The following is a 56,959-nucleotide window of genomic DNA, read 5'->3' on the forward strand; positions in this document are numbered from 1 at the left end:
GTGTTAGGCACGCCGCCAGCGTTCGTTCTGAGCCAGGATCAAACTCTCCAATTGTATTCTTGGTTTGCTTGAACCGGCGTTCCCCGAGACCCGGCTAAGGAGTCTCGGCTCGCTGATTCGTCGGCACTTCCCTCTCGCTGCGCTTTTCAGCGCTGCTCTCGAGGTGAAGCGCCCTCAAAAAATTGACTGCGGGTTTCCGCAATCCATTACTTCTTGGGCTTGCTATTTGGTTTTCAAAGACCGAGCCGCTTGTGCTGCTTCGCGACTTTTGCTACCGTCTACTTCGCTGCTGGTTTCGTTTCAACCAGCGGGGCTGCAGCTTCTATTTCAGTTCGCAGTCAGCGTCAACTTCGCTTTTGCGTCCTGCGGGCTGCTTCGAAGTTCGTCGGCGCCGTCCAGTGACTTCCGCCGTTTCTTTTCGAAGGGGAGCGGCTTCTACTTCGGCGCCGTCTTCCCTGTCAACCGCTTGCTGTCAGCTTTCCTCACCGCTTTGCGTCCGTCGTGTTGCTTTCCGGACTGCTGCTTCTTCGGTGGGGCGCGGCTTCTATCTCTTCGCCGCGTTCGCTGTCAACTCGCTCGTTGACTGCCCTATTTCCTTGTCGGTGCTGCTCTCTCCACGAAGTGCCTTCCGCGCCAGTGCGCGGGCTTCGAGGTGAGGGGCGCGGCTTGTACCACCACCGCATCCGCGATCAACCATTTTGGTGGCGACCGTTTGCTGCTGTCCGCTCTCTGCGTTCCGAGGTGCTGCTTTCGGTCCGGTTCGGGCGGGGCGCGGCTTCTACCTCTTTGCCGCGTTCGGGATCAACAACCTTCGTCGATCCTTTTCTTCCCCGCGCTGACTTCCCGAGGCCCGAGGGCCAGCGGTCCGTTGCGCGGAGGTCCAGTCTCTAACGCTTCGGTTCGGCGACGTCAAACCCTGATTGATCCGGGCCTGATCATTCGACTCAGCCGCCGGGGATATGGGCACGCCGTTCCAAGGTGTGAACCCCCGGCTCCGGCTTTCTTCTTTCCCCGTCACTTCCCTCGGCGTGCCGCCTGCTCCTCATCCAGCGGGGCGCGCCATCGCGTCCCGAAGAGCCCGTCCGAGAGGGGAAAGGTGATGTTGAAGTTGTGGCGGCCCATCCGGCTGGGATCGTGGTGCACCTGGTGGTGACGCCGGAGGAAGGAGATGCCGGGCAGCCGGGCGCTCCAGTGGTTGCTCGGCAGGTGGGTGGTGAAGTGCACCCACTCGTACGCCAGGTAGTAGCCGAGCGCCGTGGCGGCGAAGAGCCAGCCCGCGTTGGGGGAAATCAGCAGGAAGCAGAGGGCGCCTAGCGGGGCGGCGATGGCTCCCAGGAAGAAGAGGAGCAGCACCGGCGGGAAGAGCACCATCTTGAAGTCCCGGCTGGACTCGTACGCCATCGCCTCGTGGGTGAAGAAGCGGTGGTGCTGGACGGTGTGCCGCTCGAACATCAGGCCCAGGCCCCGGGTGCGGTGGTGCATGGGGCCCCGGTGCCCGAGGAACTCGACCACGTTCGCGAGCGCGATGACCGCGGGGACTCCGAGCAGCTCCCAGAGGCGGGGGGCCTCCAGCTGGCTCAGCGCCAGGGCGATTCCCCCCAGGCAGACGAGGCTGGTGAAGGCGAAGTGGACCTGCCCCCGGTAGCCGGGCCCGATGGCCTGGGCCCGGTACTCCTCACGGAAGGCCAGGACCTTGCGGGGGACAGGGTGCGGTTCCATGCGTCAGGAGTGCTTCGTTCCCTTGCCTTCCGCGGGCTCTTCCTTCCGGCGCGCGAGCGACTTCTGCAGCTTCTTCATGCGGTCCAGGATGAGGGTGCGCTTCAGGCTGGAGAGGTGGTCCACGAAGACGTGGCCGTCCAGGTGGTCGATTTCGTGCTGGAGCACGTGCGCGAGCCGGCCGTCCGCCTCCAGTTCGTGCCACTGGGCCGTCTTGTCCTGGTAGCGGACCTTCACGCGCTCGACGCGGGAGCACTTCTCCCAGACGTCCGGCACGGAGAGGCAGCCCTCCTCCAGCTTCACGCTCCCCTCCTTCGAGAGCAGCTGGGGGTTCACGATTTCGAACTGGGTGCCGTCCTCGCGGCCGACGATGGCCACTCGCAGGGGGACTCCCACCTGGTTGGCCGCGATGCCGATGCCCTTGGCTTCCGCCATGGCCTCCGCCATCTCCTGGAGGAGCGTTTCGAGCGCCGGGCCGAAGTCGGTCACGGGCTGGGTAGACGTGGTGAGAACCTTGTGGGGCCAGATGACGATGTCGCGAGCCATGCGGCGGACTTTGCCATGCGGCCCCTTCCATTGCTCGGCAGTTCCGCTAGACCGGCGGCATGCACCCGAACGCCCAGCTCATCACCGACTTCTATTCGGCCTTCCAGCGGCGCGACGCGGACGGCATGGCCGCCTGCTATCACCCGGACGTGGAGTTCAACGACGCCGTGTTCCAGGGCCTGCGCTACGCGGGGGCCACCTCCATGTGGCGCATGCTGCTGGAGCGCGGCAAGGACCTGGAGCTCGTCTTCAGTCAGGTCCAGGCCGATGACCGCACCGGCAGCGCCCACTGGGATGCGACCTACACTTTCAGCCAGTCGGGCCGGAAGGTGCTCAACCGCATCGACGCGACCTTCGAGTTCGCCGACGGGAAAATCATCCGCCACACCGACCGGTTCCCCTTCTGGACCTGGTCGCGGCAGGCGCTGGGGCCGGTGGGATGGGCGCTCGGGTGGACGCCGCTCTTGCACAACAAGGTGCGCGCCCAGGGCGCCGCGGGCCTGCGCAAGTACATGAAGGAGCGCGGCATTCAGGGGCCCTGAGTTACTCCCTCACGTCGAGCGTCTTCAGCGTCACCGGCCCCTTGGGGCCCTGGCGTGAGAGGGTCGCCTCGCAGCGCACCTGGCCCATCCAGTCCGTGTAGCGCAACGACGCGTTGCCGTCCGCGTGCAGCCACAGCGACGCGTGACCGTGGTTGCCCCGGTCCTGGCGCACGCCCGTCCATTCCGGGAAGCGCGGCCGGGATTCGAAGAAGCGAACCGGTGCCACCGGGTACTCCGGGGCATCCCTGCGCTCGGAGGGAAAGCCTCCGTGGCCCAGGCTCGCGCCAAGGAAGGGCAGGCCCGGTGCGCGGTCGTACAACGCTCCGGCCTGGGCGCCTCCCCAGCACCAGAGGTCCACCCACTCGCGCTCCACGACCAGGGTGCGCAGGTCCTCCGTCACCAGCGGGGCGAGCCGCTCCGCGCCCGGACCGTAGGGCGCGGCATGGGTCAGCAGGATGTTCATCGCTCCCCGCCGGCGTCCTTCCGACAGGCGTTGCTCCAGCCATTGCAGCAGCGCGGGCTCGCGGTGGCGGCCCGCTTCGAACCATGCGGTGTCCAGACCGATGAGCTGGAAGCGCTCCGCGGTGAGGCTGAAGTAGCTGCCCTCCTGCGGGTGACGGGAACTCGCGCCCCGCCGCTCGTCCAGATAGCGGAAGTAGGCCCCCGCTCCCGAGCGCATCTCCGGCGGCGCGTTCAACGTCAGCAGCGCCGTCGTCCCGAGCAGTGGCTCCAGCGGCTCCGCCAGGTGCGCGTCGAATTCGCCCTGGCGGCCCGAGTAGAAGACACCGCCCAGATGCACCGCGCAGTCCAGGCGCTCGCCGCGCATCACCAACTGCCGGGCGATGTACCGGGAAGCGTATTCGCCCGTGCCGAAGTCTCCGAAGAGCGCCACCTCCACCGGGCGGCCGGGCTCCGGCTCTCGCAATGGGTACACGAAGCGGCTCTTCGCTCCGAAGTGCCAGCGGAATGGGGCCTGCCGCGCCGCCGCGCCCTGCTCCAGCCACACGGGGCCACTGAACAACAGCCAGCCTCGCAGGTCCGCTTGCGGCTCGAAGCGCGTGCGCGTGGGGTCGATGGCGATCTCCTCCGTCCTCAGCGGGAAGGTGAAGTCCGCGGGCAGACCTCCCGTCCCCTGACGGGCGTGGCGCTCGGTCGCGTCCAGCTGCTCCTGGAGCTGGCCGGGGTCCGTGAAGAGCAGCTCAAGCTCTCGCAGCGCCTCCACGAACGCGCCCACCGTGACCTTCGCGCCCAGGCCACTCTCCGTCCAGCGCAGCACGTCCTCCGGCTCCCGCAGGAAGGCGGTCTTGAGCGCCTCCAGCTCCTCCGGGCCGAGGAGGGGCAGGTCCGTGTCCTCTGGCGGCGGTGCTTCCGCCGGCATGGCCCTTCCGCTCGCGGGCGGGCGATAGCCGAGCGATTCGTAGAGCGGATTCCACCTGCTTTCCATGCGTCGTCCCCCTGGTGATGGCGTCGGATGCCCAGGGACGTATTCTCCCAGGCATCCCCGACATTCCTGCTCATCCTGGGGTGCCACTCAGGGCGCGGCGGCGCCCGTGCCTTCCTTCCGGAAGGTGTAGAGCGTGTAGTACGAGCCCGTGGCGAAGCCGGGCAGCTTGAGCGGGTTGAACACGCTCAGGTTCGTCATCACGCCGCCCACGAAGCCCGGCGGGACTTCCACCAGCTTGAGCGCACCTCCCGCGAGCACCACGCCCGCCTGGGGCTGGTCGTTGCTCACGAGCACACACTCGCCCTGCGCGGTGAAGGCTCCCACCGGCAGGAGGAAGCGCGCGTAGAACGGGACCTGCGTGCCTGGCGTGAAGGCCCGGTCCGTCAGCCGGAAGCAGGCCGTGGCCGAGCCCACCCTTTCGTAGCCGCCGTCACCGGCGGGCACATACAAGCCCGCGCCCAGCTTCACGGTGGGCGTGAAGGGCGCCGCCGCGCATACCGCTTCATCCGGTGGCGTCGCGGCGTCCTCCTGCGAGCGAAAGGCATACACCCATTCGTCGCCGGACCGCAGCCGCACCGGGGCCCCCGCCTGTCCTTGAGTCATGTTCAAACCCATCCTTCGTCGAGGACAGCGAGGACCGCTGGGTTCGTGCTCCGCTCACTGCCAGGACAGCGCGTACTCCGTGTCCACCGGGCCCGTCTGCCGGCCCTTCACCTGGACGCCTCGGGCACCGAGCGCCTCGATGACTCCCTGGAGCACGCCTTCGTGGTACGCGGGCGGCATGAAGTCCCGCTTCATCGTGAGCTTGCCCGCGCGGTCGCTGGACCACTCCACGCTGCGCTCGCCGTAGCTCACCGCCGCGCGGTAGCCCGTGGGCAGGTTCGTCACCAGCCGCTTGGGGCTGTCACCCGCGAGCAGCAACAGCGTCTTGCCCGCCGCCGATGACAGGAAATCCGTGGTCGCCTGCGTGCCCATCTTGCGCAACATCGCGTCGAAGCCGCCCAGCTGCGGGCCCATCAACTGCGCTCCCGTGAAGGACAGCTTCAGGAAGCCCGCCACCGGGTAGTTGAAGAAGTCGACGAACTTCTTCTCCTGCACCACCGCCAGGCACTTCTCCACCGCGGCATCACCGCCCAGGATGCGCACCGCGTTCAACGCGCCGTTGAAGAACATTCCTCGGGCCGTGTCGTCGGGGGTCGCCAGGGCCAAACGCTTCTCAAGATCCTGGGCAATGGCTGGCTCCAGGACCGCGACTTCCTTGCGCTGCTGATTCATAGAGGGGGGAATCTCCGGGGGGGAGGAGATGAACACGCGTGCGCGCTACAGCCGCACGAGCTGGGCCCCATAATGGACGTTGGCTCCGACAGCCGCCACCACCACCAGGTCCCCACTGCCGAGTGCAACACGACCCTGCTCCAGGTCGTCCGCTAGAAGAATCAACATCCCGGCCGCGGACGTATTGCCAATGCGATCCACGTTGCAGGCCACCGACTCCTTGGGCAGACCCGCCCGGGTCACGAACGAGTCCATCACCCGCTTGTTGGGCTGGTGGAAGTAGTAGCGCTTCACCTGTTCACGCAGCGTGGGGGTGAGCACCGCGTCCAGGCACTTCTGCATGTACTCCGGGTAGCTGCGCGCGACCTTGAAGCCGTCCACCACGAAGGCCATGTCGGACGGGCGCGTGCGCCCCTGCTGGTAGGGCAGCTTCAGCATGCCGCCGCCCCGGCGCGTCACCAGCTCCGCGTACGCGTTGCCGGAGAACGAGGAGAGGATGCCCGGACCGTCCTCGTCACCCTCCTGCTTGCGCAGCACCACCGCGCCCGCGCCGTCACCGAAGACATACATGGACAGGTAGGCGTTGAGCGCCTTGGGGCGGCCCGGCGTGGGCGGCAACTCGTCCGTGTAGACCTCCCGGTTGAGCAGCGGCGAGGTGAACGCCGAGGCCACCACCGCCACCGTGCGGAAGCGGCCGCCCTCCATCATCTTGCGCACCAGGTCCAGCACATAGGGCGTGCCGCCGCAGCCGTCATCCACCACCAGCGCGAAGGCGTCCTCGCGCAGGCCCAGCCGCTCGTGCAACACCATGGCGTCGTGGTTGAAGTGCGGCGCGTCCGGGGTGCACGTCACCACGAAGAGCGCGTCCAGCTCCTTCGGATCCACGCCGCCGCGGGACAGCGCCTGGCGCAGCGACACCTCGCACATGTCCGTGTTGGTCGCCGGATAGAAGCGCCCCAGCACGTCGTCCGGCGGAGGGATGGCGCGGCCCGTCTCGTCGTCGAAGTCCCAGAGGAAGCGGCGCTCCTTGATGCCAATCTTCTCTTCGATGCGGGCGGCCGACCAACCGGGGATCGCCTTCGCGATCCGCTCGTTGGAGATGGTCCGTGCTGGGACGAACGAACCCGCGCCCACCACACACACCCGTTCGGTCATTACCATGGCCTCGCGATTTCACAGCCTCGCCGGACGGGATGGATTCCCTGGCACGCGTGCATAGAGCACGTTCCAGGCCACTTCCTAAGCCCTTGGAAAGACGGAGTTCCTGTTTCTGGACGCGTCATTCGTGAAGCACAGGCCAGGGCCGAACAGCCCAAGAGGCCTGTGAAATCCGTAGGATGCGGAATGTTTCAGAAGTGAAGCCATCGACGTGGAATGAATCACACGCGACGTGTCAATTCACTATTAGTGGACACCGGAGAGACTCATGGTGTCTGCCATTGGCTCGACACTGTCAATCGCCCTCCCGTCGGCAAGGGTCCGCCGCCCCCTGCCGGGCGGGCGGTGGACTGACGACAAGCCCGCCGCGCCTCCCCCCCATCGCCAGCAGGTCGCACCGGGCCCGGCTGCACTACGCAGGGCACGGAAAGTCGGATCTCCCGCGAACCGCACTGGCTTCCTCTTCGAATATTGCGCGGGGCGGGTCCGATTGGATCGTCCCCCCTTTAGAAGGGGATGTTGTCGTCGTCGCCGGGGGGCGGGATGTCGCCGTCGTCCGGCGGGTTGCCGAAGCCATAGCCACCGCCCCGGCCTCCACCGCCACCGCGCGCGGGGGGCTCGCCACCGCCGCCGCCGCCGTCACCGCGCTGCCGGGCGATCTCCGCCTCGATGGAGGCCAGGAGCTGGCGCTCCTTGTCGTGCCAGCGCGACTTGCTGGGGTCCGACAGAGAGCGGCGCGCGCCGTTGGCGTAGAACTCCAGGTCCTGGAGGCTGGCGCCGTAGACGGGGGCGCCCTTGCTGCGGCCGTAGTTGGGCAGGAGCATGCCGTCGCCGCCGCCACCACCACCACCGGACGGGGCACCCGAGGCCGCGGGCCGGCGATACGCCGGGGCCGACGCCGCGACGGGCGTGGCGCTCATGGACAGCTCGCCCAGTTGAAGCGTGAAGCCGTCGTCGTTCCTGTACGCCGTGCCCACCCGGACCTGCTCCACCGAACCGTCGGGACGGCGGACCGCGACGGTGACTGGATATTGCTCGCTCATGGGGCCGGGATTCACACCGCCACGGCCCGCATGTCAATCGAAGGAAGCAATCCGTGTCGGTCCCGAGGCACGCACGGCGGGCCGCTCGGGGCGACCCGTCACGCGGGGAGGAGCACGGACGACGTCCTCCGTCAGGTCAGCGACACCATGCCGCCGCTGGAGCCCTTCTTGCGCAGCCACGCCTTGGGCTTGGGCGGCACCGCGGGCGCGGCCGGCTTCGCCGCTTCCTTCAGCGCCTGGCTGCCCGCACGCCCCCTCGGCAGCGTGAGGTCCGGGACCGACTGCGGCTTCGCGCCATCCACCCACGCGTCCGGGCGGCGGCCCGTGCGGATGAGCAGGCGCAGCTTCTGGTAGTGCGCCGAGCAGTAGCCCTTGGAGCGGCTCTGGCGCTTGCAACCGATGACGGCGCAGGCCTGGTTGTCTTCCGCGGCGACGACCTTCGGCGGACGGCCCGGGGACTTCGCGGCGGGCGCCTTCACGGGCGCGGCCTTCGCGGCGGGCGCGACCTTCGCGGCGGGCGCGACCTTCGCGGCGGGCGCGGCCTTCGCGACGGGCGCGGCCTTCGGCGGACGGCCCGGGGACTTCGCGGCGGGCGCGGCCTTCGCGGCGGCGGACTTCGGCGGACGGCCCGGACGGCGGCGGGCAACCGGCTCCGGCGCCAGCGAGGGCGTGCGCACGCCCGCCACGGCTCCCAGGCGGCTGGACAGCGGCGCCAGGCGGTCGGTCACCGCGCGCAGCGCATCCAACGCATCCAGCCCCTTGGCCATACGGGCCACGGCCTTCTGAACGGGAGCCAGTTGCAGTTGCAACTCGCGGCGGACCATGTCGCGAAGTTCGGTTTCAAGGGAAAGTGGGGCCATGTGGGGCAGGATATACACCCAACCGCCCGGGGAGGGATGGAAACATTCCCCAGGATGTTAAAGGAACCATCCATGACTCCGGTTCCCACTCCCGTTCGCTTCCGCGGCACCGACTCCTACCTCACGAGCGAAGGCCTGCAGGCGGCCGTCAACTGCGCCCTCACGCTCCAGCGCCCCCTGCTGGTCAAGGGCGAGCCCGGTACGGGCAAGACGCTGCTGGCGGAAGCGATTGCCCAGGGACTGGGATTGAAGCTGCTCACCTGGCACGTGAAGAGCACCACGCGCGCGCAGGACGGCTTGTATGTCTACGACACCGTGCAGCGGCTGTATGACTCGCGCTTCGGGGACGGGGACGTGCGAGACATCCGGCGATACATCCGCATGGGGCCGCTGGGCGAGGCCTTCGCTTCGCAGGAGCGCGTGGTGCTCCTCATCGATGAAGTGGACAAGGCGGACCTGGAGTTCCCCAACGACCTGCTCCACGAGTTGGACCGGATGCGCTTCCGCATCTCCGAGACCAACGACGAGGTCGTGGCGAAGAACCGCCCCGTGGTGCTCATCACCAGCAACAACGAGAAGGAATTGCCTGACGCGTTCCTGCGCCGGTGCGTGTTCCACTTCATCGACTTCCCGGAGCGCGAGCTCATGCAGCGCATCGTGGACGTGCACCACCCGGGGCTGGACTCGGCGCTGGCGGACCAGGCGATGAAGGTCTTCTACGAGCTGCGCGCGATGACGCGCCTGCGCAAGCGGCCGTCCACGAGCGAGCTCATCGACTGGATTTCCGTGCTCAAGGCCAACGGCGTCGTGGAGTTGAAGCTGGAGGAGCAGCTTCCGTTCCTGGGTGCGCTGCTCAAGAAGGAGCAGGACCTGGTGGCGGTGGCGGAAGCCTTCGGACGCGGCCGGCGGACGCGCGCTTAAGACAGCCCGGGAGCCACGCCATGTTCCTGCCGTTCTTCTACGAGCTGCGAAAGCGCGGGGTGAAGGTGGGCGCGCAGGAAGCGCTCGCCCTCGCCGGGGCGCTGAAGGCCGGGCTGCATGACAGCAGCCTGGATGGGTTCTACCACGTGGCTCGCGCGCTCCTGGTGCACTCGGAGACGCAGCTGGATGCCTTTGACCAGGCGTTCCTCTTCCACTTCCAGGGCGTCGCCTCCGACGCGCTGAAGCTCACCGAGGAGCTGTTGTCCTGGCTGGAAGAGGCCAAGGAGCGCACCGACCTGAGCCCGGAGGAGATTGCGCTCCTGGAGCAGTGGGACCCTGAAGAGCTGCGGCGGCAGCTGGAGCAGCGCCTGAAGGAGCAGACCGAGCGCCACGACGGCGGCAACCGCTGGGTGGGCACGGGCGGCGCGTCTGCCTTTGGCAACAACGGCGTGGCCCGGCAGGGCGTGCGCATTGGCGGCACGGGCGGGCGGCAGGGTCAGGCGCTGTGGCAGGCCGGGGCTCGCAAGTACGCGGGCTACCGCGACGACCTGGTGCTGGACACGCGGCAGCTGGCGGTGGCGCTGCGCAAGCTGCGGGCCTTCGCTCGCGAGGGCGTGGCGGAGGAATTGGACGTGGACGAGAGCATCGCCGCCACCGCGAAGAACGCGGGCGAGCTGGAGGTGGTCACGCGTCCGCCGCGCCGGCCCAATACGCGTGTGGTGTTGTGCATGGACGTGGGCGGGTCCATGGACCCGTACGCGCACCTGGTGAGCCGGCTGTTCAGCGTCGCCAGCCAGGCCACGCACTTCAAGGAACTGCGCACCTACTACTTCCACAACTGCGTCTACGGGAAGCTGTACGCCACGCCGCAGCTGACGGGCGGCATCACCGTGCCGGAGCTCACCGCGCAGGTGGGAAGACATCACAAGCTGGTGATGGTGGGCGATGCGTCCATGGCCCCGTATGAGCTGGGCATCCGCACGGATGCCAATGGCCAGTACCGCCAGGAGGGCCTGGAAGGGCTCACGTGGCTGATGCAACTGGCGCAGCACTTCGAGCGCAACGTGTGGCTCAACCCGGAGCCTCGTGGGTCGTGGCGCTCGGGCAGCATCGCGGTCATCGCCAACGTGTTCCCCATGTTCGCTCTCACCGTGGAGGGCCTGGGTGAGGCGGTGAACCACCTCACCCGAGGGAAGACGCCTCGCGGTGCGGCGGCCCGGAGGTAGCAACGCCCATGTTCCTGCCCATCAGCGTCCTGGATGCGCCGTCCAACCTGGGGCTGCGGCCCGCTTCCCCGGGCGCGATTCCGGGTGTGTTTCAACTGCCCCGGGTCCTGCGCGCGCAGGGCATCGTGGCGCGGTTGGGCGCGGAGGACGCGGGCGTCGTGACGCCACCTGCGTACTCACCCGAGGCGGAGCCGGACATCGGCTTCCGCAACGGCGCGGCGCTGGGCCGCTACAGCGTGGCGCTCGCGGATCGCGTCGGCGCGCTGCGGGCCGGGGGACGGTTCGTGCTGCTGCTGGGTGGGGATTGCAGCGTGCTCGTGGGCTCCTCGCTCGCGCTGCGGCGGGCCGGGGCGCATGGGCTGGCGTTCATTGACGCGCATGATGACTTCTCCTACGTGAAGGACCGCGCCCGCATGGCGGGCTGGTTCACCGCGGCGGGGCTGGACCTGGCGCTGGCCACCGGACATGGCCCCGATGCCCTGTGCGACCTGGAGGGCCTCAAGCCCTACCTGCGCGAAGAGGACGTCGTGCACCTGGGCCTGTCCCGCACCGCCGAGGACACCGCCGAAGCCGCGGTGCACGAGTTCGACACCTCCCGCATTGCTTCACTGCCGCTCACCGTCATCCGTGAGCGCGGCGCGAAGTCCGTGGGCGACGAGGCCCGCTCCCGACTGGAGGCCCGAGGGCTCACGGGGTTCTGGATCCACGTGGACGCGGACGTGCTGGACCTGAGCGTCATGCCCGCCGTGGATTCTCCCAATCCGGACGGGATGCGCCTGGAGGAGTTGACCACGCTGCTGGCGTCATTGCTCGCGAGCCCCCAGGCGGTGGGCCTGGAGCTCACCATCCTGGACCCCGACCTGGACCCGGAAGGCCATTGCGCCCGGGCCTTCACCGATGCAGTGGTCGCGGCGTTCGTCCAGAGCGGTCGCGTCCCGTAGCGCATTCCCGGAAAAAGAGCCCCGGCCCCCTGCCCGGCCGTCGGTGTGACTGCCGACGGACGGGCGCGTTTGGTGCGGCGCGGCGGCTCCAGTTACGGCATGGTGCGCCCGCGACGCAGTCCTGCGCGGGAGGCCGCATGACGACCGAGAAAATCGATACCCAGGCAATCAACACCATCCGCACGCTGTCCATGGACGCGGTGGAGAAGGCCCACTCTGGCCACCCGGGCGCGCCCATGGCGCTGGCTCCCGTGGCCTACCAGCTGTGGCAGCAGGAGCTGCGCTACGACCCGGCCCAGCCCAACTGGCCGGACCGCGACCGCTTCATCCTGTCCAATGGCCACGCGTCCATGCTGCTCTACAGCCTGCTGCACCTGGCCGGCGTGAAGCGCGTGAAGGACGCCAAGGTCACCGACGTCCCCGCCGTGTCCCTGGACGACATCCGCAACTTCCGCCAGCTGGACTCCGCCACCCCGGGCCACCCGGAGTACCACTGGACCACCGGCGTGGAGACCACCACCGGCCCCCTGGGCGCGGGCGTCTCCAACAGCGTGGGCATGGCCATCGCCAGCAAGTGGCTGGGCGCCCACTTCAACAAGCCCGGCTTCGACCTGTTCACCCATGACGTCTACGCCCTCTGCGGCGACGGCGACATGATGGAGGGCGTGGCGTCCGAGGCCGCCTCGCTCGCGGGCCACCTCCAGCTGCCCAACCTGTGCTGGATCTACGACAGCAACCACATCTCCATCGACGGCAGCACCGACCTGGCCTTCACGGAGGACGTGGGCCGCCGCTTCGAGGGCTACGGCTGGCGCGTGCTCAAGGTCACCGACGCCAACGACCTGGACGCGCTGTCCAAGGCCTACCGCTCCTTCAAGGACGAGCGCGGCAAGCCCACGCTCATCATCGTCAACTCGTTCATCGGCTACGGCTCGCCCAAGAAGCAGGGCTCCGCCAGCGCCCACGGCGAGCCCCTGGGCGCCGACGAAATCAAGGCCACCAAGAAGGCCTACGGCTGGCCCGAGGACGCGCAGTTCCTGGTGCCCGACGGCGTGCGCGAGCGCTTCCAGGAGCGCATGGGCGCTCGTGGCAAGGCGCTGCATGACGCGTGGGAGAAGTCCGTCTCGGACTACCGCAAGCAGCACCCGGAGCTGGCTCGCGAGCTGGAGGCGCTGCTCAAGCGCGAGCTGCCCGAGGGCTGGGACAAGGAGCTGCCCGTGTTCCCCGCGGACGCGAAGGGCATGGCCACCCGTGAGTCCGGCGGCAAGGTGCTCAACGCGCTGGCGAAGAACTACCCGTGGCTCGTCGGCGGCTCCGCGGACCTGAACCCGTCCACGAAGACGTACATCTCCGCGTCCACGTCCATCAAGCCGGGCGAGTACTCGGGCCGCAACATCCACTTCGGTGTGCGCGAGCACGCGATGGGCTCCATCGTCAACGGCCTCAACCTGAGCCACGTGCGCGGCTACGGCGCCACGTTCCTCATCTTCAGTGACTACGAGCGCCCCTCCATGCGCCTGTCGTCCCTGATGGAGATTCCGTCCATCCACATCTTCACGCACGACTCCATTGGCCTGGGCGAGGACGGCCCCACGCACCAGCCGGTGGAGCAGCTGATGTCCCTGCGCGCGGTGCCGGGCAACGTGGTGCTGCGCCCCGGCGACGCCAACGAGGTGGCCGAGGCGTGGCGCTACATCGCGCAGCAGCAGCACCACCCGGTGGTGCTCGTGCTGTCGCGCCAGCCGGTGCCCACGCTGGACCGCACGAAGTTCGCTCCCGCTTCCGGCACGGCCAAGGGCGCGTACACGCTGCTGGAGGCGGAGGGCGGCTCGCCGGACGTCATCCTCATCGGCACGGGCACGGAGGTGGCGCTGGTGGTGGAGGCCGCGGAGAAGCTCAAGGCCGAGGGCGTGAAGGCTCGCGTGGTGAGCATGCCTTCGTGGGAGCTGTTCGAGCAGCAGCCCCAGGAGTACCAGGACAGCGTGCTGCCCCCGGGCGTGAAGGCTCGCGTCGCGGTGGAGAAGGGCGCGGCGTTCGGCTGGGAGCGCTGGACGGGACACACCGGCAGCATCATCGGCATGCGCAGCTTCGGCGCTTCCGCCCCCATCAAGGCGCTGCAGCAGAAGTTCGGCTTCACCGTGGAGAACGTGGTGAAGGAAGCGCACGCCACCATCGCCAAGGCGAAGAAGCACTGACGCGCTTGTAGAAAAAAGAAGTGTCCCGGACCCTCCCCCGAAGGTCCGGGACACCTCTGACTTCCAATCCCCCCACTTCACATCAGGCCGCGTAGAACACGGGGCGCGTGGGGCGCGGGTTGCTGACGAACTTCATCTCGTTGATCATCTTCTTGAAGTCCTTCTGGTCGATGCCCGTGGAGCCCTGGGCCTGCGAGCGGGTGGCGTACTTCTCGTAGGTGTCCACCACCTTCTTCGCCTCTGGCGTGAGGCGGTCGTAGTTCTGGCGCGCCCACTTCATCGTGTCGGTGAACTCGGTGCCGGCCGCGTTGCCGTCCAGGTCGCCCGCGCCCTTCTCGATGGCGGCGGTCAGGTCGTTGCCGGAGATCTTGCCCTTCTTGGCGTCCAGGCCCTCCAGCGCGTCGCGCATGGAGCTGTCGTGGAAGGTCTTGAAGCCATCCATCTTCTTGAACATGGCGTCCGCCTCCTTCTGCGTCATGCCCTCCGGGCCGGCCTTCTTCGCGGCCTGCTGGTAGGTCTTCAGGACCTCCTTGGCCTCGGGCGTGAGGCGGCTCTCATTCTTGGCGGCCCACTTCTCGAACTCCTTCAGCTCGGAGGTGGAGGAGTGGGCGTCCGTGTCGGAGATGCCGTCCTTGATGGCCTTGGTGAGGTCCTCGCCGGAGATGGGGCCGCTCTGCTTGTCGAGCGCCTCCGTGGCCTTGCGGGCGCTCACGTCACCGGCGCCCACCTTGCTCAGCTCCTTGTTCATGGCGGCGGTCTCCTTGTCGGTGAGACCGGTGCGGCCCTGCGCCTGGGCGGCCTGGGTGTGCTTGCGGTAGACGTCCAGGACCTCCTTGGCCTCCGGGGACAGGCGGCTCTCGTTCTTGGAGGCCCACTTCTCGAACTCCTTCAGCTCCGCGCCGCCGGCCTGGCCGTCGTGGTCCGCGGTGCCCGTCTTGATGGCGCGGGCCATGTCCTGGCCGGACACCGTGCCGCCGTGGCTCTTGCTGTCCAGGTTGGCGAGCGCCTTCTTCGCGCTGGCGTCACCCACGTCGCGCATCTCCGCGAGCATCTTCTTGAAGTCGCCCTGGGGGATGCCGGACTCGCCGCGCGCCTGGGAGACCGCCGCGTACTTGCTGTAGATGTCCATCACCTGGCGGGCTTCCGGGGTGAGGCGCTCGCGGTTGTTGGCGGCCCAGTCCGAGACGGCGCGGTACTCACCGGAGGCGGCCTGGCCGTCCAGGTCACCGACCGCGGCCTCGATGCTGTCCGCGAACTGCTCCGCGCCGATGGAGCCAGAGGTCTGGTTCAGCTTGTTCATCTCCACCATGGCGCCCAGGTCCTTGGGCTGCCAGTTGTCACGCGGGCCCACGCAGCCGTGGCCCTGCGCGGAGAAGCGGTCACCGAGGTGCGCGTGGCGGGACTGCAGGTCGTTGAGCTGCGACTTCAGGCCCGCCATCTGCGACTTCATGTTGTTGAGGGTGGCCTTCATCTCCGCCGCCTGCTTCGCCGGGGACGAGCTGCCGCGCAGGACCGCGAGCTCCTTGTTGCCGAGGGCCGGCTTGCTGTTGAGGGCGGTGGCGACGGCGGTGGAAGCGGACTTGGCGATGGTCATTTTTGATCTCCGGTAGGAGCGGCTTCCGTTGCGGAAGCAGTCATGCCGGGACCTATTGCGCGCGTCGTGCCAGCCCCTTGGGTCAGCACACCCTGAATGATTCCAATGGGTTACGCGGCGATGACGCGAGAGCCCGGGTGGTGACAACAGTCACCAGAGGTGATGACAGTCACCATCCCCCCACCCCCGGGGTGGTGACGAAAGGCATCACTTCCGGCGCGAGGGCTTGAGCGCCTTGCGCACGCGCTGCTTGCCGGCGGGACGGTCCGCGACGTGGACGTAGCCCCGCTTGAGGAAGAACGGGAGCGTGCCCGTGTAGGCCATTCCGTTGCTGATACGCGCTGAGCCCTTGGGCAGCTTCACCGGATAGCCTTCGAGGGTGGCGGCGCCTTCGCGACGCACCGCGGCCTCCACTGCGGCGAGCAGCGCGCTGGCCACGCCCTGGTTGCGCCAGTTCCGGTGGATGAAGAAGCAGGGCACGGAGGTGACGGTGTCCGCGTCGTCGCACGTGAAGCTGGGGGCGCGGTCCAGGCGCGAGAACGAACGGCGCGGGCCGAAGGTGGCCCAGCCCACCGGCACGCCGTCCGCGTAGGCGAGGACGCCCTTCGCCTCTCCGCTCGCGACCAGGGCCTTGAAGCGGCGCTTTGCTTCAGGGCCTCGCACGTCGTCGTAGCGCTCGCCCTCCGGGATGCGCCAGAACATGCACCAGCAGCCGCCACAGGCGCCGTTGGGGCCGAAGAGCTTCTCGAGGTCGGGCCAGAGCTCCGGGGTGAGCTCCACGGTCTTCAGGTCGGGTGGCGCCATGGGGCGCCCGTTCTAGACGCCGCCGCGCAGCTCTGTCTCGGGCCAGAGGGCTCCGTCCCTCGGGGTGAGCAGGAAGGTCAACTTCCCCTGGTGGAAGCCTCGCACCGGGCCCGGGGGCTCCGGGTAGCCCGGTGGCAGGCGCCAGTCCGGGGGCTGGAGCGGCGTGACGGCGATGGACTGGCCCTGGCGCAGGGCTCCCACGTCCTGGTCCGTGAGCGCTCGCGAGGACGTCCAGGGGAGCAGGTCGCGGCCGTGCCGTTCGATGCGCGCGCCGGGGCCGGGGTCCTTCCACGGGCCGATGGCCGTGCGCTTCAGCGTGGAGAGGTGCGCGCCGCAGCCGAGCGCGCGTCCCAGGTCTCGGGCCAGGGAGCGGACGTAGTAGCCGCCCCGGCAGGTGAGCTCCAGGATGCTGGCCTTGGGCAGGTCGTGCGAAAGCCAGCGCGCGGTGTGCAGGTACACGCGCGAGGGAGGCAGCTCCACGACCTCGCCCCGGTGGGCCTTGCGGTAGGCGGGCTCTCCACCGAGCTTCTTCGCGCTGGTGGCGGGCGGGATTTGATCCGTCCAGCCGAGGAACGGGCTCAGTGCTGCTTCGAGTTGCGCAGGCGTGAGCGCAGTCGCGTCCCCCTGGTGCACGGGGCGTCCGTGCAGGTCGCCGGTGTCCATCTCCGTGCCCCACTCCACGCGGGCTTCGTAGACCTTGGGCGCCGCGTGCAGGTGTTCGAAGAGGTGCGTGGCCGGGCCCACCAGCATCAGCAGCAGCCCTTCCGCGAACGGATCCAACGTGCCGCCGTGGCACAGCGCCGTGCGGCGGCCGGGCCTCGTCGCCTGCGCTTCCTCCTGGAAGGCTCGGACGGTGGCGAAGCTGGTGGCGCCCACGGGCTTGTGCGTGAGGTAGAGGCCGGGGGTCATTCGTTGTTTCCGTTCCGCTTCACCGTCGTCGCGCCCTGCTGCTTCTCCAGGTGCACGGGCGAGGTGCCGGTCTTGTCCGCGATGACGGTCGCCAGGGCTTCCGCGTGCGTCGTCACCCAGACCTGGCTGTACTCGGAGGCTCGCACGATGAGCCGGCCCAGGGGCTCCAGCAGGTCCGGGTGCAGGCTGGTCTCCGGTTCGTTCAACGCGAGGAACGGCGGCGGTCTGGGACTGAGCAGCGCCGCCAGCAGACACAGGTAGCGCAACGTCCCGTCCGACAGCTCCGGCGCGGACATGGGCCTCGACAGGCCGGGCATGTGCAGGAAGAGGCTGAAGCGTCCGTCCTCCGCTCGCACCTCCAGCCTGGAGCCGGGGAAGGCGTCGTCGATGCCCTGCTCCAGGGCGCGGTCATCGCCAATCTCCCAGAGGGTCTGGAGCGCCGCCGCGAGGTCGCGCCCGTCGGACGCGAGCACCGGCGTGCGCACGCCCACCTGCGGGTGCCGGGGCAGCGCGTCCGGGTCCGTGCGGAAGTGGTGGTAGAAGCGCCACGCGCTCAACGTGCGTTGGACTTCGCCCAGTCTGGGGAAGCGGTGCGGTTCGGCGAGCTGATCCATCACCGACTCCGAGCCCCACAGCTCCGCGGGGAACGTGACGCGCTTCCCGTCCGCGTCGCGAAGGAAGGCCGTGCGGTCCTTGCGCTCCATCAACACCAGATGCCGGCCTCCGGAGTGCGCCCAGAGGTGCTCCTCCTTCACCTCCGGATCCAGGGTGAACATCGTCTGGGGTGGCGACGTGGGCACCACGCCGCACTGCAATTCGTAGGTGAGGTCGTCCAGGTCCACCGTCACGCGCATGCGCGCCGGCTTCTTGGGGTCACGGGGGCCGGCCCACATCACGCTCGAGGTGCCGCCCTCGTCCGCCAGCGTGCGCGCGAGCCTTCCTTCCGCCGCCGCCGCGAGCAGGTACAGCGCGCGGTACAGGTTCGTCTTGCCGCTGCCGTTGGGCCCCACCACCACGGTCACCGGCCCCAGCTCCAGGTGGAGCTGACGCACGGAGCGGTAGCCTGCGATGTCCAGACGCGTGAGGGCCATGGCGTGCGCGCGAGCCTATCCGGCCCCTACGGAGGGGGCCGCACCTTCGTCCGGCCGCTGCCCACCTCCCGGCACAGCGTCCAGCCGTCCTCGATGATTTCGTCGGACGGCACGGGCTCCAGCCAGCGCCGCGCCTCCTCACTGGCCCTGGCCTCCTCCAGTTGCAAGGAGGCACGGACCTCGCCACCCACGACCCACGAACCTTCCCCGCCGGACAGCATCAGCAGGTCCGTTTCGAGGTCTCCGACCATGAGGTGATCCGAGCTGGTGTACAGCGCGCGCACGCGCTCGTTGCCAATCACCACGAGCCCTGAGTCCGCCGGGTCGCCATCCATCAGGGCGCCATGGATGATGAGGTCTCCCAGCACGACGACGGTCCCCGATAGGTGGACGTGGCCGTGGAGCTCCAGGGGGCCCTGATAGATGACCATTTCGTCGGAGGCCGTACCGAGCGTGATGAACGTGTCCCCATCGCGCTGCCGGGTCTCCGAGAAGGCTGGAAAGGAAGCCACCCGCCCGCCGTGACGCGCCAGCGCGTGCGCGACGATGAACTCCCAGTCCGGGGGGCTCCGCGCTTCGAAGATGGTGATGGGCTCGAAGGCCTGCCGCGTCAGCGCCGTCTCCAGCGCCTCCGCCATGCTGTCCAACCATTTGTCCCGCAGGCGCTGCTGCTCGGGCGTGGGCCAGTGAGGCTCGCCGCCCCAGTGGTCGACAATCTTTCCCCCGGGCAAGCGGGTGCGCAGGTCGGTGAGCGCGGCTTCGATGTCCGGGCGACGTGGGTGCATGACGGGCTTCTAGCTCCTCAGGGAGGGCTCGCGCATCCGCTTCGGGCCGTGGGATAGACTCTCCGCGACTTCGCGTCGGCCGTGGACCGCGAAGCTTGCGCGCAGGAGCCTCCATCCCATGACGTCTTCCATTCGCCTCCTGGGCACGGGCCTCTTCGCCTGCGCCCTGTCCCTGTCCGGCTGTAGCGACTCCAACCCTCCCGGACCGGGACCTTCGGATCCGAAGCCGCTCGTCGAGCTCACCGACTACATCGACGTGGTCCCCAACGAGCCCTGCATGGACTCGAGCTACGCGTCCCCTCGCGCGAACTGCACCGACCCGGCCAGCTTCTCCCTCGCGGGCTGCGACCTGGAAGCCGTGCGCGCCGTGGAACCCTCCGGCATCTACCAGGCCGTCTTCCGCTACACCCCCGTGAGCGCGTTCGGCGCGGGCCTCCGCCTGGACACCACCCCCAGCTTCCTGGGCAAGCCCCTGGTGCGAAACCAGGTGGGCCCCGAGGGGTTCTTCGTCACCGGCGAGTACATCACCTCCGCCAACAAGCAGCAGCGGTACGCGCTCGCGGGCTGCCGCGTTCCGGAGCCCGGCCGCATCACCGGCTGCTTCGTGCGCTGCACCGATGGCGTACCGGATTACTCCGGCACCTTCGACGCCCGGCGGATGAACCTGGCCCACGAAGCGGACACCGGCGCCCAGCCCATGCGCCTCGTCTCCGAGACCGCCGTTCCGGTGGGCGACCCCGTGGACGTCTACGTCACGAAGGGCCACGCCTACGTGGTGTCCCTGCCGCGCGGCAAGGAGGAGCCCGGCGGCCTGAGCGTCATCAACGTGAGCGACCCGGCCCACCCCGTCCTCGTCACCCGCCTGAGCCTGCCCAATGACAATTACTGGAACGGCGTCTGGGCCAAGGGAGACGCGCTCTACGTCGCTAGCGGCGACTCTGGCGTCATCATCTACGACATCACGAACCCGGCGGATCCGCGGTACGTGCGCGCGCTGCCCGGCGGCTCCATCAACGTGCACACCGTGTTCGTGGACGGCGACCGGCTGTACGCCATGTCCCCGTCCCCCAGCGGCACGACGCTCGTGTTCGACGCGTTCTTGCCGCTGGAGCCCTCTCTGGTCAGCCGCATCACCGTGCCCCACGAGCTGGGCGCCTACCCGCACGACGCGTTCGCCTACAAGGGGCGGCTCTACATCAACCACTCGACCACCGGCTACGTCGTCGTGGATGTCACCCGCACGGACGTGACGCCCGTGCTGGGCAAGTACGCCTTCTCCGGCCAGTACAGCCACGCGAACGCGGTGGGCACCATCAACGGGCGCACCATCGCCTTCGAGGGCGGCGAGCGCCCTGGCGCGCACCTGCGCGTGCTGGACGTCACCGACCCGGCGAAAATCCGCCTCATCGCGGAGGTGCGCAAGCGCCCGCAGACGTCCATCCACAACATGGTGCTGGTGGGCACGCGGCTCTACGTGGCCTGGTACCACGAGGGCGTGCGCGTCTTCGACGTGGCCGACCCCGAGCACCCGAAGGAGGTGGCGGCCTTCGACTCCTTCCAGGAAGCGCACCCGCGCAGCACCGACAGCCTCTACCAGGGGGCCATCGGCATCCGCGTGCCGGGCGACGGGCACGTGTACGTCGTGGACCTGTCACGCGGACTGCTGGTGCTGGCGGAGCCGTGACGCGCGGGCGTCACTCCGTCTCGATGCGGTTGCGGCCGTTCTCCTTCGCCCGGTAGAGCCGGGCGTCCGCGGCGCGCAACAGCTCGTCCAGGGAGGTGCCGTCCTTCGGCGCCACCGCGAGCCCCGCGCTGAAGGTGACGTGGAAGGTCTCGCCCGCGTCGCCTTCGAAGGTCATCGCCGACAGCTCCTCCGCGGTGCGGGAGAGGATCTCCTTCGCGCTCTCCGGCGTCTCGCCCAGCAGCGCGACGACGAACTCCTCGCCGCCCCAGCGAGCGCGCAGGTCCTCGCGGCGGAAGCGCGCGCCCAGGAGCCGTCCCAGCCGCATCAGCACGCGGTCCCCCGCGAGGTGGCCGTGCTGGTCGTTCACCTTCTTGAAGTGGTCCACGTCCAGGAAGCACAGCGCGAGCGGCCGGTCGCTCCGGCGCGCCTCCGACAGCCGCGTCGCCACCGCCTCCACGAAGGGACGGCGCAGCATCAGTCCCGTGAGCGCGTCTCGCTCCGTGCGCTCGCGCGACAGCCGCGCCCGCTCCAGCCTCGCGTGCACTCGGGCGCGCAGCTCCTCCTTCAGCACGGGCTTGGCCAGGTAGTCATCCGCGCCGGCCTGGAACGCGGCCAGCCGGAACTCCAGCCCCACCTGCGCGGTGATGAGCAGGATGGGCAGATCCTGCCACTCCGGCGTCAGGCGCAGGATGCGGCACAGGTCGAACCCGCTGGGCCCGGGCATCTGCACGTCCAGGAGCAGCAGGTCCGGACGGTGCTGCGCGAGCGCGTCCAGCAGGCCGTAGGCGTTCTCCAGCCCCACGACCTCCACGGCGTCGCTCACCAGCGCCTGGGAGAGGGCGCGCACCGCCTCCGGGTCGTCATCCACCACCATCACCTTCGAGCGCTCCAGCCGGCGCGTGGCCACCAGCCGCTCCGCCGCGGTGGCGAAGTCCTGCTGGGTGAAGGGCCGGGGCAGGAACAGCGACGCGCCCGCGTGCGCCGCGTTCACGCGCTCCTGCAAGCCTCCGCCCGTGCTGGAGAAGGCCAGCGGCAGGGACTGGTGTCCCTCCATCGCGCGCAGCGCGCTCGCGGTGGCGAGCCCCGCCGCGCCCATGTGCAGGAGCGCCCCGTCCACCCACTGCCGCTCCACCGCGGCGCAGGCCTCCAGGGGCGTGGCGGCCGTCACCACGCGCACCCCTTCGCGCTCGCCCATCTGACGCGCGTCCGCGAGCACGGCCGCGTCCTCGTCCACCACGAGCAGCGTGCCCATGGCGGCGACGACGGCCTCCTCGGACTCCGGCTCCGGGGTGAGGACCGGCAGCGACACCCGGTCCTCCAGCGCACGGAAGCCGGCGTCCACCTGGGCCCAGTCCAGCGTGCCCCCGGTCTTCACCGGCCGGAGCACGTCCTCCAGCGCGCCCGCCGAGATGCTCACGTCGCGAAAGCCGTAGCTGCCCGCGGTGCCGTGCAGCTTGTGCACGACGCTGTAGGCCTCATCCATGGCCGCCGCGTCGCCGTGGCGCCCCTTGCCGAGCAGGGCCTGGAGCATGGCCAGCCGCTCCGGCAGCTTCGCGCCGTAGTCCGCGCTCAAGAGCGCCAGGCTGGCCGCGAAGTCGTCCACGGGCTCCGCGTCCTCCGCGTCCAGGGACTCCCGCGGCGGGGGCGGCGGCTGTGCCACCGCGAAGAGCTGCTCCAGCCACACCGCCAGCTCCTCCGGCCGGTAGGGCTTGTGCACCACGCGCGCCACGCCCAGCTGGCGCGTGAGCAGTTCGTGGCTCTTCAGGTCCTTCCAGAAGGCGGACGCGAAGAGCACCGGCAGGTCCGGCTTCGTCTTGCGCAGCTCCCGGATGAAGTCCGCGCCCGTCATGCCCGGCAGCAGGCCGTCCACGATGGCGGCGTCCACCGGCTTGGATTGGAGCACCTCGCGCGCTTCGGCGGCGGTGCGCGCGGGGGTCACCTGGTAGCCCCTGTCCCGCAGGAAGGTGCAGACCAGGGCCTGGAGATCGCGGTCGTCTTCCAAGAAGAGCAGCGTCTTGTCGTTGCGCGCGGTGCTCATGGCATCGCCTTTCGGGGCTCGGTCGCGGCGTCGCGGCGGGCCAGCAGTCCGTTGAGCAGCTCCCGCACGGAGGCCACCAGCTCCTCCTCGGAAGCGCGGGCCTTCGTCAGGTGCCGGGTGATGCCCAGGGTGAGCTGACGCTGGTCGGTGCGCGACAGCTCGCGGCCGGTGAAGACGATGAGCGGCGTGGCGCGGCCCTTGCCCTGGCGCAGGATGTCCACCACCTCGAAGCCGTCCAGCCGAGGCAGGCCCACGTCCAGCACGATGAGGTCCGGGGGCGTGTCGCGCGCGAGCGCCACCGCGCTCTCTCCGTCCGCCGCTTCGATGCACAGCGCGCCCAGCCGTTCGAATTGCGCGCACAGCACCCGGCGCGTGGTGGCGTCGTCATCCACCACCAGCACGCGCGCCTGGCCCGGCTGGCGCATGGCGTATCGCAGTGTCTTCAGCAACCGGGTTTCATCCACGGGCGTGGGCAGCCAGTCCACCAGCAGCGCCGTGCCCGCGTCCTTCGCCCCCGCGTGCGAGCGCCCGGACAGGGCCAGCACGGGCAACTCGCGCGTGCGCGGCTGTTCCCTCAGGCGGCGCACCCAGTCCAGCACGGCGCCGTCCGGCATCCGCGTGTCCACCAGCAGCGCGTCCGGCAGCGCGTGCTCCACCGCCTGCACGGCCTCCGCGAGCGTGGCGGAGCGCACCACCCGGTAGCCCTCGTGCGACAGCAGGCCGCGCAGCAGGGCGGACAGCTCCGTGTCCGCGGTGACGATGAGCACGTTGTGGCGCGACTCGTCCCGGGGCAGCGGCGCGACGGAGGGAGCGCGCAGGGCCTCCAGGGTGAAGTGGAAGGTGGCGCCCTGGCCCGGGGGACTCGACACCTCGATGCGGCCACCGTGCTGCTCCACGATGGCCTGCGAGATGGCCAGCCCCAGGCCGGTGCCGCCCTTGGAGCGGGTGTCGGACGCGTCCAGCTGCTGGAAGCGGCCGAAGAGGCGGGGGAGCTTCTCCTCCGGGATGCCGGAGCCCTGGTCCGTGACGCTGAAGCGCACCCGGCCGTCCACCGTGAAGCCGGCAGTCACCACCACGGACGCGCCCTGGGGGGAGAACTTGATGGCGTTGGAGACCAGGTTGGTGAGCACCTGGATGAGCCGGTCGCGGTCGCCCTTCACCTGCGGCGCGCCCTCCACGTCCGAGCGCAGGGTGACGTGCGCCGTCTCCGCCATGCCCTGCACGCCCGCGAGCGTGGCCTCCACCAGGTCCTGCGCCGTCTGCGGCTGGAGCTTCAGCTCCAGCATCCCGGACTCCATCTTCTCCAGGTCCAGGATGTCGTTGATGAGGCGGATGAGCCGTTCGGTGTTCGTGCGCGCGATGCGCACCATGTCCAGCGCCTGCGAGGGCAGCTCCCCCACGATGCCGTTCTCCAAGAGGCCCAGCGAGCCGCGGATGGAGGTGAGCGGGGTGCGCAGCTCGTGGCTCACGGTGGAGACGAACTCGTTCTTCATCCGCTCCACGGCCTTGCGCTCCGTGAGGTCGCGCACGAAGACGGTGGTGCGCGGCGGGCCGTCCGCGTGCACGCGCGCGAAGGTGAGCTCCGCGGGGAACACGTCGCCGTCCGCGCGCAGGCACGGCGACTCCAGCCGCGCCGCGCCGCCATCCTGGAGGAGCGCGGCGTGGACAGCTTCCCGCTGCGAGGCCGGCAGCGTCGCGGGCAGCGCCAGCGACATGAAATCCGCGCCCACCGCCCGCGCGGACGGCAGGCGGAAGTGGGTCGCCGCGGAGGGGTTGAACTCCGCGACGCGGCCGGATTCGTCCAGCACCACGATGCCGTCCGGAGACGCCTCCAGGATGGCGGCCTTGCGCGCATCGCTGGCCCGCGCCTCCGCGCTCGCGGCGGACAGGGCCTGGGTGCGCTCCGCCACGCGCACCTCCAGCCCCCGGTTGAGCTCGCCCAGCGCCGCGGACGCCCGCGCCAGCCGCACCAGCACGATGAGCACGTAGCCCACCAGCAGCAGGCACACGCCGAAGAGGACGATGCGCGTGCGCTCCGCGCGGGACTGGGACTGCTCCTGGAGCTGGAGGTAGGTGGTGATGAGGCGCTCGGCCTCGCCGGTGGCGCCATGGTCCAGCAGCGCCTGGTAGGACGCGTCCGTGGCGCGCTGGAGCGCCATCAGCTCCCGCGTGCGGGCCTCCAGGGCGTCCAGCGCGGCGAGGGCGGGGGCGGGCAGCGGCTGCTTCTCACGCGCCCGGGCCAGGCGCGCGAGCGAGGCCTCCACGCGGACCCCCGACGCCTCTCCCGGAGCGCGCGAGGCGAGCAGCACGTCCACGTCCATCGCCTCCACGTGCGCGCGCGGCGCGCCCTGGGGCAGCGCGGCGGCGGTGGCGGCGACGACGCCGGGGAAGGCCTCGCGCAGGCCAGCGAGCTGCTGGTCCTTCTCGCGGGCGGCCGCCAGCAGGACGCGCGAGCCCTCCAACACGCGCAGGTACGTGTCCAGGGACGCGTTGAGCGAGCGCATGCCCTCCGCGGGGAGGAAACCGGGCGCCGTGCGCAGCTGGCGGGCGCGGGCGGCCAGCGCGTCGAAGTCCCGCGCGGAGGAGCCGTGCAGCTGCGCCATGCCCACGCGCTGGCGCAGCACGTCCTGTTCCAGCTCCGACGTGGCCACGCGCAGCTGCCGCAGCTGGGTGCGGTAGTGGTCATGGTCGGCGGTGGAGCCCGGGCGGCCCAGGACGAACAGGGCACACAGCAGCACCAGGGCGCCAGCGGCCAGCGCGGCGGAGCGTTTGGACAGGCGGGGTTCCATCAGGGCACCAGGCGGCGGATTTCCTGCGGCAGGGTCATGGGGTCGAACGGCTTGCCGATGACGCCCACCGCGCCCAGCTCCAGGTAGCGCGCCACCTCCTGCTTCTGGACCTTGGCGGTCATGAAGATGATGGGCGTGTTCGCGGTGGCGGGCTGGGCGCGCAACCGGCCGAACGTGGTGGGCCCGTCCATGCCGGGCATCATCACGTCCAGGAGGATGAGGTCGGGGCCCTCCTGGCCCGCCTTCTCCAGGGCCTCCGCGCCAGAGGACGCGAGCACCGTCTTCCAGCCCCCCACACGGCTCAGGCTCAGCTGCCCGATGGTGCGGATGTCGTCCTCATCGTCCACGAGCAGGACCTTCTCGATTTTCGCCATGGGAGGGAGTGCTCCAGGAAGAGGGGTTTGGATCGCCGTACGGAAGGCAGGGAAAAGTGGATGTCCGTCAGGCGACTTCGGGCCCGGGTTCGCACTCCGGCAGGTCGAAGGAGAAGCGGGTGCCCTCGCTGGGGGAGGTGGTGAAGCGCAGGGTGCCGCCCATGCGGGCCACCAGCCCGTGGGCGATGCTCAGCCCCAGGCCGGTGCCGGGGCGCTTGCGGGTGTCGGACGCGTCCGCCTGGGCGAACTTCTGGAAGACGCGGGACTGGAAGGCCTCCGGGATGCCGGGGCCGTGGTCCTGCACCCCCACGCGCAGGACGCCGGCCTCGCGGGTGAGGAACAGGGTGACGCGCTCGCCCTGGGGGGAGAACTTGATGGCGTTGGAGAGGAGGTTCGCCAGCACCTGGATGAAGCGGTCCTCGTCCACGCGGGCGCGGGCGTGGGGGAGGTCCACCACGGCCTCCAGGCGCACGCCGTATTCGTCCGCGTAGCCCTGGTGGGCCTGGAGCGCCTGGGCGAGCAGCGGCGCGACCTCCGTGGGCGCCAGGTTCAGGTCCAGCCGGCCGGACTCCATCTTCTCCAGGTCCAGGATGTCGTTGATGAGGCGCAGCAGCCGTTCGCTGTTCTTGTGGGCGATGCCCACCATCCGCGCCACCTGCGCGTCCAGCGGGCCGAGGACGCCGCCGCTGAGCAGGCCCAGCGAGCCGCGGATGGAGGTGAGCGGCGTGCGCAGCTCGTGGCTCACGGTGGAGATGAACTCGTTCTTCATCCGCTCCACGCGCTGGCGCTCCTCCTCCAGGAGGCGGGCCTGGGTGACGTCGCGGGCGACGGCGTAGAGCAGCCCCTCCTCCGGGTCCGGCACGGCGTTCCACTGCAGCCAGCGCCAGGTGCCGTCGCGGCAGCGGGCGCGGTGCTCGAACTGGAGGACGGGGATGCCCTCCCGGGCGCGGGCCAGGTGCCGCGTGGTGGCGGCGCGGTCCTCCTCCAGGGCCAGGTCCACCAGGGACGTGCTGTAGAGCTCCGCGTCGGAGAAGCCCAGGGTGCGGCTCCAGGCACGGGACAGGCGCAGGAAGGTGCCGTCCATGGCGGCGATGCAGAGCATGTCCACGGAGACTTCGAAGAAGCGCTCCTGCTGCTCCAGCGCCGTGCGGGCCTCGCGCTCGTCCAGGGCGTTGAGCTCCCCTTCCGCCCAGGCGGCCATGTCCTGGAGCGCGGCGCGGTCCGCGTCCGAGAAGTCCCGGGGCCGCGAGTCGATGAGGCACAGCGTGCCCACGCGGCTGCCGTCCGCGGCGCGCAGGGGGTGGCCCGCGTAGAAGCGGACGAAGGGAGCGCCCAGCACGAACGGGTTGTCGTGGAAGCGCGGGTCCTTCAGCGCGTCCGGCACGATGAAGGTGGCGGGCGAGAGGATGGCGTGGGCGCAGAAGGACAGCTCGCGCGGCGTCTCCGTGCCGTCCAGACCGTGGCGGGCCTTGAACCACTGGCGGTTCTCGTCCACCAGCGAGACGAGCGCGATGGGCACCCGGAACAGGTGCGCCGCGGCGCGAACGATGCGGTCGAAGCGCTCGTGGGCGGGCGTGTCCAGCAGACACAGCGAGCGCAGCGCCTGGAGGCGCCGCGGCTCATCCGCGGGCGTCGGGGGAGGAAGCATGGCGTACCTTCCGTGCTACCCCACTTGTCTGCCATTGGGGAGAGTGGCCCGCCCGAAGGCCCGGCCCCTGGGTCAGGAGGACAGGCGGGCGGGCATCTGGTTGCAGTCCAGGAGGATTTGTCTGCTCAAGTCGCCGCGCTAACCGGCACGGCGCTTGCGGGCGGCCCGCGGCTTCTTTCGGGGCGTGGGAGTGGGCGAGGACCCGGGCGCCGATTTTGGGGGCATGACTGACACCACCGTGCGCACCACGCGCGCCACGGCCTTGAGTTGGCGGGGCTCCAGGTCGCGCAGCGTGCGCACCAGGCGGCGCAGCTCCAGCGGGTCCTCCTGACGCGGAGCGGCCTGGGGCGACACTGGAGCGGTGCCGGGCCCCACGCCCAGGAGCGCGTCCGCGGACACGGACAGCACGTCACACAGCCGCCGCAGGGTCTGGGCGCGGGGCAGCATCTTTCCGCGCTCCATGCGGCTGTAGACCTCCATGGCGATGCCCACGCGGTCCGCCACGTCCGCCTGCGTGAGACCCAACCGCAGCCGCGCGTCGCGGGCGGCGGCTCCAAACACCGTGTTCAGCTTTGCATTCACCGGAGCGGGCACGCGGCAAAACCTTGCATCTCTCCCCCGGGGCGCAAGTTTTCGGGGGCCTGCGCTCAGCGTTCACGCAACGCGAGCGCGCCCTGGATGATGAGGCCCATGGCCTTCAACCCCTCTTCATCCAGGGGCCTCAGCGCGCGCACCAGCCGGCGCAGGGAGGGGGGATCCTCCTCGCGGTCCGCCAGGGCCAGCGTGAGCGCCTCGTCCGGGGGCGAGGGCCCGTCCAGCCCCAGCAGCGTGTCCGCGCGGATGCGCAACACCATGCACATGCGGCGCAAGGTGGTGGAGCTGGGCAGCACGCGCCCGCGCTCCATGCGGCTGTAGACCTCCATGGCGATGCCCACCTGGCCGGCGACGTCGCCCTGGGTCAGGCCCTGCCGCTCCCGGGCCTGTCGCGCCGCGGTGCCCACCGTGATGGCCAACTCCTCGTTCATTGCCGCTCACCACCCCTGGCCGGACCGTGTCTCCCATGAAGTCAGGTGTCCGGCATCCTACCTGACACGGCAGCAACACTACCCCAAGGGGCGTGCGCCATGCTATGGACCCTGGAGGTCACTTCCATCCTTGCGCGCATGCATCCTCTCAGCCACGTCCTCCCTCTGGGATTCAACCCTCCACGTCCCGAAGCACTCGGGCTTTCCTTCCACGTAGGAGGCGCCACCCCATGAACCTGGAGGGAGGACATCCGCTGCTCCTTCAGCCCCAGGAGGTGGTGGGCAGCTTCCGGCTGTTGAAGCGCCTGGCCACGGGGGGCTTCGGCACCGTGTTCCTGGCGGAGACCGGGGGGTTCCAGGTGGCGCTGAAGTTCGCGCTCCAGGGGCCGCAGGACTCCGAGGAGGGCTCGCAGGCGGACGCGCGCACGCTCAAGGAGGTGAGCGTGCTGCACCGCATGACCCATCCCAACGTGGTGGCGTTGCGCGGCTACCACCGCTGGCCGCACCCGCGCACGGGCTACCTGTTCCTGGTCATGGACTACGTGGAGGGTCCCACGCTGTCCGACTGGGCGATGGAGGCGAAGCCCACGGCGCGGCAGGTGGCGCGGCTGTTCGCGGAGCTGGCGCTGACGCTGGACTTCATCCACCGCGCCGGCGTGCGCCACCGCGACATCAAGGGCAGCAACATCATCGTGCGCGCGTCGGACGAGCGGCCGGTGCTGGTGGACTTCGGCGCCAGCGACCACGCCTGCGCCCCGGTCATCACCGACGGGCGGCCGCCGCCGGGCACGCCCAGCTACCGCAGCCCGGAGCTCCTGCGCTACTGGCTGAGCAACCCCCTGGGCATGGCCCGCTACGACTACCAGCCCACGGACGACCTCTATTCGCTGGGGCTCACGCTCTTCCAGGTGCTCACCGGGGACTTCCCCTATCCCCCGGACCTGCCGGCCGCGGCGCTGCTGGGCGGAATCCAGGCGATCAAGGGGCGAACCGCGCGTTCGCTCAACGCGCGCGTGCCCCGCGCTCTCGATGACATCTGTGGGCGGCTGCTGCGACTGGAGGCCAGCGAGCGCTACCAGATGGGCGCGGATCTCTACGCCGACCTGAGCGCGGCGCTGGAGCGCGCCCCGGACAGCTGGGACACGCCGCTGTTCAACACACCGCCGCCCCACGAAGCGGTCACGGAGGAGTCCGACGCGTACTTCGACGGCAACGAGGAGGCCCGCGAGCTGCGACGCTGGACCCGCTCGCAGGAGCGGCGCATCCCCGGCGCCGCGCCCCACTCCAGCGCGCCCACGCCGTCCGTGCCGCCTCCGCCCGGACCGACGCTGGGGCTGGCCGCGCCCCTGCCCCCGCCCATGCCCTGGTGGGTGGCCCGGCGGCTGGCGTGGCGGCGGCGGTGGGAGCGGTGGCTCCGGCGTCTGGGATTGCGCCGGGACAGGTGAACCCGAGGAGTCCCATGGATTCCATCCGACCCTGGACGTTTGACGGCGACAGGGTTTGTGCTACCTGCGGGGTTGAGCGATTCACGCTCCACCTGGGAGGTTGGAAGGCAGGCCATGAAGACGCCCGATACGACGACGGAGGAGAACCCCGGCATGCCCCGCCGGCCGCGCGTGCTGTTCACGGTGGGAGGCACGGCCTTCGAGTTCGTGCGCAAGCTGGAGGTGCGCTCCACCGGAGAGCTGCTGATGCTGGCGCGGCGGCGCTACCGGGGCGGGATGGGTGGCCCGGTGGTCATCAAACGGCTGCGCAACCCGTCCGGCTTCGTGGAGCGGCGGCGGCTGGTGGAGGAGGTGGAGCTGACGTTCCGGCTCAACCACCCAGGCATCGCGAAGGTCTACCACCTGAAGGCGTACCGGGGCGTTCCGCACGTGGTGATGGAGTACGTGGAGGGCCGGTCGCTGGACACGGTGCTCAACCTGGTGGCCATGCGGCGCAAGCCCATGTCCCCGGCCTTCGGAGCGTGGGTCGTCTCCGAGGTGGCGGAGGCGCTGCACCACGCGCACACGCTGCGGGATGAGTGGAACCGGCCGCTGGGCATCGTGCACCGGGACGTGAGCCCCCGGAACCTGCGCCTGGGCGTGCATGGCGAGGTGAAGCTCACGAACTTCACGGCCGCGTTCTCCACGCTGCCGGGGCGGGAGATCACCAGCCGCCCGCTGGTGAAGGGGGACGTGGCGTATGCCTCGCCGGAGGCGCTGCGGCGCGAGCCCCTGGACGCGCGCAGCGACCTGTTCTCGCTGGGGCTGGTGCTGCTGGAGGTGCTGACGGGGACGCACCCGCTGGCGCAGGGGGACACGGCGCCTCCGCCCCCGCCGGACCTGCCGCTGGTGCAGGCGCAGGGGCCCACGTGGATGCCCCTGACGGAGGTCGCGGCGCGGATGGCGCTGGTGGGGCCTGGGGAGGTGGAGCGCATGGCTCGCGACGTGCCGGAGGGACTGCGCGCGGTGGTGGTGCGGGCGCTGCGTCAGGCCCCGGCGGACCGCTTCGGCACGGCGGCGGAGCTGGCTTCCGCGCTGAGGGAGTGGCTGCGGGATCATGCGCCCGCGTACGGGCGGCAGGCCGCGGCGGAGGAGGTGGCGGAGGCGGCCCGGGAGGCCACCGGCCGGCGCAACCAGGCGGAGCTGCTGGAGGGAGGGCTGCACCCGGAGGAGCTGACCGCGGAGGAGGCCGCGATGGCGTCCGAGGCCACCGTCTCGGAGGGTCCACCGCCGTTCCTTGGGGGGGACGACGTGACGCCGGACCTGAATGACGAGCCCTTGCCCGTGGAGGACCTGGATGAGCTGGCCAGCCCGGACGAGGAGGCCCCGGGAGACGACTTCGACGACGACGACGACGGCCACCAACCCGTGTGAGCCCGGTACCTGGGACTCGGGTCACCCGAGTCCCCCGGGACCAGCGGGGTACCGAATGGCGGCCATGACTGTCTTTTCCGGACTTCGTGCGAGCCGCAAAACATTGCAGTGTTTGGCAAAGCTTCCGTGAGTTGCTTGATTCCTTTCACTCAGCAACCCACCGCGTCACCCGGCCGGCGCGTTCCTCCAGATGGGGCGCCGAGGGGGGATGACAAATCCTGTCACCCGAGGGTCCGCCGCGACTGACACGCATTCCACCCGCCAGTCAGCGCAAACCCAGACATTGACAGACTTTCACAGGAACCAATAAAAGGCGTGACAGTATTTTCACCCGCTGGCACTGTGAATTGCGTTTCCAGCTGTAGTCCAGACATACGCCGAGGGCCGGGAGGTCCCCCCGGGTCGGCGTAGGCCTGTCCATTCCCTCCATTTTCCATGACGTCCCCCGGCCGTGCTCGCTCCGAGCGCGGCACGGGAAACGTGTCTCCGGGCTCCGGCCCGGGCACGTGAGGCCGGCGCGTGCCCGCTGTGAGCCATTGGTTCTTTCCCTGACTGTCTTTGTCTCCCCAAGGAGTGTCGAGTGAAGCGAACGTCCCCTCGTTGGTTCCGGTCGCGCGGCATGTTGGGCGCGCTCTTGCTGTCCCTGTCTTCCCCGTGGATCGCCGCGTGTAGCTCCGGCTCGAGCGCGCCGGAGCCCTCCGCGCCCGCCGACCAGACGCAGTCCCAGGTCACCGTCTCCATCGGTGCTCAGGACCTCTTCAGCCAGGCCGCGAAGGGCCGCGTCTCCGCCCAGGCCTTCTCCTACAGCGACGTGAAGAGCATCCGCGTCGATGTCTCCGAGCAGGGCGCTGGTGGCCTCGTCATCTTCAAGAACTTCGACCTCTTCACCTCCGCCGGGGCGTGGACCGGGAAGCTCCCCTTCCTCCCCAAGGCCAAGGCCCTCACGTTCTTCGCCCGCGCGCTCGATGCCTCCGGGAATCTTCTGTTCTCCGGCACCCTCGACGCCACGCTGAACCTCGACTTCGAGACCGTCACCATCCCGCTGGCTCCGGCCAACAACAACGCGGTCATCTCCCTCCCTCGCATCCGAAAGATCAGCATCCCCAGTGCCTTCGCCTCTTCGCAGTCGGGCAACATCACCTTCGCGGTGGAAGCAACGAATGGCGAAGTGCTCCGCTACGCCATCACCTCCGCCGTCACCGGCAGCGGCACCTTCTCCCCGCTCAACGGAGCCATCACGCTGCAGAACACCGCGGGCGCCTTCGTCTCCCAGTACACGCCGCCGACGGTGTCCTCCGAGACGATCTTCAACCACACCGTCACGGTGACCAACCCCGCGGGCCACTCCATCAGCACCACCTTCACCACGAAGGTGAAGCCGCCGGAGACCTCCAACGGTGTCATCGACACCTCCGTCGCCGTCCTCTTCAATCCCGTCATCAACGGCCTCAACGGCCTGCGCGTGCGGGAGACCAGCAACGTCATCTTCACGGCGGACGTGAGTGACGACGGTGCCCAGGAAGCGCTCACCTACGCCTGGAGCTTCACGCCCGCCACGGGCACCACCTTCGACCCCGCGCCCGCGTTCACCGGGGACACCAACCCCTCCACGCTCCAGAACTACACCCCCGCCGTGCAGGGTGACCTGAAGCTCGCCGTCACGGATGGCAACAACGGCACCACCACGCTCACGTACAAGCTCACCCCGGATCAGTTCCCGGACAACCCTGTCGCCGAAGGGCCGCTGGATGGCATCAACAGCATCCGCAACGGCCGGGACCACACGTGCACCCTCTTCAACAACGGCTCGGTGCGGTGCTGGGGCTACGGCGCCTTCGGACAGCTGGGCTACGAGAACACCCAGAGCATCGGTGACAACGAGCTGCCCTACACGGCCGGCGAGGTGAAGCTGCTTGGCAAGGCCACGAAGATCGCGATGGGTGGCAACCACTCGTGCGCGCTGATGGACACGGGCCTGGTGCGCTGCTGGGGCCTGAACAACTACGGGCAGCTCGGTTACAACAACACGGCCAACCTGGGTGATGGCGAGCCGGTGGCCAGCTTCGGCTACGTGAACCTGGGCGGCCCGGCCACGCGCATCACCGTGGGCGAGACGCACTCCTGCGCGGTGATGGCCACGGGCAAGGTGCGCTGCTGGGGCCGCAACCAGTACGGACAGCTGGGCTACGGCCACACCAACAACATCGGTGATGACGAGCAGCCCTGGAGCGCGGGTGACGTGGACCTGGGTGGCGTCACGGCCACGGATGTCGTCGCGGGCTCCAACCACACCTGCGCGCTGCTCTCCAACGACAAGATGCTCTGCTGGGGCTACAACCTGGAGGGCCAGCTCGGCTACACCCACGCCAGCCACATTGGCGACAACGAGGTGCCGGGCAGCCAGACCGCGGTCGAACCGAGCGGTCCGATTGCACAGCTCGCCCTGGGCAACAACCACACCTGCGCCCTGCTGAAGACGGGCACCCTGCGGTGCTGGGGCGCCAATGGCCTGGGCCAGTTGGGCACCGGGCAGGCCGGCGGCAACTTCCTGTTCAAGGATTCCGGCAGCATCGACCTGGGCACCGGCGCCCTGCAGGTCACCGCGGGCGTGAGCCACACCTGCGCCCTGCTCTCCACGGGCAGCGTGCGGTGCTGGGGGCAGGCGAACTTCGGACAGACGGGCTACGGGACCACGACGGCGCGCAACACGCCGGGCCCGGCCGTGGACCTGGACGGAGCCACCGCGTACCAGGTGGCGGCCTCCTCCTCCGGAAACTACACCTGCGCGCTGCTCTCCACGGGCAAGGCGCGGTGCTGGGGCCAGGGCAACTCCGGTCAGCTCGGCTACGGCAACACCAATCACATCGGTGACAACGAGCAGCCCTCCGCCGCGGGCGACATCCAGATCCTGCCTCCCGCGCCGTAGTCGCAGCCCTCATCGCGGGCGCCCGCAGGACCGGGCGCCCGCCTGTTTTCGTCTGTCATCCCCTTCGCCTTCAGGAGTCTTCCGTGCAGAGGTCATCCCCTCGTTGGTTCCGTTCGCGCGGCATGTTGGGCGCGCTGCTGCTGTCCCTGTCTTCGCCGTGGATCGCCGCATGTAGCCCTGGCTCCAGTGCGCCCGAGCCCTCCGCGCCCGCCGACCAGACGCAGTCGCAGGTCACCGTCTCCATCGGTGCGCAGGACCTCTTCAGCCAGGCCGTGAAGGGTCGCGTCTCCGCCCAGGCCTTCTCCTACAGCGACGTGAAGAGCATCCGCGTCGATGTCTCCGAGCAGGGCGCTGGTGGCCTCGTCATCTTCAAGAACTTCGACCTCTTCACCTCCGCCGGGGCGTGGACCGGGAAGCTCCCCTTCCTCCCCAAGGCCAAGGCCCTCACGTTCTTCGCCCGCGCGCTCGATGCCTCCGGGAATCTTCTGTTCTCCGGCTCGCTCGACGCCACGCTGAACCTCGACTTCGAGACCGTCACCATCCCGCTGGCCCCGGCCAACAACAACGCCGTCATCTCACTGCCGCGCATCCGGAAGATCAGCATCCCCAGCGCCTTCGCCTCTTCGCAGTCGGGCAACATCACCTTCGCGGTGGAAGCAACGAATGGCGAAGTGCTCCGCTACGCCATCACCTCCGCCGTCACCGGCAGCGGCACCTTCTCCCCGCTCAACGGAGCCATCACGCTGCAGAACACCGCGGGCGCCTTCGTCTCCCAGTACACGCCGCCGACGGTGTCTTCAGAGACGGTCTTCAACCACACCGTCACGGTGACCAACCCCGCGGGCCACTCCATCAGCACCACCTTCACCACCAAGGTGAAGCCCCCGGAGACCTCCAACGGTGTCATCGACACCTCCGTCGCCGTGCTCTTCAACCCCGTCATCAACGGCCTCAACGGCCTGCGCGTGCGCGACACGCAGAACGTCATCTTCACGGCGGACGTGAGTGACGACGGTGCCCAGGAAGCGCTCACCTACGCGTGGAGCTTCACGCCCGCTACGGGCACCTCCTTCGACCACGCGCCCGCGTTCACCGGGGACACCAACCCCTCCACGCTCCAGAACTACACCACCGCCGTGCAGGGTGACCTGAAGCTCGCCGTCACGGATGGCAACAACGGCACCACCACGCTCACGTACAAGCTCACCCCGGATCAGTTCCCGGACAACCCTGTCGCCGAAGGGCCCCTCGACGGCACCAACGCCATCCGCGGCGGCAGCAATCACACCTGCGCGATGCTGAATGACGGCACGGTGCGGTGCTGGGGCTACGGCAACTTCGGCCAGCTGGGCTACGCAAGCACCAACAACTGGGGTGATACCCAGGCGCGGCTGCCGTATCTGGCGGGCCCGGTGGGCATCCTGGGCAAGGCCACCAAGCTGGCCACGGGCGGTGACCACTCCTGCGTCCTGCTGGACACGGGCCTGGTGCGCTGCTGGGGACGCAACGACTTCGGTCAGCTCGGTTACAACACCACGCAGAACCTGGGCGACGGCGAGGCCGTGACCGAGTTCGGCTATGTCAACCTGGGCGGGCCCGCCATCCGCATCGCGGCTGGCAAGGACCACACCTGCGCGGTGATGGCCACCGGCAAGGTCCGCTGCTGGGGACGCAACAACGCGGGCCAGCTGGGCTACGGCAACACGGACACCATCGGCGACAACGAGCAGCCCTGGAGCGCGGGTGACGTCGACCTGGGCGACAACACCGCCACCGACGTCGTCACAGGCGAAGAGCACACCTGTGCACTGCTCTCCACCGGCAAGGTGCTGTGCTGGGGCCTCAACACCTTCGGGCAGCTCGGCTACACGCACCTCCAGACCGTGGGCCTCTCCAACAAGCCCAGCAGCCAGACGCCGGTGGAGCCCACGGGACTTGTGGCCCAGCTCGGCGCGGGCCACAACTTCACTTGTGCGCTGCTTCGCTCCGGCTCCGTCATCTGCTGGGGCAGCGCCACCAACGGCAAGCTGGGAGGAGATAGCCCCACCTACGATTACTACTCCTCCTGCGCTGACTACTCCGGCTGGTGCACGTTCCGGAGGCTCCCTGGCCCGGGCGTGCAGAACGCCACGTCCGCGGTGAACTTCGGCGGAGTCACCGCCCTGCAGGTGTCCGTGGGCTCGGAGCACGCGTGCGCCTTGCTCTCCACCGGCACCGTGCGGTGCTGGGGCCTCAACAACTACGGACAGCTCGGATACGGCAACACCACGAGTTTGGGCACTCCGGGCGGCGCGGTGGACCTGGACGGCGCGACGGCCTACCAGATCAGTGCCTCCTCCGGGAACCACACCTGCGCGCTGCTCTCCACGGGCAAGGCGCGCTGCTGGGGCCGGGGCACCTACGGTCAGCTCGGCTACGGCAACACCAACCACATCGGTGACAACGAGCTGCCCTTCGGCGACGTCCAGCTCCTGCCGCCCACGCCGTAGTTCCTGAGCACTCGCGGGCGCCTGGCACACACCGGGCGCCCGCTTCGCCGTCTTCCCGTGTGAGCCATGACGAAGCCTGCCGCCGCCCTCACGCTCCTGCTGTTGTGCACCGCCGCCGCGTGCACCACTCCGTCGTCCACGGGTGACACACCTCTGGAGCCCACGTCCGCGGTGACGTTCAACATCACGGCGGACACCGTCGGCTCCCAATCCCAGACACGGCGCGCACTGAGCTTCTCCTTCGCGGACGTGGCGCGCATCCGCATCGACGTGGAGGACGCGGCCAGCCACAGCGCGCTGTTCTCCAACTTCGACCTGGTGCCCTCCCCCTCCGGGTGGTCCGGCACCATGCCGTCCCTGCCGCGCCATCAATCCCTCACCTTCATCGCGCGGGCCTACGACGGGAACAGCGCGCTCCTCTTCCAGGGCAGCACCACGCAGACGCTCATCGCGGACCGGGAGTCCGTGGCCATCACGCTGGCGCCCACCAACGACGGCGCGCCCATCACCCTGCCGCGCATCCCCCGCATCCAGCTCCCCGGTGAGCTCGTCTTCGGCCAGCCCGCCACCGTCACCTTCTTCGTCGAGGCCACCTCCGGCGAGGCCCTCACCTTCGCCCTCACCGCCGCGAACGACGGCGGCGCCTTCGTGCCCTCCAGCGGGACGTTCACGCTCACCGGGACCTCCGGCGCCTTCGTCGCCCGCTACCTGCCGCCCTTCGGCATCCCCAGCCCCACGGACTACACGCACTCGCTCACCGTCACGAACCCGGCGGGGCACTCGGTCAGCACCACCTTCGTGACGCGCGTCCTTCCCGCGGATCAATCCACGGACTCGCTGGGCACCACCGTGCGCATCCTCTTCGCTCCCGTCATCCAGGGCCTGGCCGCGTCCCGCCTCGCGGGCACCTCCGAGGTCGCGTGGTCCGCCACCGTGTCGGATGATCAACCCGCCCGCACGCTCGACTACGCGTGGAACTTCATCCCGGACGCGCCCGTGACGCCCGCTCCGGGCTTCACCACCCAGGCCAACCCCACCGTCCTCCAGCACTACGCGCCCTCGCTCCTGGGCCGGCTGTCCCTCCAGGTCACCGACGCCGCCGGGGCCCGCACCACCGCCACCTACCGCCTGGGCGCGCAGCAGTTCCCCGACGCTCCCGTGCGGACCGGTGGCCCCACCGACGTCGCCCAGCTCCGCGCTGGGGACAGCCACACCTGCGCCCTGCTCAACGACGGCTCCGTGCGCTGCTTCGGCAGCGGCGCGCAGGGCCGGCTCGGCTACACCGGCACCGCCAACGTCGGTGACGACGAGACGCCCGCGTCGAAGGGCCCCGTGCCCCTCGCTCCCAGCGAGAAGGCCGTGCAGCTGGCCACCGGCCTGGGCCACACCTGCGCCCTGCTCTCCACCGGGCGCGTGCGCTGCTGGGGCGCCAATGCCTCCGGCCAGCTCGGCCTGGGCCATACGCGCACCATCGGCGACGACGAACCCATCGCCAGCGTGGGCACCGTCGACCTGGGCGGCGCACGCGCGCTGCGCATCACCGCGGGCGACCGCCACACCTGCGCGCTCCTCTCCTCCGGCCACGTGCGCTGCTGGGGCGACAACACCCACGGACAGCTGGGCCTGGGCCACACCGACACCCTGGGCGACAACGAGCCTCCGCCCACCACCGACGTCCCCGTCGGCGCTCCCGTGCAGGACCTGGTCGCGGGCGGCGACCACACCTGCGCCCTGCTCTTCTCCGGCCGCCCACGTTGCTGGGGCGCCAACGCCTACGGACAACTGGGTTACAACCGTGATGATGATGTCGGTGACACCGAGTTGCCGTCGTCAGCGGGTGACGTGGACGTGGGCGGCACCGCCGTGCAGCTGGCCCTGGGCACGAACCACACCTGCGCCCTGCTGGACACCGGCGCCCTGCGCTGCTGGGGCGCCAACGCCTACGGACAGGTGGGCAACGGCAACCCCGACTACGCCACGTCCCTTACCGCAGTGACGTTGGGCTCGGGCCTCCGCGCCGTCCAGGTCGCAGCCGGTGCGCAGCACACCTGCGCCCTGCTCGAGTCCGGCCAACTCCAGTGCTGGGGCAACGGCGCCCGGGGACGGCTGGGATACGCCAACACTCGCTCCCTCTCCGCGCCCGGCACCGCGTTCATCGACGTGGGCGGCGCTCCCGCCACCTCCGTCACCGCGGGCGGCCAGCACACGTGCGCCGTGCTCTCCTCTGGCCGGGCGCTGTGCTGGGGCTTCAACACCTCCGGACAGCTCGGCTACGGCCACGTGCGCGCCATCGGCGATGACGAGGCACCCGCGCTCGCCGGGGGCATCCTCCTCGTGTCGCCCTGACGCCGCGCACGGGAGGGCCCTGATGCCTTGCGGCCTGCCCTCCAGGCCCGGGCGGGCGCTTCCGGAGCGGGGTGCCGGACACAGGGGGCGATGACGTGACGCAGGAGCTGAATGAGGAGCACCTGCCCGTGGAACGCCCCCCTGCGCGCGTGGACCGGAAGCGGAGCTTCCAGGCCTGTGATTCCTTCTGGTCTGGTAGTTTCGCGGGCGGAGGCCGTCCCGCTTGCCCTTCTCCTTGTCCGCGTTGAACCTGCCCCTGGTGCTCGGGGGACTGCTTCTCTTCACGGCGGCCCAGGCTCAGTCAGCATCATCTGTTCGCGAGCGCAGGGACAGGCGGGTGGTGCTCCCTCGCCCTGGTGAGCCCATCCTGGAGGTTCCAGTCGCGGCGGGCATCCTGACGACCCTCGTCCTCGATTCGGCGCTGGACCGGGCCTCCATGGAACTGGAGGGCCGCACTCGCTTCAAGCTCGTAGACGTGGGCGAGCGCTCCATCAACCTGGAGCCGGTGGTGGAGCTGGGCGCGGGTGAGCATCTGATGCTCCGCGTGCGCTTCGCGGATGGAGCCTTCCCCGAGCATGCGGTCTTCGCTCTCGTGTCTCACCCAGCCGTGGTGGACACCCGCGTGGAAGTATCCCGTCGTCCACTGGCCCCCGAGGCGCTTCAGGCGGAGTTGTCCGAGGTGCGCGCCCAGCTTGCGGCGAAGGAGGCCGAGCTTGCCGCACTCCGCGCACGCGGCGATGCGGGTAGCCCTGCGGCTCTCGCTCTGGCGGGGCTTCTCGGCGTGGACGGGGTATCGGCCAGGAAGGTTGGCCTTCAGCCCGAGACGGAGATGCAGTCCTCACTGCGTGTCATGAACGGCTTCAGCCTTCGCGCGTCTGCCTGGAGAGTGGTGTCCGTGGAGGTGAAGAACTACGGAAAGACACCTTGGACGCCCACGGAAGCGCGTCTCACCCATTCAACGGGCGGTGTGCCGGTGCAGGTGCTCGGCGTTCACATGAAGCAGCCGCAGATTGGGCCCGGAGAGGTTGGCACCGTTGTGGTGGAGACGAAGGTGCCTGCCTGGGATGCGGGTACGTTGTTCCGCTTGGAGTTGGTGGATGCCACGGGCACGCGTCCTCTTCTCGTTCCATCTGTCGCGCTGTAGAGGTTGGTCATGTTGACGGTCATTCACCACCCCGCGCAGCTCCCGCCCGGGTACATGATTCACGGCTGGCGCGTGGTGAAGCTGCTGGGCGCGGGCACCTATGGTGCCGTCTATCGCGTGGAGATGAACGGCCGCCACTTCGCGATGAAGATCGCGATGCACCGGCCCGGGAGCGGCGACGCGGAGCAGGCGGACGCACGGTTGAAGCGTGAGCTGGGCTGCCTCGTTCACCTGACGCACCCGAACATCGTCGGCGTGCACGGTCACGGTCGCTTCCCGGACTTCGAAACAGGGTGGCTCTACGTTCTGCTCACCTTCGTAGAGGGCTACACCCTGGCGGAGTGGGTGGAGCGGGTGCACCCCACGGCCCAGGAGGTGGTCCGCGTCTTCGAGAAGCTCGCGGGCGCCATGGACTACATGCACGGGCGCGGCGTCTTCCACCGCGACTTGAAGCTCGCCAACATCATGGTGCGCGCCAAGGACGGCGAGCCCGCCATCCTCGACTTCAGCGCAGGCGACTACACGCACGCCGAGGATTTGACGGATGCGCCCCTGCCGCCCGGCACCCGGCGCTATCGCTCGCCCGAGGCTGCGCGCTTCTTCAAGGAGCATGGAGACGAGCGGGGCGCGCGCTATGAGTTCAAGGTGACGGATGACGTCTACGCGCTGGGCGTCTGCCTTTATGACGTGCTGACGACGGCGGAGCCCGCGAGCGGTTCCCCGAAGGCGGCCGTGGAGGGACGCTGGGTGCCCAGGTCCGCCCGGGAGTTGAACGCGCGGGTGCCGGCGGGACTCAGTGACGTGGCGATGCGCTTCATCGCGCGCGAGCCCGAGCAGCGCCCCCCCACGGCGGAGGTGATGCGCCGCGAGTTGGCGGCCCTCGCGGGCGAAGCGGGACCGGAATGGACCGTTCCCGTCCACGTCCCCTCCTTGAAGCCCCCTACCGCTCCCGCCTCCAACACGGATGAGGAAACGCCCCCCGCCCGCCGCGTGAGGCGGGCCCGCGCCGTGGATGCCGGAGTGGCGCTCCTCGTCGTGGCGGCCGTGGCGGGGGCCTTCATGTGGCTGCGTCCTGCGTCGCATTCTGTCTCCAGTGAGGACGTTGAGCATCCGCCCGCGCCCACTTCGCCTGGGGATGCGGGAGTTGCCTCCCTCGTTCCAGGACCCATGTCCCTCCAGGATGCGGGCCCCTCACCTGACGCGGGCGACGTGCTGACCGCGTCGTCCCCTGGGGTAGCTTTGCCCCCACTCGATTCTGTCCGGAAGGAAAGCTCCGCCGTGAAGCGTGCTCCCATCGTCGCAAGCCCGTCCAAGAAGGACTCCACCTCCAGCACCAGGGCGGAGTTCCTCGCGAAGTGTGCTGCGGCGAGCGCCGCCGTCGCCCTGCAACTCGGCTGCCCTAGCAGCTCCCAGGTGCGTCCTGAATCAGGAGCGTGCCCCGAGGAAGCACGCAACGCCATGTTCCGAGGAACTGGAAATGGAGGGCTCGATCTGATGCAGAACCGTACTTGGGTGCAGGTCACCATCGACAGGAGCCAGCCGGGCGACCCTGGTGATTTGGGGGTCTTCAGGGATGGCCCCGTGACAGGCGTTGTCTTCAAGGGCAATCGCACCATCCCCAAGGGAACGGTGTTCTCCGGCCGGTTGTGGACGGGAGACGGGACGTTCCTGCTGGCCCGCTACACCGAAGCGCACCTCCCGGACGGACGCACGCTGCCGGTGTGCTTTGCCATTGGGGATGAGGGCCCCGAGGGAGCTTGGGAGGGCTCCAAGCCGGGGGCAGTTGTCTACTCTCGTGTCGGGTATGCCTATGCCATGGACCGCTGGCCCTGAGTCTGGAACGTAAAGACTCGTTGCGTTTCCGTCGCTGCGGAGGCCATTCCGGGGATAGCAGGGAAATTCGAACTAGATGACCCGTAGCGTCGTTCACGCGTGGAGGCAGCCGGAGGTAGCTTTCCGTCTGCCTTTGCGCGGCTCCCTCGCGCGGGCATTCAGGAGCCCCCTTCATTTCCAGTGGTGCTGACTCCCGGCTCGCCGGGGGCACGGTCCTCTTTTCCCACGCGGGAACCGCTTACGAGTTCTTCCAGGAGCTGGGCATTGGCCGCAATGGCGAGCGAGTCCTCTTCGCCCGGCCCCGAACGCCCTCCGGCTACAGGGGGAAGGTCCTCGTGAAGTGCGTGCCCCTGCCGGAAGGGGCCGCGCCGGAGAAGTTCCAGCGGGCGCGGGCGCGGCTGGAAGAGGAGGTGCGGCTGGCGCAATTCCTCCAGCACCCCAACATCGCCCGCGTCCATGGCCTCTTCGAGATGAAGTTTGGAGAGGCACGAGGCCTGGGCGCCGTCATGGAGTGCGTGGAAGGCTTCAGCCTGGACACCCTCCTCACCATCGCCCAGCTGCGCGGGCGCTACTTCTCCGAGGCCTTCGTCCTCTACGTGGGCGCGGAGGTGGCGGCGGCCCTTGCGCATGCACACACCCGCACGGACGACGCGGGCAACTCGCTGGGCATCGTCAACCGGGACATCAACCCCGGTTGCATCCGCCTGCGGCCTGGTGGGGGCGTGGTGCTGACGGACTTCGGCGTCGCTTGCTCCAGTCTGCAAGGGCGCCTCGCTACGACGCTGCCGCGTCCTCCAGGAGAAGTCATCTACGCTTCACCCGAGGCGCTGGTGGGGGCGGTGACGGATGCGAGAAGCGACCTCTTCTCCCTGGGGCTGGTGCTGCTGGAGTTCGCCACGGGGCGACACCTCTACTACCCGGGGAATCTCAAGGTGGAGGACGAGTCCCCTCGGCTCTCGCGGGAGCAGAGCCAACGCGTGCTCGCGGCCATGACCACGACAATGGACATGAACCTGCCGCCCTTCGTGGAGGACGCCGTCCAACGCGCCATGGTGTTCAGCGGGAAGGACGTGAAGGAGGCCGCGTTCGGGCTGTCCACCTCGCCGCGCTCCGTCTTCCTCCGGCTGCTGTGCCGCGAGCCGGCGTCTCGCTACCCGACAGCGGCGGCGCTGGAGCTGGAGTTGCGCGGGCAGCTCGCGCGGCTGGGGCCGTACAGCGCGGCGGATGCGGTGAAGGAAGTAGAGACCGCCCTCTTTGAAGGCGGCGAGGCCCTGGAGGAGCTGAATCTGCTGGAGGACGAGGGCGGCATCGTCCCGGCCTTTCCGTCGCGGAGTCAGGACGCCATCCGCACGGAGCCGCACCCGCTGCGCAGCGCGGACGAGACGACGACAGAGCCGGGACCGGGCGCCTTGCGCCTGCCACGGCATTAACAGTCGCTGGCTCGACGCAGCCGACCTTCCCCCTGTGTGGCAGCGCTGGGCCCGCGGGTGCCGGGCTGAATGTCAGACGTGTGTCCTTTGCTCTCCTTGGGAGGTGTCACGCCCAGGGGGCGTGGATGCGAATGACACGAAGTTGCTCTCCCCCACGCCGCAGGGGACGCCGCGGCCGGGGGCCTTCGCCTCGGTGGGCCTGGGGGTGGACCATGCGCGCTGATGCCCTCTTGCTGGCCCTGGTGCTGATGGCCATGGGATGCGCCTCCGTGCCGCAAACGCATGGGCGTGGCCGAAGCTTGAGCCATGCGCCGCGAGAGGACTCCTCGCCCGCCTGGGTGGAGGCTCCGAACGACGAGCCCCCGCGCGCATGGAACGCTCTCCCACGCGTCCTCTCCGGGTCTGAGCAACGGCTCCTGCGCCGCCAGCAGCCGCGTGACGACGTGACCGCCGTGGGAGACGGCGCTGTCGGGGGCGGGGCCCGGAGCAATGCATTGACGCGGCAGGCAGTCCTCGACGCGACGAAAGACGTGAAGGGCTCCCTGTCCCGCGTCGAGGCCGCGTTCACCCAGTTGGCGGCCCGTCCTCCGGACCTCTGGGGCTTCAGCCTCACCGGCGTCTTCACGCGCTACCTCGACCAGGGCTCCAAGCAGGTGACGTGGCTTCATGGCGCGCTTGGGAGCGCCACCGCGTTGACGGAGGCGGCCTCGGAAGTTGGCGACACTGACATGGAGTTGGGCCTGCTGCGCATGACGGGGCCAAAGCTCCAGGCGGCTCAGTTCGGGACGCTCCTGCTGGCCACCTGGGTGGACTTCCTCCACCTCGCGGACGCCATTCTCAGAAACTGCCCCATGTGCAGCGCCGAGAAGCTCTTCGTGGACCTTCATCGCGTGCAGGGGTTGATGGAGCCCACGCTGACGGACCTCGCCTCACTGGACCCGGAGCGGGTGGAGGCGACGACCACCTCGATGCCCGCGCTGATGGGAAAGCTGACGCGTGAATTCGACACGCTCCAACGGGAGACCCGCGAGCCCCTGAAGCTTGGCGGTCAGGTCATCGCGGCGATGCAGGCGGTGGAGATGGTCACGATGATCTCCACGATGAAGATGGCCATGCCACGCGTGCCGCCCTCGGCCCCTGCGACGCTGGGTGTGGGCCTTGTGATGAGTTCAGGCGGCGTCATGGTGGGCTCGCGACTGGTGGTCTCCGCCGAATGGGTGGAGATGATGCGAAGGCTCGTGCGGGCGGGCGTCATCTCCGTGCCTGCCGTCGGCGCGGCCGTCCTCATTCACGGCGGACAGGTCACGATGACCCAGGCGCACCGGGACCTCCCCAAGGGCGTGCGCGACGCGCTGGGGGACAGCCCGGAGGTGCGCGGCATGCGCGTGACGGGCAGGGCGGGGGCGGGCATGTCGGACGCCCCGAAGCACCATGTGCTCCCGCAAGAGCACCGCGAGTGGTTCGAGCAACGCGGCTTCAAGGGCGACATGGACATCGACCCGTTCTGCGTCCGGTTGGAGCAGGCCCACCACGAGGCCATTCACGGTGGGGGGAACTGGAAGCTGGGGCGCACATGGCCCGGTGAGTGGAATCGGCTGATCATGGAGGCTCTACGCGAAGCGGAGAACCTGGCTGCCCGGAGGTTGACGAGGAGCCAGGTCCTGAACATCGTTGCGGAGAACATGAAGGAGTACAGAGTCCCGATGAACTTCGTCACCGGGAGAAGTCGATGAGCGGCGGAGAAGCCTGGCGGGGCAACATCACGGCACGCCTGTACGAACGGGTACGCAAGCGTGGGTACGAGTCACTCACCGCCTTTGCAAATGCTCGTCCTACCGTATCGTTAGTGGCTCTGGCCGAAGAGCTGGGACCGGATGACGTTGCAGGGGTACAGCTCTTGAGTGCTTTGCTCTACGAGGCGGAGCAGCACAAGCAGGTGACGCGCTTTGTGCGTGATGTTCTCGCGCGCATGCTGACTCAAAGCCTTCCCGACGGATGGCCGAGTGTGCTTGACGACGAGAACCGATTCGCCGTCGCCAAGGCGCTTGGTCGCTGGATCGCCTATACCCCCGAGACGCATAAGGGGCGTGCGAAGCGGGCCGGAGATGCGTTGCTCGCCAACCCTCCCCCCGCTGGATGGCGTCCGCTCGGTCCCGACGACGAGCTTCTCCGGACGCTCTTGCCGGACGACGAAGCCTGACCGGAAGCGGCGTCCCTTCAAGCCTGTCATGGGCCACCGACTCGGATCGCGATTTCGATCAGGACAAGGAGCCCGCGTGCTCGGGAGGGCCCTGATGCCTGGCTGCCCGCCCTCCGGGCCCGGGCGGGCGATTCCGGAGCGGGTTGCCGGACACAAGGGGCGATGACGAACCTCCTCCGACGGAGGGAATCCTTCATGGCCAGCAACGACAAGCGTCCCGCACCCCCGCAGCCCGCCGAGGATTTCTACGGGCGTCCGACAACTCCGCGGCAAGACGGCGAGCCCCCGCGCGAAGGCCAGGGCTCCGCGCCCCATGAGGATCCGAAACCCCAGCGCTCCGACGAAGCAGACGACGAGCGCGAGCCCCGCAGCGAGCTGACCGAGGCCGACGAGAAGGGCGTCCACCTCCGCGCCGGGGACGACGCCGACGACCGCGACCTGCGCCTCCACGACGCCAGCGGCCTGCGTCCGTATGACCCTCGCGAGCGCGCCCCGGGGGCCTCGCTCGACGACATGCCGGACGGCGACGGACCTCGCAGCGACGCGGGCACCAACCCGGTGTCCGACGTGTACCGCTACGGCCACCCGGACCGCATGCCCGACCGCGAGCGCTGAAAGTCGCGCCGGAAACACCGAGGGCCAGGAACCGGGCTTTTCCGCCCCGTCCTGGCCCTTCGTCACGTCCGGAGGCCCGCGGCTTTCAGCCCACGCGGCGCGGGGCGTGATCCAACCGGTGCGCCTCCACCCACGCTTCGGCCTGCGCCAGCGTGTCCACGAAGACCGTGTCGAAGCTGGCCGCATGGCCCGTGAGCAGCATGGCCACGGACATGGCCTTGCCCACCACGCGCTGTGACAGGTCGGACCCCACGTACACCACCGAGCGCATCCACTCCGCGCGCACGTTGTTGGCCAGGTACTTGCGCGACTCGGCGGGCAGCTCCGAGCCCGGCACCTCCGCCACCAGGTAGAACGGCCCCTGCGCCGCCATCTCCTCGTAGACGCGCAGCGCCCACTTCGCGTCCTGCAACCCCACGACGCCCGTGTACTTCGTGTGCAACACGTCTGGCGCCGTCATGCGAATCCGGTGCGCGCCACACGTCCACTCGCGAATCTGTTGCTCCATGCGGTCCTCCCCCCAGCGACTGGAAAGAACCCTACGCCCGACCCCTCCTGTCCAGGGAAGCGCCCCTGCCCTTCCGTACAAGGTCTGGCTGTCCATTGGATGTCAGACCCCCTCTGTACTGTGTACCCATTCCGACAGCATTCCTGAGGGGGAAACACCATGACGGAAACCCGTGAACTGCCGCGCGTCTCGGTGAACAAGTTGGGCGAGTACCTGGTCGCCACGCCCGCCCGCCGCAAGCGCATCATCCACGACCAGAAGCACCCGCCGGATGCCCAGTACCTGCGCTATCCGGAGGCGTCCCATGCCATCACGGACTTCCTCTGCCGGGGCCTGGACATGAACGTGCTGCGGGAGTCCCAGCGCCGGTTCGCCTGCGCGGTGCCGCAGACGGAGTTCGAGGCGCAGCGCATGCAACTGTGTTCGGAGGCGCTGGAGCGCTTCGCGGACCTGGTGCCGTGGTTGGATTTGGACGACGCCATCATCAGCGCGGTGGGCGCGGAGCCGCCCGTGCTGGAGATGGCCGGCGTCACCATCAGCGTGCGCCCGGAGGTGGTGGTGCAGCGGTTGGACAAGCACGGCAACCCGCGCGTGGGGTTGATGAAGCTCTACTTCTCCAAGACGCAGCCGCTGGACGAGCGGAGCGGCCAGTACATTGGCACGTTGCTGCAGCGCTTCTCTGAGCAGCACCTGTGCCGGCTGGGCCCGGCGGACCACCGTCTGATGACCGTGGTGGACGTGTTCGCGGGCTCGCTGTTCGTCGCGCCGCGCGCGCACATCCGCCGGCTGGGCGACGTGGTGCTCGCGTGCGAGGAGATCGCCGAGCGCTGGGCCGTCCACTGACGGGCCCCACACGCCGTCAGCGAGGCGCCGCTTCCTGACGGCGCCGGTGGGCTTCCAGCCACGCGCGAGCCTGGGCCTCCGAGTCCACGAACTCCGCCTCCAGCTTCGTGCCCCCGATGAAGTTGAGCGCCACCACGAGCGCGCGCAGCACCTCGCGGTGCGTGCGCTTGGCGCCGAAGAAGACGACCGCGCGGAACCACGCGGGGCGCACATGTTCGGCCAGGTACTTGCGCGGCGCGACCGACAGCCCCTCGGAGCTGCTCAGGTCCACGACGAGGTACAGGGGCTTGTCCGGGCCCACTCCCAGTTCGTGGAACACGTCCACCAGCTCCCGCACGTCCGTCTCTGAAAACGATCCCCGGACCTTGGTCCAGAGGATGTCGGAGGACTCCAGCGAGACACGCTGTGTCCCGAAGACCCACTCCCGCATCACCGCCATGCCCTCTCCCACGCAGAGGGCCTCAGGGTACCCAAAACCCGGGGCCCGTCACCAGTCCGTGACCCCTTCTTTCCGAGGGAATCCGCCCGTCCAACCCTCAGGGTCACGCGCACGCGCACGCCACGTGTCCTCCCGGGCCGGGTCAATCCCCGCACAGCGTGTCAAGGCGTCCCGGGCGCGGCACGGCACGGGCTGTGTCACGAACGGGTCAGCGCGGTGAAGGGACGCGACGGGGCGTGGGCGGAAAGCCGCTATGCTCGTGGAGCGGGCGGCCTGACGGACGGTCGCCCCTGGGCGCATCCCCGGCCGGTTGTCGGGACGCGCTTCCTTGCTCACCGTGAAGGGTCGCGCCGCTGGCGCGGAGGATGGGGGCGTGGTGCTGGAGTCCTTGTGGAGCAGACGCGCCGTGCTCGTGTCGGGCAAGGGCGGCGTGGGCAAGACGACGCTCTCCGCGACGCTGGCGGTGGCGGCGGCGCGCGCGGGCCGGCCGGTGCTGCTGGCGGAGCTGTCCCCGGACGAGGGCGGCCCGTCCACGCTCTCGGGGCTGGTGGGCGCGAAGGAGGCCGGGCCACGCGTGGTGCCGGTGGGGCCGAACCTGTCCTTCGTGCGCCTGTCCGCGCAGGAGGGCCACCGGCTCTTCCTGGAGGAGACGCTGCCCTTGAAGTGGCTGGCGGAGGCCGCGCTGCGCTCGCGGGCGCTGCGGCGCTTCCTGGAGGCGGGCCCCGCGCTCAAGGAGATGGGGCTGATGTTCCAGCTGCTGGCGCTCCTGCGCCTCACGCACCCGGACGGCCGCAGGGTGCACCCGCTCACGGTGGTGGACCTGCCCGCCACGGGCCACGCGCTGGCGCTGGCCACGCTGCCCCGGAGCATCCTGTCGCTGATGCCGGGCGGGCCCGTGGGGCGCGCGGTGCGTGAAGGGCTGGACCTGCTCCAGGACCCCGCGCGCACGGGCGTGGTGCTCACCACGCTGCCGGAGCCCCTGCCGGTGAGCGAGACGCTGGCGCTGGTGGGTGAGCTCAAGGAAGTGGGCCTGCCCCTGTCCGCCGCGGTGCTCAACCGCATGCCGGAGGACCCCTTCACGCCGGAGTCCCGCGCGGCGCTGGAGCGGCTCTTGGAGACGCACGGGCCGCACCGGGGGCAGCGGGCGCTGGAGCGGCTGGAGCGCGCGCGGCTGGCCCGGCAGCGGCTGGCGGCGGGCGTGAGCGTGCCCCACTGGGGCCTGCCGGAGCTGGCGCTGACGGGCGTGGCGCTGGTGGAGCGGCTGGCGGAGCTCCTGGAGTCCACACTCGAAGGAGCCGCGTCCCACGACGGCCGGGAGGCCACGCCATGAACCTGGACGGCATGCTGCGCGACAAGCGGATCCTCGTGCTGTGCGGCGCGGGTGGCGTGGGCAAGACGACGACGGCGGCGGCGCTGGGCGTGGCCGCGGCGCGCTCGGGGCGCAAGGTGCTGGTGCTCACCATCGACCCGGCGCGGCGGCTGGCGGAGGCCATGGGGCTGAAGGAGAACGGCGCGGAGCCCACCACCGTGCCTCCGGAGCGCCTGTACGCGGACGGCCCGCGCGGCGAGGGCCGGCTGGACGTGTGGATGCTGGAGCCGCGCATCGTCTTCGAGCGCATGGTGCGCCGGATGTCCGCCACGGAGAGCGCCGCGCGCACCATCCTGGAGCACCGCCTGTACCGCTTCCTGTCGGAGCTGGTCGCGGGCGTGCAGGAGTACGCCGCCGCGGAGGCGCTGGACGGCTTCATCGCGGAAGGCCACTACGACCTCATCGTCCTGGACACCCCGCCCAGCCGCCACGCGCTGGACTTCCTGGACGCCCCGGGCCGGCTGTCTCGCTTCCTGGACGAGCGGATCATCTCCCTCTTCGGTCCGGACTCGGGCCGCACGGGCAGGCTGTGGCAGGGCGCGCAGGCGCTGGTGGGCAAGGTGCTGGACGGCATCTTCGGCGGCGGCTTCGCGCAGGAGATGCGCACCTTCGTGGCCGCCTTCGGAGGCCTGTTCGCCGGCATCCGCCTGCATGCGGACCGGCTGCGGGAGCACCTGTCGTCGAAGGAAGCGGCGTTCCTGCTCGTCACGTCGCCGGAGGCCGCGGCGCTGCGCGAGGCCACCTTCTTCCAGGAGGCGCTCCAGGCCAAGGGGCTGCCCTTCGCGGGTTACGTCCTCAACCGCAGCTGGGCTCGGGATGACGGCCTGGCTCCGGCCGCCGCGCTGAAACCGCACGCGAACAACGCCGTGGACACGGACGCGGTCAGCGCGCTGGAGCACCTGGCGGGCATGGAGGACGCGCGCGCGACGGCGCACCGCTCGCTGCTGGCGAGGCTGGCTGAAGGGCTGCCCCGGGGCGCGCTGGCCATCGCAGCGCCGGACGCGGGCGCGGACCTGGAGGACTTCCGGGGGCTGGTGCACCTGGGAGACGCTCTCACCGTCGTCTGACGTCCCGCTCGGGATGCCTCCCGTGCCAGGGCAGACGGGCGGGCGGCGCCGCACCTGGCCGGCTGGAGCTTTGCGCGTCCGGGCGCGCTTCCCATGTTCGCAAGTCGAGGAGGCTTGCGACGCACATGGGGACCAAGGACTACAGCAACGGAAACGGCAGGCATGACCTGGGGCGCGCGGACATCTCCACGCCTCCCACCGACGCCATGGCCACGCACCGCTCACCGGACGTGGCGCCGCCGGGCTCGCGCGAGCGCGCGGAGTCCGACGTGAGCGGTTGGAGCCCCGCGCGCGACGAGCCGCCCGCCGACCGCCAGGGGCGCTTCCACCGCGCCGCCGCATGGCGCCTGGGCCGCGTGCGCACGGACGTGGACGACACCGGCACCTGGCGCGCGGACCGCGAGGGCGAGCGCGACGGCGGCACCACCGGCCCCTACGGCCGCGACGACCGGGACGTGCGCTACGCCAACGGCGCGGGCCCGCGGCGCACCCAGGGCGACGACACCGTCCAGGAGATGCAGCCCCAGCGCGCCGACTACCGCGAGTGGGACCGCAGCGGCTACGGCGGCGAGGAGCCCCTGTTGCGCGACCGCCCGCGCCGCGAGGCATCGGCGTGGCGCGAGGACCCGAACCTGCGCGAACGGCAGGCCCCTCGTCGGGAGGAGACCTTCCCCCTGGACCCGAGGCTCCGCGCCTCCCGCGACCCGTCCACCGCGTCCGGGGCTTCGCTCCGCCGATGGAAGCGCGAGCCGCTCTCCGCGCGCGACATCATGACCCGCCAGGTGCGCACGGCCCGCCGCGACAGCTCCCTGCGAGAGGTGGCGCAGTTGATGCGGGACGAGGACTGCGGCGTGGTGCCCATCGTGGACGCGGAGGGACGGCTGCTGGGACTGGTCACGGACCGCGACCTGGCGCTGCGCGCCTTCGCGGGCCAGCGCGCCGTGGATGGCCTGCGCGCGGCGGACGTGATGACGGAGGACCTGGAGGCGGTGCTGCCGGAGGAGGACCTGCACGGCGTCATCGAGCTGATGGGCCGCCGCCAGGTGCGCCGCATCCCCGTGGTGGAGCCCGACGATCGGCTCGTGGGCATCATCGCGTTGGGGGACATCGCCAGCCGCGCGGATCAGGACGAGGAGCTGCAGGAGGCACTGGAGCGCATCTCGTCCCGGCGCTCGTTCTGGAGCCGGCTGCGCTGAGGACAGGCCCGAGGAGACGGGAGGCTCGAGGGCCTCCCGTCCTGGCCTCGGTGATTCAGGCGATGGAGACGACCACGCCGGACGCGTCCGCCGTCGCGGTGAACGTCTTCAGGTTCACCGTCGCCGCGCCGCCGGGGTCCACCACGCCCGTCTTGCTGAACGTGGACGCGTGGCACGGGCAGAGCAGCTCGTCGAGACCCGCGTCGAAGCCCACCTCGCAACCCTGGTGCGTGCAGACGGAGTCCACCGCGGAGTAGGAGCCGTCCGCCAGCTTGAAGACGAAGATGGTCTTGCCGTAGCCGGTGGGGTTGCCGCTCACCATGCCGCCCGTGTTCTGGAGGTCGGGGAACTCAGCGAAGGTGAGCGTCACCTTCCCGTCGACCACCGACGGGAAGTTGTCGCTGCCGGCCTTGAGGTTGATGCTCAGCACCTGCGTGCCCGCGTTGTACGTGGCCACGTACGTCTTGAGCGGCACCGTGGCGGGCTCCTGCGTCACCTGGCCGTCGAGCGAGAACTTCGACAGGTGGCAGGGGCACACGGCCTCCGTCCCGTCGAAGCCCATGGGGCAACCCACGTGGGTGCACGTGGCGGACAGCACCGCGTAGGTGTCCGCGGACGGGTGCACCACCAGCAGGTTCTCCTGCCCGGATTCCTTCGGGAAGCGCAGCGTCACCGAGCCGCCCGCGCGGGACAGGTCCGGATAGCGCTGCACCACCAGCGACACGATGCCGTCCTCGCCGGGCGTGGTCACGTCCAGCACGGGCGAGGGGTCGATGTTCGGCGCGCACGCGGGCGGCAGGCCCGCGACCACCACGCCCGTTCCCAGCAGCTTCTTGAAGAAGTCTCGACGCGACGAGCTCACGTGCCCTCCGTGAAGACGAGGTGCGGCTCCAGCACCAGCTCGTCTTCCACCTTCACCAGCAGCAGCGTGGGGCGTTCGATGTTGTAGCCCTCCAGGCTGATCTTGAAGGACCCGTCCGCCGTCACCTGCGTGGCGGAGTCGAACTTCACCGTCATGGGGATTTCGACGTCCTTCGTCACGCCGTGGAAGGTCAGCTTGCCCTTGAGGGTGACCGGCACGGAGCCCGGGAAGGTGGCGGGCGGCTTCACGCCGGTGCCCACGGCCTTCACCTCCACCAGCGGGTACTTGGCGGCTTCCGTCACCTCCAGCATGTGCGTGTCGCGGTTGGAGTTCTCCGAGTCGAAGTCCTTCACCTGCGCGCGCACGGCCACCTGGATGGTGCCGTCCGGCTTCAGCACGGCCTTGCCCTCGCTGGGGGCGGCCTTGCCGGACACGGTGTGCATCTTGTGGATGAGCTTGTAGGTGAGGGAGCTGGCGTCCTTCTTCACCGAGTACATCTTCGCGTTCTGCGCGGCGGCGGGGAGCGCGAGCAGCAGGGCAGCGGAAAGAACGAGTCGTCGAGCAATCACGGCGTCCTCCAGGGGGGGCTACGTCTTGTCTCCGCACAACGGCCGGCGCGAGGAGACATTCACGACAGGGGGGTTCGGGTCAGAAAGTGAGCGTGACGATGCCCGCGGCGACGCAGCCCAACGTGGCATAGCCCACCACCTGGTGCGCGGTGGCGTACTTCGGCTCCGTGATCTCGCCGTAGCTGTGGGTGGCCAGGATGCCCAGCACCGCCTGGGCAATCATCCCGGCGGTGGCCAGGCTCATGAAGATCTTGTGGAACGTCACCGTGTCCCACTGGAACGGACGCTCCACCGGATCCGGAGCAAGGATGCCCAGCGTGCCCACGGTGGCGAACAGCAGCGACGTGCCAATGACGACGCCCCGGTGCCAGGCGAGCAGCGACCGGTTATCCCCGCCGCCGTCGGTGAATGAACGGCTGAACTGGATCTGCCCCAGCACGGTGGCCGCGGTGAGACCGCCCGCCATGGCCAGGCCCAGGCCCTGGTGCAGCTTGAGCATGGTGCGGCGCGTCTCCAGGTCCTTCTGCAGGTTCGGGTCCAGCAGGCCCGCGGACGCCTCCGCTTCCGGCGTGAGCAGGTCGAAGTCCAGGCTGGGCTCGGACAACGGCGTGGCGCTGGAGTCCTGCGGCGCGGCGGAGCCCGTCGAACCGGACTCCGGCGTGGCGGACACGGGCGGCGTGACGTCCGGCGTCACCGGCGCCGGGACCGAGGGCGCGGCTTCCTGCGGGGGAGGCGGTACCGGCGTGGGCTGGCGCTTCGCGGGTTTGCGCTTCGCCGCGGCGACCATCACGGGGGCGTCCGGCGCGAGGGCCGCGCCGGCGGGCGAGGCCGCCAGGAGCATGACGGCCAGGAGGGGGGAAATGACGCGGGTCATCATGGGGTTCCCGGGGGACGACGCGGCCCGTCGAAAAAAGAGGGGGCCATGTCTTTCCAGGCTACCCCGGCTCGCGGTTCGGGTGCACTGAAGTGCACACAGGGTCCGGGTGAACCTTGCGATGCCGGCATGTCCCTGGATGGCCGAAGCCATAAGAAACCCCAGGGACCGCCGGAAGTTGCGTCCGTGTCAGGCCGGTGTCGTCGAGGGCACCTCCGAGCGGGGCGCCGTGCCGTGCGCGAGCTCCTGGCCCAGGGCGTGCGGGTCGAAGTACGCGAAGAAGCGGCGGACCCGGTCGCCGTCCCACTCGATGATGGAGACACCCTCGTAGGCGACGGCGGCCCCTTCGCGCGCGGTGCCCTGCGTCTCCCATTCGAGGGCCACGCGGTCGCCGGATTCGATCATGTTGCGGAAGGTGGACTTCACCTGGCCGAGGGTGGCCTTGTACTCGGTCCAGAAGCGACGGGCGCCGTCGATGCCAGAGAAGACGTGAGGTGAAGCGACGTTGCTCACCTGCGCATCGTCGGCGAAGAGGGCGACCATCGGCTCGATGTCGCCGTGCTCCTCCAGTTTCAACAGTGCGTCCACGAACCGCTGCGCTCGTTCCATCGGCATCGGGTGTCCTCGCTCGTCGCGAAAGAGAAATCAGGGGTGTGCCCGGGAAGGGTGCGCACGCCAGGGGGAGGTGACCTGACGTCGGCGGCCGCTCCCTCGTCCTCCGGACGGAGGCCCCACCCCCTTGCTCCCGGGTGGCCCGGTGATGGAAGACGGACGCTGTCATGTCCCAGGAGGCCCACCGCCCCGAGCCGTCGGCCACCGCCCCCAAGAAACAGTCCTGGCAGGAGGCCGAGGCGGCCCTGCTGGGCCTGGTTCCTCCCGTGACAGCGACGGTCGAGGGTGAGGCAGCGTCCGACGCCCCGGCTCCCGCGGCCGTGGAGCCTTCGCCGCCAAGCTGGCGCAGCGCCGTCTTCGTGGCGCTGTGCGCGCTGTACCAACTGCGCCGGGCGATGCCGCTCGCGAACGTGACGCCGTGGGACTTCGGGGCGCTGTTGACCAAGGGCTACGGCACCGTGGCCTTCCTGGTGTTGTTCCCCTCGCTGGTGTCGCTGTGGGGCCTCACGAGGGGCAACCTGAAGCGGCAGTCCGACGCGTCGGCGTGGTTCCTGCTCCAGGCGGTGGTCTGGGCGTTGCTGGCCGTGGTGGCCCTGTTCCAGGGGGAGTTCGTCACGGCGCTCCTGATGCCGTGGCACCTGGCGCTGGTGTGCGCCATCCTGATGGTCATGCGGGCTCCGCCGCCGCTGGAGGCCCCGGTGCCACCGCGCGCGGGCCCGCCCCCGCCCACCGTGCGGCCCGCCACGCCCGAGGACCGGGACGCCATCGCGGACCTCCAGGACGAGTCGCTCGCGAAGCGCCCCACGGCCTTCGAGGCGCCGTCCGAAGGCGAGGAGGACGGACGGCACCCGGTGCTGGTGGCGGAGGAGGACGGGCGCGTCGTCGCGTGTGCCGCCACCCGCGCCTACAGCTCGCGCGAGTGCTACGCGGACATCGCGGACTTCAGCCTCTTCGTGGCGAAGGACGTCCGGGGCCGGGGCGTGGACGAGCTGCTGCTAAAGGCGCTGCTGAAGGCCGCGGAGGGCGCGGGCTTCCACAAGCTCACCACCTGCGTCCGCGCGAACCAGGAGCACACCCTGAAGCTGTTCGAACGCCTGAGGTTCACCACGGTGGGCACGCACGAGAAGCACGCACGGGTGGACGGCAGGTGGCACGACGTGGTGGTGGTGGAGAAGTTCCTGCGCTGAAGGGGCCGGAGGCGGCTCCACGGGCACTGTCTCCTCGTGGTACCCGAGGGTGGGGGGTGCCCCTCTTGCTCGCGGGCTTCCGCCGGAGGATGACTGTCCTCTAGGAGCACCCATGTCCCAGGAAGCCCTCCGTTCCGAGCCGTTGCCCTCCTCTGTCGACGAGGCGCCCGCCGACGTTCCCGATTCCATCGCGGCGGAGTCGTTCCCGCCGCTGACGTTCCTGCTGGAGGAGGTGCGCTCGCCGGGGATGGTGCGCGCGGACATCGACGCGCTCATCGTGGGCCTGGGCCGTCCACCCGCGCCGGACGAACCCCTGCGGGAGCGGGCGGATCTGCTGCTGGGGCTTCTGGACCGGAGCAACCCGGTGGGGGACTACACGGGTTCGGGCGGGATGAAGGTGCGGCACGCGGCGAAGGAGGCCCTGCTCGCCATGGGCTATCCGTACGCGATGGAGCTGCCGCCCGAGTTGGTGGAGGCGAAGGGCGCTGACGGCAGGGCGGTGGGGCTGAGTGCGGGCAACATCACCCTGGCGGTGGTGAGCCTGCTGTACCAGTCGGGGGCGCTGGCTGCGGTGTGGCTCTTCCTCGCGTACTCCCGGATGGAGGCGGCGACCGAGGTCATGCTCGGCATCGGCGCGGTCCTCTGGCTCTTCACCGTGCTCTCGCTGGTGGGCCACCACTCACGGTCGAGGGACATGCAGTCCATCAGCTCGGTGGTGCTGTGGGCGGCGGCGGTGGTGTGGCTCCTGGTCGCCCTCCCGTTGGCCCTGTTCACGAATGGCGTGGCCCTGCTCTTCGTCCCGTGGCACCTCGCGCTGTGGACCGCCATCTCCCTGCGCCCGGAAGCCGAGGAGGAAGAGGCGCCGACGAAGCGCGCGCCTCCTCCGTGAGCGCACCGCGCGAGGGAGTCAGCGCCGCGAGTCCTGGGCCCACTCCTCGCGCGTCCAGCCCTGCCGTTCGTAGAGGGCCCGGCGCTCCGCGGGCA

Annotated in this window: 49 protein-coding genes (1 of these 49 cut by a window edge); 23 read left to right on the forward strand and 26 right to left on the reverse strand. The window is 69.8% G+C overall.

Annotated features, from left to right (window positions below):
• Positions 1-1,014: 1,014 nt before the first annotated feature.
• Together D7X99_RS24395 and def are read right to left on the reverse strand one after the other, a co-directional pair.
• Complete coding sequence (locus D7X99_RS24395; RefSeq protein WP_121752768.1) at positions 1,015-1,719, reverse strand: sterol desaturase family protein; 705 nt, start codon at positions 1,717-1,719, stop codon at positions 1,015-1,017.
• A gap of 3 nt (positions 1,720-1,722) precedes the next feature.
• On the reverse strand, positions 1,723-2,262 hold the full coding sequence (def, locus tag D7X99_RS24400; RefSeq protein ID WP_121779883.1) for a peptide deformylase: 540 nt from the start codon (positions 2,260-2,262) through the stop codon (positions 1,723-1,725).
• 59 nt (positions 2,263-2,321) lie between these two features.
• Here def and D7X99_RS24405 point away from each other — a divergent pair, with 59 nt between their 5' ends.
• Positions 2,322-2,804: a nuclear transport factor 2 family protein gene (locus tag D7X99_RS24405; RefSeq protein WP_120599893.1), complete on the forward strand. Its 483-nt coding sequence runs from the start codon at positions 2,322-2,324 to the stop codon at positions 2,802-2,804.
• A gap of 1 nt (position 2,805) precedes the next feature.
• Here the strand turns inward: D7X99_RS24405 and D7X99_RS24410 are convergent, their stop codons facing one another.
• From D7X99_RS24410 to D7X99_RS24435, 6 genes are all read right to left on the reverse strand, one after another.
• The gene (locus D7X99_RS24410) at positions 2,806-4,248 is read right to left on the reverse strand and encodes a hypothetical protein (protein WP_121779884.1); all 1,443 of its coding nucleotides are present in this window, start codon (positions 4,246-4,248) and stop codon (positions 2,806-2,808) included.
• Positions 4,249-4,335: 87 nt separating this feature from the next.
• Positions 4,336-4,851 carry a hypothetical protein gene (locus D7X99_RS24415; protein WP_121779918.1) on the reverse strand — a complete coding sequence of 172 codons (516 nt, stop codon included), beginning with the start codon at positions 4,849-4,851 and terminating at the stop codon, positions 4,336-4,338.
• A 54-nt stretch (positions 4,852-4,905) separates the two neighbouring features.
• A complete protein-coding gene (locus tag D7X99_RS24420) occupies positions 4,906-5,523 on the reverse strand; it encodes a DUF2378 family protein (RefSeq protein ID WP_121779885.1) in 618 nt (205 codons plus the stop codon).
• 45 nt (positions 5,524-5,568) lie between these two features.
• Positions 5,569-6,678, reverse strand: coding sequence for a 3-oxoacyl-ACP synthase III family protein (locus D7X99_RS24425; RefSeq protein WP_121779886.1), 1,110 nt, complete (start codon positions 6,676-6,678; stop codon positions 5,569-5,571).
• Between the two features lie 509 nt (positions 6,679-7,187).
• Positions 7,188-7,724: a hypothetical protein gene (locus D7X99_RS24430; RefSeq protein ID WP_121779887.1), complete on the reverse strand. Its 537-nt coding sequence runs from the start codon at positions 7,722-7,724 to the stop codon at positions 7,188-7,190.
• Between the two features lie 131 nt (positions 7,725-7,855).
• On the reverse strand, positions 7,856-8,584 hold the full coding sequence (locus tag D7X99_RS24435) for a vegetative protein (RefSeq protein ID WP_169824932.1): 729 nt from the start codon (positions 8,582-8,584) through the stop codon (positions 7,856-7,858).
• A 72-nt stretch (positions 8,585-8,656) separates the two neighbouring features.
• On the opposite strand from D7X99_RS24435, the gene D7X99_RS24440 reads away from it, so the two are divergent.
• The 4 genes from D7X99_RS24440 (at position 8,657) to tkt (ending at position 13,867) form a co-directional block, all read left to right on the forward strand.
• Complete coding sequence (locus D7X99_RS24440; protein ID WP_121752773.1) at positions 8,657-9,505, forward strand: MoxR family ATPase; 849 nt, start codon at positions 8,657-8,659, stop codon at positions 9,503-9,505.
• 20 nt (positions 9,506-9,525) lie between these two features.
• Positions 9,526-10,731 (forward strand): VWA domain-containing protein, encoded by a 1,206-nt coding sequence (locus D7X99_RS24445; protein ID WP_121779888.1) that lies wholly within the window; start codon positions 9,526-9,528, stop codon positions 10,729-10,731.
• 8 nt (positions 10,732-10,739) lie between these two features.
• Positions 10,740-11,672, forward strand: coding sequence for an arginase family protein (locus D7X99_RS24450; RefSeq protein ID WP_121779889.1), 933 nt, complete (start codon positions 10,740-10,742; stop codon positions 11,670-11,672).
• Between the two features lie 137 nt (positions 11,673-11,809).
• Complete coding sequence (gene tkt, locus D7X99_RS24455; RefSeq protein ID WP_121779890.1) at positions 11,810-13,867, forward strand: transketolase; 2,058 nt, start codon at positions 11,810-11,812, stop codon at positions 13,865-13,867.
• Positions 13,868-13,949: 82 nt separating this feature from the next.
• Here tkt and D7X99_RS24460 read toward each other — a convergent pair whose 3' ends face one another.
• The 5 genes from D7X99_RS24460 to D7X99_RS24480 all read right to left on the reverse strand — a co-directional run bounded on the left by D7X99_RS24460 (position 13,950) and on the right by D7X99_RS24480 (position 19,050).
• Positions 13,950-15,461 (reverse strand): hypothetical protein, encoded by a 1,512-nt coding sequence (locus D7X99_RS24460; RefSeq protein WP_211483835.1) that lies wholly within the window; start codon positions 15,459-15,461, stop codon positions 13,950-13,952.
• A gap of 207 nt (positions 15,462-15,668) precedes the next feature.
• A complete protein-coding gene (locus D7X99_RS24465) occupies positions 15,669-16,265 on the reverse strand; it encodes a GNAT family N-acetyltransferase (RefSeq protein WP_121779891.1) in 597 nt (198 codons plus the stop codon).
• 12 nt (positions 16,266-16,277) lie between these two features.
• Positions 16,278-17,174: a tRNA pseudouridine(55) synthase TruB gene (truB, locus tag D7X99_RS24470; RefSeq protein WP_121779892.1), complete on the reverse strand. Its 897-nt coding sequence runs from the start codon at positions 17,172-17,174 to the stop codon at positions 16,278-16,280.
• A complete protein-coding gene (locus D7X99_RS24475) occupies positions 17,171-18,265 on the reverse strand; it encodes an AAA family ATPase (RefSeq protein WP_121779893.1) in 1,095 nt (364 codons plus the stop codon). Before D7X99_RS24475 ends, truB begins: the two co-directional genes overlap by 4 nt.
• A gap of 26 nt (positions 18,266-18,291) precedes the next feature.
• A complete protein-coding gene (locus D7X99_RS24480; protein ID WP_121779894.1) occupies positions 18,292-19,050 on the reverse strand; it encodes a hypothetical protein in 759 nt (252 codons plus the stop codon).
• 118 nt (positions 19,051-19,168) lie between these two features.
• Here D7X99_RS24480 and D7X99_RS24485 point away from each other — a divergent pair, with 118 nt between their 5' ends.
• Complete coding sequence (locus D7X99_RS24485; RefSeq protein WP_121779895.1) at positions 19,169-20,734, forward strand: LVIVD repeat-containing protein; 1,566 nt, start codon at positions 19,169-19,171, stop codon at positions 20,732-20,734.
• 10 nt (positions 20,735-20,744) lie between these two features.
• On the opposite strand, the gene D7X99_RS24490 is transcribed toward D7X99_RS24485, so the two are convergent.
• The 6 genes from D7X99_RS24490 to D7X99_RS24515 all read right to left on the reverse strand — a co-directional run bounded on the left by D7X99_RS24490 (position 20,745) and on the right by D7X99_RS24515 (position 28,608).
• Complete coding sequence (locus D7X99_RS24490; RefSeq protein ID WP_121779896.1) at positions 20,745-22,772, reverse strand: response regulator; 2,028 nt, start codon at positions 22,770-22,772, stop codon at positions 20,745-20,747.
• A complete protein-coding gene (locus D7X99_RS24495; RefSeq protein ID WP_121779897.1) occupies positions 22,769-25,561 on the reverse strand; it encodes an ATP-binding protein in 2,793 nt (930 codons plus the stop codon). Before D7X99_RS24495 ends, D7X99_RS24490 begins: the two co-directional genes overlap by 4 nt.
• Complete coding sequence (locus D7X99_RS24500; protein WP_014400722.1) at positions 25,561-25,935, reverse strand: response regulator; 375 nt, start codon at positions 25,933-25,935, stop codon at positions 25,561-25,563. Before D7X99_RS24500 ends, D7X99_RS24495 begins: the two co-directional genes overlap by 1 nt.
• A 67-nt stretch (positions 25,936-26,002) precedes the next feature.
• Positions 26,003-27,583 carry an ATP-binding protein gene (locus D7X99_RS24505; protein ID WP_121779898.1) on the reverse strand — a complete coding sequence of 527 codons (1,581 nt, stop codon included), beginning with the start codon at positions 27,581-27,583 and terminating at the stop codon, positions 26,003-26,005.
• A 138-nt stretch (positions 27,584-27,721) separates the two neighbouring features.
• Positions 27,722-28,177 (reverse strand): helix-turn-helix domain-containing protein, encoded by a 456-nt coding sequence (locus D7X99_RS24510; RefSeq protein WP_121779899.1) that lies wholly within the window; start codon positions 28,175-28,177, stop codon positions 27,722-27,724.
• A 53-nt stretch (positions 28,178-28,230) separates the two neighbouring features.
• Positions 28,231-28,608: a helix-turn-helix domain-containing protein gene (locus D7X99_RS24515; protein WP_121779900.1), complete on the reverse strand. Its 378-nt coding sequence runs from the start codon at positions 28,606-28,608 to the stop codon at positions 28,231-28,233.
• Between the two features lie 230 nt (positions 28,609-28,838).
• Here D7X99_RS24515 and D7X99_RS24520 point away from each other — a divergent pair, with 230 nt between their 5' ends.
• The 11 genes from D7X99_RS24520 to D7X99_RS24570 all read left to right on the forward strand — a co-directional run bounded on the left by D7X99_RS24520 (position 28,839) and on the right by D7X99_RS24570 (position 46,449).
• A complete protein-coding gene (locus D7X99_RS24520) occupies positions 28,839-30,053 on the forward strand; it encodes a serine/threonine-protein kinase (protein ID WP_121779901.1) in 1,215 nt (404 codons plus the stop codon).
• A 114-nt stretch (positions 30,054-30,167) separates the two neighbouring features.
• Positions 30,168-31,466: a serine/threonine-protein kinase gene (locus tag D7X99_RS24525; protein WP_121779902.1), complete on the forward strand. Its 1,299-nt coding sequence runs from the start codon at positions 30,168-30,170 to the stop codon at positions 31,464-31,466.
• A gap of 580 nt (positions 31,467-32,046) precedes the next feature.
• The gene (locus tag D7X99_RS24530; protein ID WP_233613690.1) at positions 32,047-34,392 is read left to right on the forward strand and encodes an RTX toxin; all 2,346 of its coding nucleotides are present in this window, start codon (positions 32,047-32,049) and stop codon (positions 34,390-34,392) included.
• A gap of 83 nt (positions 34,393-34,475) precedes the next feature.
• A complete protein-coding gene (locus D7X99_RS24535; RefSeq protein WP_233613692.1) occupies positions 34,476-36,881 on the forward strand; it encodes an RTX toxin in 2,406 nt (801 codons plus the stop codon).
• 66 nt (positions 36,882-36,947) lie between these two features.
• On the forward strand, positions 36,948-39,227 hold the full coding sequence (locus D7X99_RS24540; protein ID WP_121779905.1) for an RTX toxin: 2,280 nt from the start codon (positions 36,948-36,950) through the stop codon (positions 39,225-39,227).
• Positions 39,228-39,450: 223 nt separating this feature from the next.
• Positions 39,451-40,371, forward strand: a complete 921-nt coding sequence (locus D7X99_RS24545; RefSeq protein WP_233613694.1) for a DUF2381 family protein — start codon at positions 39,451-39,453, stop codon at positions 40,369-40,371.
• Between the two features lie 9 nt (positions 40,372-40,380).
• Positions 40,381-42,204, forward strand: a complete 1,824-nt coding sequence (locus D7X99_RS24550) for a serine/threonine-protein kinase (RefSeq protein WP_211483834.1) — start codon at positions 40,381-40,383, stop codon at positions 42,202-42,204.
• 173 nt (positions 42,205-42,377) lie between these two features.
• Positions 42,378-43,634, forward strand: coding sequence for a protein kinase (locus tag D7X99_RS24555; RefSeq protein ID WP_121779906.1), 1,257 nt, complete (start codon positions 42,378-42,380; stop codon positions 43,632-43,634).
• A gap of 212 nt (positions 43,635-43,846) precedes the next feature.
• Positions 43,847-45,367 (forward strand): DUF2380 domain-containing protein, encoded by a 1,521-nt coding sequence (locus tag D7X99_RS24560; protein WP_121779907.1) that lies wholly within the window; start codon positions 43,847-43,849, stop codon positions 45,365-45,367.
• The gene (locus D7X99_RS24565) at positions 45,364-45,834 is read left to right on the forward strand and encodes an NUDIX hydrolase (protein WP_121779908.1); all 471 of its coding nucleotides are present in this window, start codon (positions 45,364-45,366) and stop codon (positions 45,832-45,834) included. The genes D7X99_RS24560 and D7X99_RS24565 overlap by 4 nt, the downstream gene beginning before the upstream one ends.
• Positions 45,835-46,029: 195 nt before the next feature.
• Complete coding sequence (locus D7X99_RS24570) at positions 46,030-46,449, forward strand: hypothetical protein (RefSeq protein WP_121779922.1); 420 nt, start codon at positions 46,030-46,032, stop codon at positions 46,447-46,449.
• 85 nt (positions 46,450-46,534) lie between these two features.
• Here D7X99_RS24570 and D7X99_RS24575 read toward each other — a convergent pair whose 3' ends face one another.
• Positions 46,535-46,957, reverse strand: coding sequence for an STAS/SEC14 domain-containing protein (locus D7X99_RS24575; RefSeq protein WP_121779909.1), 423 nt, complete (start codon positions 46,955-46,957; stop codon positions 46,535-46,537).
• 159 nt (positions 46,958-47,116) lie between these two features.
• Between D7X99_RS24575 and D7X99_RS24580 the strand changes: the two genes are divergently transcribed.
• Positions 47,117-47,800, forward strand: coding sequence for a hypothetical protein (locus D7X99_RS24580; RefSeq protein WP_120577708.1), 684 nt, complete (start codon positions 47,117-47,119; stop codon positions 47,798-47,800).
• Between the two features lie 16 nt (positions 47,801-47,816).
• Here the strand turns inward: D7X99_RS24580 and D7X99_RS24585 are convergent, their stop codons facing one another.
• Entirely contained in the window at positions 47,817-48,239 is a 423-nt protein-coding gene (locus D7X99_RS24585) for an STAS/SEC14 domain-containing protein (RefSeq protein ID WP_147476248.1), read from the reverse strand.
• Between the two features lie 376 nt (positions 48,240-48,615).
• Between D7X99_RS24585 and D7X99_RS24590 the strand changes: the two genes are divergently transcribed.
• The 3 genes from D7X99_RS24590 to D7X99_RS24600 all read left to right on the forward strand — a co-directional run bounded on the left by D7X99_RS24590 (position 48,616) and on the right by D7X99_RS24600 (position 51,871).
• Positions 48,616-49,569, forward strand: coding sequence for an ArsA-related P-loop ATPase (locus tag D7X99_RS24590; protein ID WP_346729783.1), 954 nt, complete (start codon positions 48,616-48,618; stop codon positions 49,567-49,569).
• On the forward strand, positions 49,566-50,675 hold the full coding sequence (locus D7X99_RS24595) for an ArsA-related P-loop ATPase (RefSeq protein WP_121779911.1): 1,110 nt from the start codon (positions 49,566-49,568) through the stop codon (positions 50,673-50,675). Before D7X99_RS24590 ends, D7X99_RS24595 begins: the two co-directional genes overlap by 4 nt.
• Before the next feature lie 125 nt (positions 50,676-50,800).
• Positions 50,801-51,871: a CBS domain-containing protein gene (locus D7X99_RS24600; protein ID WP_171805444.1), complete on the forward strand. Its 1,071-nt coding sequence runs from the start codon at positions 50,801-50,803 to the stop codon at positions 51,869-51,871.
• Between the two features lie 55 nt (positions 51,872-51,926).
• Here D7X99_RS24600 and D7X99_RS24605 read toward each other — a convergent pair whose 3' ends face one another.
• The 4 genes from D7X99_RS24605 to D7X99_RS24620 all read right to left on the reverse strand — a co-directional run bounded on the left by D7X99_RS24605 (position 51,927) and on the right by D7X99_RS24620 (position 54,791).
• On the reverse strand, positions 51,927-52,733 hold the full coding sequence (locus tag D7X99_RS24605) for a ubiquinol-cytochrome c reductase iron-sulfur subunit (RefSeq protein WP_121779912.1): 807 nt from the start codon (positions 52,731-52,733) through the stop codon (positions 51,927-51,929).
• Entirely contained in the window at positions 52,730-53,302 is a 573-nt protein-coding gene (locus D7X99_RS24610) for a YceI family protein (RefSeq protein WP_121754203.1), read from the reverse strand. Before D7X99_RS24610 ends, D7X99_RS24605 begins: the two co-directional genes overlap by 4 nt.
• Before the next feature lie 79 nt (positions 53,303-53,381).
• Positions 53,382-54,179: a hypothetical protein gene (locus D7X99_RS24615; RefSeq protein ID WP_121779913.1), complete on the reverse strand. Its 798-nt coding sequence runs from the start codon at positions 54,177-54,179 to the stop codon at positions 53,382-53,384.
• A 186-nt stretch (positions 54,180-54,365) separates the two neighbouring features.
• Positions 54,366-54,791, reverse strand: a complete 426-nt coding sequence (locus D7X99_RS24620; protein WP_121779914.1) for a nuclear transport factor 2 family protein — start codon at positions 54,789-54,791, stop codon at positions 54,366-54,368.
• Between the two features lie 164 nt (positions 54,792-54,955).
• On the opposite strand from D7X99_RS24620, the gene D7X99_RS24625 reads away from it, so the two are divergent.
• Complete coding sequence (locus D7X99_RS24625) at positions 54,956-55,975, forward strand: GNAT family N-acetyltransferase (protein WP_121779915.1); 1,020 nt, start codon at positions 54,956-54,958, stop codon at positions 55,973-55,975.
• A 112-nt stretch (positions 55,976-56,087) separates the two neighbouring features.
• The gene (locus D7X99_RS24630; RefSeq protein WP_121779916.1) at positions 56,088-56,864 is read left to right on the forward strand and encodes a hypothetical protein; all 777 of its coding nucleotides are present in this window, start codon (positions 56,088-56,090) and stop codon (positions 56,862-56,864) included.
• 18 nt (positions 56,865-56,882) lie between these two features.
• Here D7X99_RS24630 and D7X99_RS24635 read toward each other — a convergent pair whose 3' ends face one another.
• Positions 56,883-56,959, reverse strand: partial view of a hypothetical protein gene (locus D7X99_RS24635; RefSeq protein ID WP_147476249.1) — the 3' portion only. 1,399 nt of this gene lie beyond the right edge of the window; 77 of the gene's 1,476 nt are visible here — the last part of the coding sequence; its start codon lies off the right edge, out of view — the gene reads right to left on this strand; the stop codon is at positions 56,883-56,885.

It is taken from the genome of Corallococcus sp. AB032C, assembly GCF_003668935.1.
Classification (GTDB): Bacteria; Myxococcota; Myxococcia; order Myxococcales; family Myxococcaceae; genus Corallococcus; species Corallococcus exiguus.

What these genes read in the sequence shown, in the direction of transcription:
- D7X99_RS24480 (WP_121779894.1), bottom strand. Translation starts at nt 19,050, where the DNA reads ATGCACCCACGTCGCCCGGACATCGAAGCCGCGCTCACCGACCTGCGC.
- D7X99_RS24505 (WP_121779898.1), bottom strand. Translation starts at nt 27,583, where the DNA reads ATGCTTCCTCCCCCGACGCCCGCGGATGAGCCGCGGCGCCTCCAGGCG.
- D7X99_RS24405 (WP_120599893.1), top strand. Translation starts at nt 2,322, where the DNA reads ATGCACCCGAACGCCCAGCTCATCACCGACTTCTATTCGGCCTTCCAG.
- tkt (WP_121779890.1), top strand. Translation starts at nt 11,810, where the DNA reads ATGACGACCGAGAAAATCGATACCCAGGCAATCAACACCATCCGCACG.
- D7X99_RS24410 (WP_121779884.1), bottom strand. Translation starts at nt 4,248, where the DNA reads ATGGAAAGCAGGTGGAATCCGCTCTACGAATCGCTCGGCTATCGCCCG.
- D7X99_RS24570 (WP_121779922.1), top strand. Translation starts at nt 46,030, where the DNA reads ATGGCCAGCAACGACAAGCGTCCCGCACCCCCGCAGCCCGCCGAGGAT.
- D7X99_RS24630 (WP_121779916.1), top strand. Translation starts at nt 56,088, where the DNA reads ATGTCCCAGGAAGCCCTCCGTTCCGAGCCGTTGCCCTCCTCTGTCGAC.
- def (WP_121779883.1), bottom strand. Translation starts at nt 2,262, where the DNA reads ATGGCTCGCGACATCGTCATCTGGCCCCACAAGGTTCTCACCACGTCT.
- D7X99_RS24445 (WP_121779888.1), top strand. Translation starts at nt 9,526, where the DNA reads ATGTTCCTGCCGTTCTTCTACGAGCTGCGAAAGCGCGGGGTGAAGGTG.
- D7X99_RS24575 (WP_121779909.1), bottom strand. Translation starts at nt 46,957, where the DNA reads ATGGAGCAACAGATTCGCGAGTGGACGTGTGGCGCGCACCGGATTCGC.
- D7X99_RS24625 (WP_121779915.1), top strand. Translation starts at nt 54,956, where the DNA reads ATGTCCCAGGAGGCCCACCGCCCCGAGCCGTCGGCCACCGCCCCCAAG.
- D7X99_RS24580 (WP_120577708.1), top strand. Translation starts at nt 47,117, where the DNA reads ATGACGGAAACCCGTGAACTGCCGCGCGTCTCGGTGAACAAGTTGGGC.
- D7X99_RS24475 (WP_121779893.1), bottom strand. Translation starts at nt 18,265, where the DNA reads ATGGCCCTCACGCGTCTGGACATCGCAGGCTACCGCTCCGTGCGTCAG.
- D7X99_RS24495 (WP_121779897.1), bottom strand. Translation starts at nt 25,561, where the DNA reads ATGGAACCCCGCCTGTCCAAACGCTCCGCCGCGCTGGCCGCTGGCGCC.
- D7X99_RS24435 (WP_169824932.1), bottom strand. Translation starts at nt 8,584, where the DNA reads ATGGCCCCACTTTCCCTTGAAACCGAACTTCGCGACATGGTCCGCCGC.
- D7X99_RS24395 (WP_121752768.1), bottom strand. Translation starts at nt 1,719, where the DNA reads ATGGAACCGCACCCTGTCCCCCGCAAGGTCCTGGCCTTCCGTGAGGAG.
- D7X99_RS24515 (WP_121779900.1), bottom strand. Translation starts at nt 28,608, where the DNA reads ATGAACGAGGAGTTGGCCATCACGGTGGGCACCGCGGCGCGACAGGCC.
- D7X99_RS24600 (WP_171805444.1), top strand. Translation starts at nt 50,801, where the DNA reads ATGGGGACCAAGGACTACAGCAACGGAAACGGCAGGCATGACCTGGGG.
- D7X99_RS24540 (WP_121779905.1), top strand. Translation starts at nt 36,948, where the DNA reads ATGACGAAGCCTGCCGCCGCCCTCACGCTCCTGCTGTTGTGCACCGCC.
- D7X99_RS24485 (WP_121779895.1), top strand. Translation starts at nt 19,169, where the DNA reads ATGACGTCTTCCATTCGCCTCCTGGGCACGGGCCTCTTCGCCTGCGCC.
- D7X99_RS24500 (WP_014400722.1), bottom strand. Translation starts at nt 25,935, where the DNA reads ATGGCGAAAATCGAGAAGGTCCTGCTCGTGGACGATGAGGACGACATC.
- D7X99_RS24520 (WP_121779901.1), top strand. Translation starts at nt 28,839, where the DNA reads ATGAACCTGGAGGGAGGACATCCGCTGCTCCTTCAGCCCCAGGAGGTG.
- D7X99_RS24565 (WP_121779908.1), top strand. Translation starts at nt 45,364, where the DNA reads ATGAGCGGCGGAGAAGCCTGGCGGGGCAACATCACGGCACGCCTGTAC.
- D7X99_RS24620 (WP_121779914.1), bottom strand. Translation starts at nt 54,791, where the DNA reads ATGCCGATGGAACGAGCGCAGCGGTTCGTGGACGCACTGTTGAAACTG.
- D7X99_RS24430 (WP_121779887.1), bottom strand. Translation starts at nt 7,724, where the DNA reads ATGAGCGAGCAATATCCAGTCACCGTCGCGGTCCGCCGTCCCGACGGT.
- D7X99_RS24615 (WP_121779913.1), bottom strand. Translation starts at nt 54,179, where the DNA reads ATGATGACCCGCGTCATTTCCCCCCTCCTGGCCGTCATGCTCCTGGCG.
- D7X99_RS24525 (WP_121779902.1), top strand. Translation starts at nt 30,168, where the DNA reads ATGAAGACGCCCGATACGACGACGGAGGAGAACCCCGGCATGCCCCGC.
- D7X99_RS24415 (WP_121779918.1), bottom strand. Translation starts at nt 4,851, where the DNA reads ATGACTCAAGGACAGGCGGGGGCCCCGGTGCGGCTGCGGTCCGGCGAC.
- D7X99_RS24490 (WP_121779896.1), bottom strand. Translation starts at nt 22,772, where the DNA reads ATGAGCACCGCGCGCAACGACAAGACGCTGCTCTTCTTGGAAGACGAC.
- D7X99_RS24585 (WP_147476248.1), bottom strand. Translation starts at nt 48,239, where the DNA reads ATGGCGGTGATGCGGGAGTGGGTCTTCGGGACACAGCGTGTCTCGCTG.
- D7X99_RS24595 (WP_121779911.1), top strand. Translation starts at nt 49,566, where the DNA reads ATGAACCTGGACGGCATGCTGCGCGACAAGCGGATCCTCGTGCTGTGC.
- D7X99_RS24425 (WP_121779886.1), bottom strand. Translation starts at nt 6,678, where the DNA reads ATGACCGAACGGGTGTGTGTGGTGGGCGCGGGTTCGTTCGTCCCAGCA.
- D7X99_RS24440 (WP_121752773.1), top strand. Translation starts at nt 8,657, where the DNA reads ATGACTCCGGTTCCCACTCCCGTTCGCTTCCGCGGCACCGACTCCTAC.
- D7X99_RS24560 (WP_121779907.1), top strand. Translation starts at nt 43,847, where the DNA reads ATGCGCGCTGATGCCCTCTTGCTGGCCCTGGTGCTGATGGCCATGGGA.
- truB (WP_121779892.1), bottom strand. Translation starts at nt 17,174, where the DNA reads ATGACCCCCGGCCTCTACCTCACGCACAAGCCCGTGGGCGCCACCAGC.
- D7X99_RS24420 (WP_121779885.1), bottom strand. Translation starts at nt 5,523, where the DNA reads ATGAATCAGCAGCGCAAGGAAGTCGCGGTCCTGGAGCCAGCCATTGCC.
- D7X99_RS24450 (WP_121779889.1), top strand. Translation starts at nt 10,740, where the DNA reads ATGTTCCTGCCCATCAGCGTCCTGGATGCGCCGTCCAACCTGGGGCTG.
- D7X99_RS24460 (WP_211483835.1), bottom strand. Translation starts at nt 15,461, where the DNA reads ATGACCATCGCCAAGTCCGCTTCCACCGCCGTCGCCACCGCCCTCAAC.
- D7X99_RS24550 (WP_211483834.1), top strand. Translation starts at nt 40,381, where the DNA reads ATGTTGACGGTCATTCACCACCCCGCGCAGCTCCCGCCCGGGTACATG.
- D7X99_RS24465 (WP_121779891.1), bottom strand. Translation starts at nt 16,265, where the DNA reads ATGGCGCCACCCGACCTGAAGACCGTGGAGCTCACCCCGGAGCTCTGG.